Source organism: Streptomyces sp. N35 (assembly GCF_016464295.1).
In the GTDB taxonomy this organism is placed as follows: Bacteria; Actinomycetota; Actinomycetes; order Streptomycetales; family Streptomycetaceae; genus Streptomyces.
Map to the genome: position 1 here is coordinate 26,157 of NZ_JAEIMH010000052.1, position 41,592 is coordinate 67,748.

Genomic DNA, 41,592 nt, shown 5'->3' on the forward strand with positions numbered 1-41,592 from the left:
GCCCCGCCCGTGTGGGGGGCCCCGGGGGGAGGGGCGGAGGCGCCGGGGGCCAGCGGCGGGCGCTTCACCAGTCTATGGGGGCGGCCGCCGGAAGCCGACCGGATTCCAGTCCGCAAGATCCTCGCGGGCCGGGGTGGGATCGGGTGGGCCGGGATCCGGACGGGATACCTGCACCCCTCCGAGCCGGCTCACACCTCCTGGCTCACCGAGCCCAGCTCACACCCCCTGGCTCACCGAACTCATGTTGAAGTCCGGCACCCGCAGCGGCGGCATCGCGGCGCGGGTGAAGTAGTCGCCCCACTCGCGCGGCAGCGTCTTCTCGGTGCGGCCCGCCTCCGAGGCCCGGCCGAGCAGGTCGACCGGTGACTCGTTGAACCGGAAGTTGTTCACCTCGCCCACCACCTCGCCGTTCTCGACGAGATAGACACCGTCGCGGGTGAGCCCGGTGAGCAGCAGGGTCGCCGGGTCGACCTCGCGGATGTACCAGAGGCAGGTGAGCAGCAGCCCGCGCTCCGTGGCCGCGACCATCTCGTCCAGCGTGCGGTCGCCGCCGCCCTCCAGGATCAGATTGTCGATGTCGGGGGCGAGCGGCAGCCCGGTGAGGCCCGCGCTGTGCCGGGTGGTGAGCAGATGGGCCAGCTCGCCCTCGCGGATCCACTCCGTCGGCGCGAGCGGCAGCCCGTTGTCGAAGACCGAGGCGGTGTCGCCGGAAGCGTGCGCGATCACGAACGGCGCGGACTCGAGGCCCGGCTCCGCGGGATCGCTGCGCAAGGTCAGCGGCAGCTCGCTGAGCCGCTCGCCGATCCGCGTACCGCCGCCGGGCTTGGAGAAGACGGTGCGGCCCTCGACGGCGTCGCGGCCCGCGGCCGACCAGTACTGGTAGATCAGCAGATCCGCGACGGCGGTCGGCGGAAGCAGTGTCTCGTAGCGCCCGGCCGGCAGCTCGATGCGCCGCTCGGCCCAGCCCAGGCGCTGGGCGAGCTCGGTGTCGAGAGCCCCCGGGTCGATGTTCTCGAAGTCCCGGAAGTCCCGCGTCGAGCGTCCGGCCCAGGCCGAGCGCGTACGGTCCGGGGATTTGGCGTTCAGCTCAAGGGTGCCGTTGGGCTGGTCGTGCCGCAGGCGCAGCCCTGTCGACGTACCGACATAGCTCGAGGTCATCTCGTGGTGGGCGAACCCGTACAGCTCGCGTCCCCCGGAGCGGGCGCGGGCGAAGGCCTCGCCGAGTGCGGGGGCGAACTCGGCGAAGACGGCCGATGAGGTCTCGGCGGGGGAGTCCAGGAAGTCCGGCGACGCGGGCGTGCCGCTCACCAACTCCTGTGCGTCCTCGGCCGGTTCGCCGTCCCGTGCGGCCTTCTCCGCGGCCCGTACGAGATCCGCGAGGTCACCGGCGGTGACGGCCGAGCGCGAGACGACCCCCGAGGCGGTGCCCTCCTTGCCGTCGACGGTGGCGATCACGGTGAGGGTGCGGCCGCGCGTGACCCCGTTGGTGGTCAGCGCGTTGCCCGCCCAGCGCAGATTGGCGCTCGACTCCTCGTCGGCGATCACCACACACCCGTCGGCGGTGGACAGGTCGAGGGCCCGCTCGACGATCTCGTGCGGTGGGGTCGTACGAGAACTCATCGATCCGCCTCCTGTGTGCTCAAGTCGCTGTGGTCCACCCACGTGGGTGTCCTCTCCATATACCAGTCGGCCAACGCGTATACATCGGCCGGACAGGGCGCCAGAGGCGTGCACGAGTTGTGACGCACTCCACAGTGGGCACTGGTGTGCGAGCACTGACCTGGCCTTTTTCGGACCGCACCGCATGTGTTCCGGCCGGACCGGCCGGAATTCGACCGCTTCAAGATCATCGAACCTAGGTATTGTCTCCGTCGTACCTAACGCCTGGGCAGAAGGGGAGAATGCCATGGCAGTTGACGTTCTTGACTACACCGGCACCGTTCCGCGCGCATTGGTTCACCGCGCATCCGTCACCGAGGTCTTTCTGACCGACCACCGGCCGCACGGCGAGGGCGCGCTGATCGCGGCCCAACTGCCGCGCACCCACAGCTATTACAACGACCACACGGGCAGCCCCGCACTCTATGATCCGCTGCTCCTGATGGAAGTGCTCAGGCAGTGCGGGATCCTGGGCTCGCACGCCTATCTCGACGCTCCGCACGGCTCCGCCTTCGTCTTCGACCGCGCGGAACTGACCATCGTCGACATCGGGGCGCTGCGGATCGGCCCGCGTCCGGCCGAACTGCTCATCGACTTCCGGATCGTCGAGACCAAGAAGCGCGGCGGCAAGGTGGCCGGCGCGGTCTACGAGGTGCTCGCCGACCTCGACGGACGGCCCGCGGTGCGCGCGCGCCTGGCATGCCGCTGGATGCCGCGCCGCACCTGGCAGGCGCTGCGCGACCGTTCGCGCGCCGGCCTCGAACTCACGCCGCGCGCCCATATCACGGGACTCAGGCTGCCCACCTATCTCGTCGGCCGGCGCAGCGCGCAGAACGTCGTGCTCGCCGATGCCGTGGTCGAGGGCAGCGAGGCGGTCGGCCATGTGGTCGTGGACCAGGCGCACCCCGGACTCTTCGACCACCCGCTCGATCACATACCGGGCGCCGTCATGTTCGAGGCCTTCCGCCAGACCGCGCTCTACGCGTCCAGCGAGGTGCACGGGCTCGCGCCGCGCGGTCTGTACATGGAATCGCTGCGTACGGACTTCGCGCAGGTCGCCGAGTTCGAGCTGCCCACGGACTGCCGGGCACGGGTCGGCGCGCTCACGCCCGACGGGGTCACGGTCGAGTCCGAACTGGTTCAGGAGGACCGGGTCATCGCCTCCGCGACGCTGCGTCTGGGCCGCACTCTGTGCCCGGCCGCGTCCGCGCCCGCCGAGGAACGGCTGGTGTCCGCGTGACGGCCTTCGTCTGGTTCGACTTCGGGGGAGTGCTCTCGCCGCCCCTGGAGGAACTCTTCCGTACGTACGAGAAGAAGACCGGCATCCGTCCGGACCAACTGCAGGGTGCGATGGCCGAACTCGGCCGCGAGCTCGGCGAACCGCCGCTCGCCCCCATCGAGTCGGGGCGGATGCCGCAGGCCGAGTGGACCGGCCTGCTCTCCGCCGCCCTGCGCAGGCGCTGGCCCGAACTCGACCAATCCCGCGCGGACTGGGCGGACTTCGGGCGGCAGTGGTTCGACGGGGTCACCGTCAACGCCGAGATCGCCGCGGCGGTACGGACGCTGCGCGCCGAGGGCTTCGGTGTGGGCGTGCTCTCCAACAACGTGCGCGAATGGGAGCCGTACTGGCGCCAGATCATCGAACCGGCGGGGGAGTTCGACCGGGTCGTGGATTCCTGTCTGCACGGCATACGCAAGCCCGAACCGGAGATCTACCGGCTCGCACAGCGCGAGGCCCGGGCCGGCGGCGAGAGCTGCGTGCTCGTCGACGACCTCGCCGAGAACTGCCGCGCCGCCGAGCGGGAGGGCTGGACCGCCGTCCACTTCCGCACCACGGACCAGGCGCTGCGGGAGCTGAGTGCCGTGACCGGGGTGCGGCTGACGCGGCTGTGGTGAGGGCGGGGGTGATGCCCTGCGGGGGCGAGGCTCCGTGGGGCCGAGGCCGCCTTGTGAGGCCGACGTTCTGTGGGGCCGATGCTCCGTGAGACCGAGGCCCTGCGAGGGCCGACGTGCCGTGTGGCCGACGGCCCGTGAGGCCGACGGCCCGTGAGGCCAACGTCCCGTGTGCCGGACAGACCCCTCCCTCCCGGGGGCCGAGCCCTTCAAAGGCTATCGGCCCCCACTGACAACCCAGGTGTGGCCGCCCGTCCCACCCCATCCACCCCACCCACTCCTGCCACTCCTGCCACCAAGGAGCCCGACATGACCACAACCACATCCGCCCCCGCCCTGGCCCGTATCGACGGCATACCGCACCTCGATCCGGTCCCCACCTTCACGCCCGTCGCCGCGCGCAGCCGCGGCGGACTGCCGCAGATCACGCTGCCCAGCGGACACACCGCCGTGCACCTCACCCGCTACCGCGATGTGCACCAGGTGCTCACCGACACGAGCTTCGGGCGCACCGAGACCAACGTCGACGGCGGCCCCACCTTCCTGCCGACGATCATGCCGAAGGAGCTGCTCCTCAACCTGGACGCGCCCGACCACGCCCGGATACGACGGTTCGTGACCGCCGACTACAGCGTGGCCGGCGTCGAGGCCCTGCGTCCCGTCGTACGGGAACTGCTCGCCGCCAAGCTGGAGTTGCTGCGCGGGCAGGAGCGGCCCGACCTGTACGCGACCGTCCTCGACACCCTGCCCGCCGAGATCAACGGCCGCTTCCTGGGCATCCCCGACGCGGACATCGCGTACTACCGGCCGCTCGGCCACACCGTCCAGGTCGCCTCGCACGAGGACGTACCGGGGCTCGTCGAGGACTTCACCGCGCTGTACGTGTATCTCAGCGAGCTGGTGGCCGGAGCGCGGCCGCGGATCGAGGGCGGTCTGATCGACCGGTTCGTGGCCGGGCGGGATGCTGCCGAACCTCCCCTGGAAGACGCCGAGTTGGTGGGCATCCTGCTCGGCTCGCTGCTCGGCGCCGACCAGAACATCCTGTCCGTCGCGTCCAAGGTCCTCTACGTCCTGCTGTGCCGCCCGGTGCTCTGGGAGCGCCTCGCGGCCGAGCCCGCGATCGCGCCGAAGCTGGTCGAGGAGCTGATCCGGCTGATCCCCCTTGGCAACATCTCGGCCTTTCCGCGCCTGGCCACCCGCCGCGTCGAGGTCACGGACGGGGTGATCGAGGAGGGTGAGGTGGTCTATCCGGACGCCTTCCAGGCCAACCGCGACCCCGAGGTCTTCGCCGATCCGCTGACGATCGACCCCGACCGCGCGGGCCCCCGGCATCTGCAGTTCGGCTACGGGATGCACCACTGCATGGGAGCGGCGCTCGCCCGGATGGAGATCGGCGAGCTGCTCACCACGCTCGCGCGCGAATTCCCCGCGCTGGCCCTGGACGCGGATCCGGCCGGGCTGCCGTGGGACAGCGGGGTGATCCTGCGGCGGCCGGTGTCGCTGCCGGTGCGCTGGTAGGGCCATGTCGGCGGCCCGGGCGTGCCTCGCGCCTGGGGCCGCCGACAGCCTGATGCCTCAGCCAGAGGGACGTCGGCAGCCCGATGTCCCAGCCCTGTGCCGCCGGCAACCTGATGCCTCAGCCCGAGGGCCGGGACCGCCGGCAGCCCGATGTCCCAGCCCTGTGCCGCCGACGGACTGATGCCCCAGGGCCGCCGGCAGCCCGCCACCTCAGTCCCTGGTTGCCAGCAGCTCGACGCCCTCCGGCAGTTGGGCATTGTCCGTGACGAGCCCGAGCAGCCCCGGAAAACGCCGCTCGATGTCCGCGCGCCGCAGCTGTGCGCTGCGGCTGTTGCCCCGGTCCACCTGCCGTACGAGACCGGCCTCGCGCAGGATCCGGAAATGGTGCGTGCGGGTGGACTTGGACACCGGGAGGCCGAAGGACGTGCAGGTGCGCTCGGTGCTGTCGGGCAGACCCGCGAGGGTCGCGATCACCTGGTAGCGCAGCGGATCGGACAGGGCCTTGAGCACCGTCTGGAAGTCCATCTCCTCGACGTTCGGGTGTCCCTCGGCGTCCGGCATGGCGCGGCTCCTCACGCGGCTCGGGTGCCGCGCTCGGCGGCACCACAGGGCGTCGCGCTCTGCGACCCCCACAAGGCGTCGCACCCTGCGACACCACCCTCTCAAGGTACTACTTGCGTCAAACCTGCGGACTGTGCCAACCTGAGGTACGAGATTGATCATACCTCCGTGAGTCGGTGCGCCCGCTCGGCGCCAACTCCCGTTGCAGGAACCCCTGTCACCGACCTGCCCCAGGTCCCCAGCTCTCGATTCGGAGTTCTCCCGTGGCCTCATCGACCACCGATCCCGCACGCACAGCACCGGACCTGGATACCGGGAGCGCCCCGGCGGCGGGCGGCCTGACCCTGTTCGCGGTCCTTCTCGCCGTGTTCGTCGTCCCCACCTCCATCTCCGGTACGGCCGTCGCCCTGCCCGAGATCGGCGCGGACACCGGCGCCGGATCGGCCGCCCTGCAGTGGGTGGTCAACGCGTTCAACGTGGCCTTCGCCTGCTTCACGCTGGTCTGGGGCACGCTCGCCGACCTCGTCGGCCGGATCCGGGCCTTCGCCGCCGGCGCCGCGATCTTCGCCGTGGCCTCGCTGGCCTGCGCGCTCGCGCCCAACATCTATGTGCTCGACGGCGCCCGCGCGCTCGCCGGTCTCGGCGGCGCCGCGATCTTCGCCTGCGGCAGCGCCATCATCTCCTCGGCCTTCGAAGGGCCCGCCCGCGCCAAGGCGTTCGCGCTCTTCGGCACCATCGCCGGCATCGGCGTCGCGCTCGGCCCGACCGTCTCGGGACCGGCCGTGGACGCGCTCGGCTGGCGCTGGATCTTCGGCCTCCAGGCCATCCTGCTCGCCGTCGTCCTCGCCTGCGTCCCGGCCATCTCCCGCCGCGTAGGGGATCAGGCGGCGCGCAGCGGACGGCTCGACGTGCGCGGTGCGGTGATCTTCGTCGTGGCCATGGCGGCCATGACGTACGCGATCGTGCAGGGCTCCGAGTGGGGCTGGACCGCGCCCGAGACGCTCGGCCTGCTGCTGCTCTCCCTGGTGCTGCTCGCGGTGTTCGGCGCACTGTCCAAGCGCACCGAGGCACCGCTGCTCGACCTGACGGTGGTCCGCAACCGCCGCTTCCTCGCGTACACCCTGGTGCCGGTCGCCGCCTCGTTCGGGTTCGTCACCCAGCTCACGTATCTGCCCTCGTACCTCTCGACCGTCGCCGGCTACAGCGCCTCGGCCGCGGGCGCCACGATGCTGCTTCTGACCATCCCGGTCCTCGCGCTGCCGCTGGTCGGCCTGAAGCTCGTCGAGCGCGGGACCTCGCCGCTCGCCGTGGTCTTCGCCTCCCTGGTCTGCCTGGTCGTCGGCGACCTCGCGCTCCTGACGCTCGGCCCGGACAGCTCACTGCTCGCGATGGCGGTGCCGATGCTGGTGACCGGTGCGGGCATGGGTCTGTCGGCCGGTCTGGTCGACGGGCAGGCGCTCGGTCTGGTCGAGCCCGAGAAGGCGGGGATGGCGGCCGGGTTCCTCAACACCCTGCGCCTGGGCAGCGAGGCCATCGCGGTCGCCGTCTTCGGCTCCGCGCTCGTCTCACTCGCGACCGGCGACGGGAGCTCGTACGACGACGCCTTCCACACCCTGCTGATCGCGATGGCCGTGGTCTGTGTCGTGCTCGGACTGCTCGTGGTCGCCCTGGGCCGCGGCAAGTCCGAGGCAGCGGTGGGGAAGTGAGCCGCGCGTGACCTCCTCCTCAGCGCAGGTCGCCGTGGTCGGCGGCGGCCCCGTCGGGATGCTGCTCGCGGCCGAACTCGCCCACTTCGGTGTACGGGTGACGGTGATCGAGCAGAACGCCGAGACCCTCGACGTGCCCAAGGCCGGCACCCTGCACGCCCGTACCGCGCAAGTCCTGCGCCGCCGCGGCTACCTCACCGCGCCGCGCACCGGGCCCGAACTGCTCGACCGTGAGGCCACCCAGCCCTTCCACTTCGCGGGGCTGCCGGGCCTGACCATCACCGGACCGGCCGTCGAGGGCGATCCCATCGTGGGGCGGGCGCAGAGCGACCTCGAGCGGCAGTTCGAGAAGACGGCGCGGCAGCGGGGCGCTGTGGTCCTGCGCGGCCGGAAGGTCACCGCGCTGCGCTCCCGCGAGGAAGAGGTCACGCTCACTCTGGACGACGGCTCGGACCTCACGGCCGCCTGGGTGATCGGCGCGGACGGGGCCCGCAGCCTCGTCCGCGAACAGGCCGGGTTCACCAGCGAGGAACACCTGCCGCGGGCCCAAGCGGTGCTCGGCGTGGTCGAGTTGGAGGACCCCTACAGCGCGCCGCCCGGCTGGAACCTCACCGAACGCGGCTGGACCGTGATCAACCCGAGCCCGTGGGGTCCCAGCCGCGTCGCGGCCTTCGACTTCGACGGACCGCACCCCGACCGCCGCACCGCGCTCACGCTCGCCGAACTCCAGGCCACGGTCAGCCGGATCGCGGGACGTGACATCCCGATGTTCCACGCCACGTTCCTCGACCGCTTCAGCGACTACGCACGCCTGGTGCACAGGTACCGCCGCGGCCGGGTGCTGCTCGCCGGTGACGCCGCCCATGTGCACTTCCCGGTCGGCGGCCAGGGCCTCAACCTCGGCCTCCAGGACGCCGTCAACCTGTCCTGGAAGCTCGCCCTGCATCTGCGGGGCCGCGCCGGTGAGGACCTCCTTGACGGCTACACCGACGAGCGCCGTCCGCCCGCGGCCCGCACCATCGCCAACACCCAGGCCCAACTGGCCCTGATGCAGCCGGGCCGCGGGCACGATCCACTGCGGGACCTGTTCCTCGGCCTGCTGCAGAACCCGGCCGTCAGCAGACAGCTCGGCGACATGATCAGCGACCAGGACGTCACGCTGCCGCGCGGCCCGCACCAGTCCCGCTGGACCGGAACCTTCCTGCCGAACCTGCCGCTGACCGTGGGCGGCAGGACCACGAGCGTCGTGGAACTCCTGCGGCCGGGCCGGCTCCGGCTCCTCGTCCTCGAGCCCGGCGCCGCGAACGATCTGCGCAAGGCCGCCGCGCCCTGGCCCGTGGACGTCACCGTCGCCGACTGTGCGTCCCAACTCGCCGTAGGGGCCTGCCTGTTGCGTCCCGACGGCTATCTCGCCTGGGCCGACGACGGCGGCCCCGCCGGTCTGGAGGCGGCACTCGAAGCGCTGCTCGGGCGGCCCGCCGCCACGACGGAGAAGGACCCGACATGACCGAGATCCAGATGACCGAGCCCCACCGGACCCAGCCCCACCGGACCGAGGCCCACCGGACCGAGGCCCACCGGACCGAGGCCCACCGGACCGGAACCCGCATCACCGCACTCGGCCACTACCAGCCCGCCCGCATCCTCACCAACCACGACCTCGCCGCACTTGTCGACACCGACGACGCGTGGATACGTTCCCGGGTCGGCATCGACACCCGGCATATCGCGGCCGAGGACGAGACCGTGGACTCGATGGCGGCCGCCGCGGCCGAGAAGGCCCTGGCCCACGCCGGCGTCGACGCCCGCGACATCGACCTCGTGCTGCTCGCCACCTGCACGGCCGAGCACCGCGCCCCCAACATGGCCTCGCGCACCGCGGCCCGCCTCGGTATCCCGCATCCGGCGGCGCTCGACGTCAACACGGCCTGCTCCGGCTTCAGTCACGCCCTCGCGCTCGCCGACCAGTCCCTGCGTACGGGAGCGAGCGGCCGCGCCCTGGTGATCGCCTCCGAGAAGTTCTCCTCCGTCACCGACTGGACCGACCGCACCACGTGCATCCTCGTAGGCGACGGAGCCGCTGCGGCGGTCGTGGAACCCTCTGCCGAACCCGGGATCAGCCCGGTGGTCTGGGGCTCCTTCCCGGACCGCGGCGCCGCTGTCCGTATCGAAGGAACCCCGGCCCGCTTCGCCCAGGAGGGCCAGTCCGTCTTCCGCTGGGCCACCACCGAACTGCCCGCCCTGGCCCGGCAGGTGTGCGCCCGCGCCGGCGTCGCGCCCGAAGAGCTCGCCGCGGTCGTCCTGCACCAGGCGAACCTGCGGATCATCGAGCCGCTCGCCGCCAGGATCGGCGCCGTGAACGCCGTCGTGGCCACCGACGTCACCGTGTCCGGCAACACCTCCGCGGCCGGCGTCCCACTCGCCCTGTCCAAGCTGGTCGCGGAGGGCCGTGTCCCGTCCGGCGCCCCCGCGCTGCTCTTCGGCTTCGGCGGCGGGCTCGCGTATGCGGGACAGGTGGTCAAGGTCCCTTAGGCGGCCGGGATGGGAGGGCGAGACAAGACGGGTGGGACGGGAGGGCGGGACCCGAATCCGGCTAATCCGGTTCGGGCGCCGGCCAGTCCGGCAGGAGCTCCTCGATCGTGTCGAGCGTCCGGCGCAGCTGCCGTACCAGGAGCTCCCGCACCGTGTCACGGTCCGGCTCCGTGCGGCCGATCCAGTCCAGGGTCACGCCCTCCACGCCGCTGAGCCAGCCGACCAGGGCGAGCCGCGCGAGCGACGGGATGTCCCGCCGGCCGTACGCGCCCTCGGCGATCGTGGCGATCAGCTCCTCGCGCACGGTGTCGCGGATCGCGAGCACCTCGGCGTCGAAGCCCACGCCGCCCGTCACGATCGCGTGGTACGCCGCCCGGTGCTGCTCGGCGTAGCGCAGATAGCCGTCGATCGTGCGATGGACGCGGATCGTGCGCGGCAGATCCTTGGCGCTGCCCGCGCGTGCGACGAGTCCGGCGATCGAGTCCTCGACGATGGCCAGGTAGTAGCCGCGCTTCGACTTGAAGTAGTAGTAGAACAAGCCCTTCGCGACACCCGCGCGCTGGGCGATGTCGTCCATCGACAAGGCGTCGTAGGACGTGTCGGCGAACAACTTCCTGCCAATGGCGATGAGTTCGGCGCGGCGTGCCTGTGAACGCTCGGTGCCGCCCCGCTGTTGACTATTATTCAAATTGCGCCCTAGTCTCCAACTGCCCGCGGAATGCCCGCAGTATGGCGCCCCCCGCCTGCCTGCGTCGACGCTCCGCGAGAGAACGGGCCGCATGCGGCGCGCTCCCGCATCCGGCCACGCACCGCCCCTACGCACGTGGACGACGTACGGGAGGCAATGTGAGCTCACAGCAGCGGCCCACCGAAGTGGGCAGAACCAACTGGAAGAAGACCGCGGTCGTCGCCCTGCCGGCGGTGCTCTGTGTCGGTCTCATGGCCTCGGTGATGGCCCAGGGCGCACTGGCCGCGTCCTTCGCCGTCTCCGGCACGAGTTTCCAGGTCTCCTCGGGCAAGCTCACCAGCGAGGGGCTCGCCTCCTACGTCCAGGTGGACCGCTCGGTCGACGGCAAGGGCCACCCGGTCGCCCTGCTCGGCATCGGCGATGCCACGCTCTCCGACATCTGCCAGGCCGCGGAGGTGAAAACCCCGGTCGGCACGGTCGTGTTCAAGCTGACGGCGGGCGGCGAGGCCGGGAACGTCACGGCCAGCAACCTGATCATCGACGGCGAGGACCTGGTCGGAGACGCCCGCTTCGGCACGGCTCAGATCGGCCGGGACGCCTCAACCCTCGACAGCGTCGAGGGGGTCAAGGGCGAGGCCGGCAAGTTCGGTCTGCAGGCCGGTGACATCGAGGTGGCCGGAGTGCGGTCCAACGCGTGGTCGGCCACCGGCGGCAACTTCCGGCTCAAGGGCATGCGGGTCGACGTGAGCCTGGACGGCAAGAAGTGCTTCTGAACCGCGACGGCGGCGGATGGCTCGACCGGCGGCTGCCGCTGCCCGAGGCACGCCGCGTCCTGCGCCGCTGGCGCCGGACGCGGCCGTTTCTGGGGCGGACTGCTGCTGATCCTCGGCGGCCTCGAGCTGCTCCTCGTACCGCTGTCGCCGCTCACCGTCCTGGTCAGCCTCGGACTCGGCGGGATCGCGGCGATCGGCATCGGGCTCGCGCTGATCGTGGCCGGCCTCTTCCTGTGGCTGCTCCCGCACACCCGGCACTACGTGAGCGTCAACGCCCTGATCCTGTCGGTGCTCTCCTTCGCCGCGACCAACCTCGGCGGCTTCCTCGTCGGCATGCTCCTGGGCATCGCCGGCAGCGCGATGGGCTTCGGCTGGACACCGGTCGACCCGGACGCCGCGGAGAAGGCGAAGCGGGCGCGGATACGGGACGGGCAGGGGACCCGCACGCTCGGAGTGCTCCTTCCGGTGGTGCTCGCCGGTGCGGTGTGGGGGCCGGGAGTCGGCCGGGCCATGGCCGCACCGGCCGACGTCCTCTCCGCCCCGGCCGATGCCGTCTCCGCGCCGGCCGATACCGTTTCCGCCCCGGCCGATGCCGTCTCCGCCCCGGCCGGGGGCATCGTCGCGCCGCGCACTCCTGCGACGGTCACCACGACGCTCTTCGCCCCGAAGGGCTTTCTGTTCGCCGGAGTCGAGGAACTCCCCACCGCCGACGGCACGCTGAAGGTCATGGTGCTCCGTATGAAGGCCGCTTCCCTGGACGACTACCGGCTGCAGACCCGCGACGGAAGCGACGAACTGGCGCTGGGAGCCGACACCTTGGAGCTCGACGGCGATGTCACGCTCTACCTCACGAAGTTCAGCGGCTGCCTCGAAGGCCTGCTCTGTCTGACCTTCACGCCGGACGGGCTGCCCGTTCCGCCGGTCGTGCCGCCCTTCGTCTTCATGACCCAGGTACAGGCCGAACAGGCCCTGGTCACCTCTGACTTGATCGTCGCCGGCGGACTCACCCTGAAGGCCTCGCCATGATCCAGATCCAGGCCGCCCTGTTCTGGGCCTACGCGATCGGGGCCACCTTCGCCGTCGCGGCCGGACGGCAGCTCCAGATCTGGGAGCGGCTGAGCGTCGGCGAGGGCCCGCGCACCCGCAGCCGCGTCGCGAACCCGTATCTGACCCTGACGCTGCTCTTCGCCACGGTGCTGCTCGTACCGACCGGCCTGTTCCTGCTCTGGCAGAACCCGTCCTGGGCGACCATGCAGGTCGCGGACGCCCACCGGGGAATCTGGGCGGGGTTCGTCCTCTTGTACGCGGGAGGCGTTCCCGTCGCCACGCTGCTCGGGTTCACGGCGGCCCAGGCCCTGATCCTCATGGGCGCGGGCTACTGGGCGTATCTGCAGACCGTGGGCGGGTACTTCCTGGTGTTCGGGACGCTGATCCACGGCTGGGACGGCAGCGGCTACGCGCGCTTCTTCTCCACCGGCGCACGGGACTTCGCCGACTGGCCCAAGGACAGCGTCGTCAACAACGTCCTGGACTTCCTGACCTCCGGCACGTTCCTGGCGCTGCTGCTCCTCGGGGCCGCCGTGCTCGGGACGATGCTGATCACCGAGATCAGCTGGCTGATGGAGGGCTGGGACCTGCCCGGCGGCGACGAGGACCGCAAGGTGCCCCGTATCGTCGCGATCGCCATCGCGGCCGCGGGTGTGTACGGACTGCCGTTCTTCGGCGCGCTCGTGGCAAGTGGCCTGATGCGGCTGCTCGGAGCGGTCTTCGGACTGCTCCTGTTCGCCGTGCTCGCGGGCGTGGTCCTGCTGCACCGCCGCTCACCGGTGCGCTGGCTGTACGGCCTGGTGGGCATTCCCGAACGGCACTGGCGGGCCTCGGGGGACGCGGTCGTCGAGCGTACGTGACGGTTCCTATGGGCGGGCCGAGGAGCCCGCCCACAGTGCCCGGCCACGGGCCGAGCGGCCCGCCCACAGCGCCCGGGCAGGGGCCGAGGAGCCCGCCCCCAGCGCCCGAGCGCTCTAACCCGCCGCGTCCTGGAACGCCGGCAGCGCGAAGATCCGGGTCTTGGCCTCGTCCGACATCAACTCGACCAGCGGCAGCACCACATCCCACAGGTCCTGCTTGTCGACCTCCCGGGCGAGCGCGTCCAGTTCCGGCTCGGCGAGCGCACCCGCGGCATCCGCCACCACCTTGCGGGACGCGTCCGGCAGCAGTTCCACCAACGGCAGGAACTCGGCCCACAACCCCATGGCGACGACGGCCCGTACGACCCCGGCAAGCACCTCGGCGTCCTGCAACGACGGCAGTACGGCGACCGCGCGCAGCTCGCCCGCGGGCAGCAGGGCCACCAGCGGGAGCAGCGACTCCCACAGCCCCTGCTCGGCTGCCACCGCGACCAGGGAGTCGAGCCGCTCGGGCGGCTGCGCGGCCGCGAGCGAGGCGATACGGCCGCGCTGCTCTCCGGTGACCATGCCGGCGACCGCGAGCGCCTCGGGCCAGAGCCCGTCGGCGGCCGAGGCGATCACCGACTCGAGCCGCTCCCGACCCATCAACTCGATGATCCTGCTGAGCTGTTCGGGCCGGTCGATGGCGTAGCCGGTGCGCAGGACCGTCTCGTCCGGGACATGCGGCAGGATGCGGCTCAGCGCCGCATCCCGCAGATGTCCGACGAAGCGGCCCATGGTGAGGTAGTCGCCGCGCTCGGCGAGCACCACGGCGATACGGACCACGAGGTTCTCGTCGAGCCGGTCCACGATCCGGGGGATACGCCGCGGATCGAGGTGCGCACAGGACTCGGCCGTGAACGCGACCGGCAGTTTCTCGATGATGTCGGCCGCGCGTGCCGGATCGAGCCGGCCCCCTACCGCGGCCGCGGGCCGCGGCCCGGGCGCCCTCTGCGTGATGGCGGGCGCCCCCCCCGCGGGCCCCCACCTCGTCGCGGCGGCGATCCGGTCCAGCATGTCCGGCACGCGGTCGAACAGTGCGGCGACGGTCTGCTCACGGAACCTTCGTACGTCCTGAAGAGGCAGCTCCTGGAGGAAGCCGAGACGGCCTTTGTCCACGTCCAGGAGCGCGGCGATCTTCTCGATCTCGGCGCGGCTCTGCAGGACTTCGGGGGCGGCGCGGTTCTGCGGGACCTCGGGGTCGGCGTGGTTCTGCGGTGGTTCGGGGGCGGCGTGGTTCTGCGGTACTTCGGGGGCGGCGCTGTGCGATGAATCCATGGCGGGGCCTCCGATTCAGCGGAACAGGATGCGGCGGACGGGGCCGCGGGCGAGTGCGGGCACCAGCTTGAGCGCGTCCTCGGCGGCCTCGTTCAGGCCGGCCGCCTGACTCTCGCGCCGGGCGCGCAGGGCGTCCGTGAGAACGCCGACCTGCCCGGGCGTCAGCCGCCCGAAGCTCTCCGGAAGCGCATCCCTCAACTCGGTGCTCAACTGCGCCGTGCCTTCCGTACTCACGGGACCTCCAGGGCGGAGCGTGGCCGATGGGGCGGTGGTCCAGAGAGTCCTGCGTATTTGACTATTAGTCAATACGAGGCGCGGTACGGGGCCGGCAGGCGCGGACTCCGCGCCTGCCGGGGTAAATCGTCATCCCGCCCGGGCCCCGGTCAATCCCGCCCAGATCCCAGTCAGTCCCGCCCGGCCTCCTGCGTCGTGTTGAGGATGTTCACGCCCTGGAACAGCGCCGAAGGACAGCCGTGCGACACCGCCGCCACCTGACCCGGCTGCGCCTTCCCGCAGTTGAACGCCCCGCCGAGCACGTACGTCTCGGGCCCGCCGACCGCCGCCATCGAGCCCCAGAAGTCGGTGGTCGTCGCCTGGTACGCCACATCGCGCAGCTGGCCTGCCAGTCGACCGTTCTCGATCTTGAAGAAGCGCTGGCCGGTGAACTGGAAGTTGTACCGCTGCATATCGATCGACCACGAGCGGTCGCCGACCACATAGATCCCGCGCTCGACCCCCGCGATCATCTCGTCGGTCGAGGGCCCTTCGGGCGCGGGCCGCAGCGACACATTGGCCATCCGCTGCACCGGGACATGCCCGGGGGAGTCGGCGTAGGCGCAGCCGTTGGAGCGCTCGAAGCCGGTCAACTTCGCGATACGGCGGTCCAGTTGGTAACCGACAAGCGTGCCGTCCTTCACCAGGTCCCAGGACTGCCCGGCCACGCCCTCGTCGTCGTACCCGACGGTCGCCAGGCCGTGCTCGGCGGTCCGGTCACCGGTCACGTTCATGATCTCGGAGCCGTACTTGAGCTTGCCGAGCTGGTCGAAGGTCGCGAACGACGTGCCCGCGTACGCCGCCTCGTAGCCGAGCGCCCGGTCCAGCTCGGTGGCGTGCCCGATCGACTCGTGGATGGTCAGCCACAGATTCGACGGGTCCACGACCAGGTCGTAGCGCCCCGCCTCGACGCTCGGCGCCCGCATCTTCTCGGCCAGGAACTCCGGAATCTGCGCCAGCTCCTTGTCCCAGTCCCACACGCCCTGCCCGAGGTACTCCCAGCCGCGCCCCACCGGCGGCGCGATGGTCCGCATCGAGTCGAACTCGCCGGTCCGCTCGTCCACGGCCACCGCGGTCAGCTGCGGATGCAGCCGCACCCGCTGCTGGGTGGTGACGGTGCCCGCGGTGTCCGCGTAGAACTTGTTCTCCTGCACGGTCAGAAGCGAGGCATCCGCATGCGCGACCCCCTCGGCCGCGAGCAGCCGCGCACTCCAGTCGGCGAGCAGCGCGGACTTCTCCGCGTCCGGCACATCGAAGGGATTGATCTCGTACGAGGAGATCCACTCCCTGTCGGCATGGACCGGCTCGTCCGCCAGCTGCACGCTCCCCCAAGGACTTCGTCCAGGGGGTACCCCCACGTCCGAACCGGCAGCCTTGATCACCTGCGCCGACAGCTTCGCCATCGCGACCGCCTGCGAGGCCACCTTCGCGGCCGCGTCCATCGTCAGATCGACCCCGGAGGCGAACCCCCAGCTGCCGCCGTGCACCACTCGTACGGCATAACCCAGATCTGTCGTGTCCGACGACCCGGACGGCTTGGCGTCCCGCAGCCGCCAGGAGGCGCTGCGCACCCGCTCGAAGCGGAAGTCCGCGTGCTGGGCCCCGAGCGCACGGGCCCGGGCGAGGGCGGCGTCGGCGAGCGCGCGCAAGGGGAGTGCGGTAAAGGTCGCATCGATGGCATGAGGGGCTGTGGGCACTTCGGGCACCACCCTTTCCGTAGGGACCTTCTGGCAGGACTTCTGCGCAGGCGCTTCTGTGCAGGTGCTCTGCGCGGGCACTTCTGTAGGGACCCGACAGGGACTGCTCCGTGCCACTGTCAGTGACCGATTCTCCGTAACCGCGGCGGGCCAGATAAGTTTCCGGGTATCCGACCACTATCGAAAGGGTGATCCGTTGAGCCGCTCGGTTCTCGTCACCGGAGGAAACCGGGGCATCGGCCTCGCCATCGCCCACGCGTTCGCCGAGGCCGGCGACAGGGTCGCGATCACATACCGCTCGGGCGACCCCTCGGACCTGGAGAAGGCAGGCTTCCTCGCGGTCAAGTGCGACATCACCGACACCGAGCAGGTGGACCAGGCCTACAAGGAGATCGAGGAGAAGCACGGTCCCGTCGAGGTGCTCGTCGCGAATGCCGGCGTCACCAAGGACCAGCTCCTCATGCGGATGTCCGAGGAGGACTTCACCTCCGTCCTGGACACCAACCTCACCGGCACCTTCCGTGTGGTCAAGCGCGCCAACCGCGGCATGCTGCGCGCCAAGAAGGGCCGCGTCGTCCTGATCTCCTCGGTGGTCGGTCTGCTCGGCTCCGCGGGCCAGGCGAACTACGCCGCCTCCAAGGCCGCCCTCGTCGGCTTCGCGCGCTCGCTCGCCCGTGAGCTGGGCTCGCGCAACATCACTTTCAACGTCGTCGCACCGGGTTTCGTCGACACCGACATGACCAAGGTGCTCACCGACGAGCAGCGCGCGGGCATCGTCTCGCAGGTGCCGCTCGGCCGGTACGCGCAGCCGGAGGAGATCGCGGCCGCGGTCCAGTTCCTGGCCTCCGACAACGCTTCGTACATCACTGGTGCCGTCATCCCCGTTGACGGCGGATTGGGCATGGGTCACTGACCATGAGCGGAATTCTCGACGGCAAGCGCATCCTCATCACGGGTGTGCTGATGGAGTCCTCCATCGCCTTCCACGCCGCCAAGCTGGCGCAGGAGCAGGGCGCGGAGATCATCCTGACCGCCTTCCCGCGGCCGACGCTCACCGAGCGCATCGCGAAGAAGCTGCCCAAGCCGACCACGGTCCTCGAGCTCGACGTCACCAACGACGAGCACCTCGCCGGCCTCGCCGACAAGGTCCGCGCCGATCTGGGCGGCCTCGACGGCATCGTGCACTCCATCGGCTTCGCGCCGCAGGACGCCCTGGGCGGCAACTTCCTCGACACCCCCTTCGAGTCGGTGTCGACGGCCATGCACGTCTCCGCGTACTCGCTGAAGTCCCTGACGATGGCCTGCAAGCCGCTCATGGAGAACGGCGGCTCGGTCGTCGGCCTCACCTTCGACGCGCAGTTCGCCTGGCCGCAGTACGACTGGATGGGCCCGGCCAAGGCCGCCCTGGAAGCGACCAACCGCTACATGGCGCGCTACCTCGGCCCGGAGAACATCCGCTGCAACCTGGTCTCGGCGGGCCCGCTCGGCTCGATGGCCGCGAAGTCCATCCCGGGCTTCTCCGACCTGGCCTCGGTCTGGGACAACCGCTCCCCGCTGGAGTGGAAGCTGGACGACCCGGAGCCCACCGGCCGCGCCATCGTCGCCCTGCTCTCGGACTGGTTCCCGAAGACCACGGGCGAGATCATCCACGTCGACGGCGGTCTGCACGCCGTGGGTGCCTGATTTCTTGTACGGGTGGGGGCGTCGTCCTTGTGACGGCGCCCCCTTCGCGTTGGCGCGGGCCCGTCGGCGCGGGCCCGTTGTCAGTGGGCGTCGGTAGCCTTGGAAGGGCTCGGCCCCCGGGAGGGAGGGGTCCGTCCAGCCACCAGGCCACCGGCGCCCGCCGCCCGTTCGGCCCCCCTCGCCCTGCGCCCCGCCCCCGAACACCGCACTCTGGAAGTCCAGTTCCCCCCCTTGAGGTGCAGCCGCGACGGCAGTGACTGCCGTGACGCGGTACGGCCGAGGAGGTCTTCCGAGTGGTGCGCAGAACGCGGCGGTACGGACCCCTCCTCGCGGGGCTGAGCCTGCTGCTGTTCCTGCCGTCCGGCACCGCGCCCACGCCGGCCGCCGCCGAGCCCGCCCCGCCGGGGCGCCCCTTCGGGTCGGCCTGCCGCACCGCCGTCGAGGGCGGCCGCGGCACGGCGTACTGCCACAACCCCTATCCCCCGGCGGATCACGTACGTCTGCACATCGAGTGCGACCGGTGGTGGGACATCGACTCGGACGCGGTGGCGGTCGCGGCGGAACCCGCGCTGACCGTGCGTCTGACCGGGCGCTGCTGGAAGGAAGTCCGCTCGGCCTGGGTCAGCCACAACCCCGTGCCTTGACGCCTCAGCGGTCCCGGAAGCGCTCCGGGCCGCACAGGAACGGATAGCTCGCCGCCTCCGTCGCCGCGGCCTCGGCGTTCCCGCCGCGGATCGCGTCGAGCAGCCGCGTGTGGTCCATGTGGTTCTCGGGCCGCAGCGTCTCGCCGATGTCGTCGCGCAGCCAGGACCGCAGCACATCGCCCAGATCCGCGTACAGATCCGTCAGGACGTCGTTGTGCGCGGCCGACACCACCGCGAGGTGGAAGGTCGCGTCCGCGTCGACGAACGCCTCGCGGTCACCGGACTCCCAGGCCTCCTCACGCCGTACGAGCAGGGCGTCCAGCTGCTTGAGATCGCGCTCGGTGCGCCGCTCGGCGGCCAGCTTGGCGCCGGCCGACTCCAGCGTGGCGCGCAGCTCGGCGATATGGCGGGGATCGGCGTCGGCGAAGCGCTGCTGCATCACGCCGGCCAGCTCGCTCGTGGCGACGACATACGTGCCCGAGCCCTGGCGGATGTCGAGGAGTCCGTTGTGCGCGAGCGCGCGTACAGCCTCGCGCACGGTGTTACGGGCGACGCCCAGCTGCTCGACCAGCTCCGGCTCGGTGGGGATGCGTGACCCGACCGGCCACTCGCCCGAGGTGATCTGGTTCCTGAGCTCGGCGATCACCTGGTCGGCGAGTGCCGAGCGCCGAGGGGACGACAGGGGCATGGGGCTCTTCCTTCGGCGCGAGGCGATACGGGATGACCGTACAGCCGACCGTGCCGCGGGCGTGGCCCGGGACCGACTGGACAGCCAATCATCCCATGATTCTATGATGGCTCCCATGGTCAGTGAGAAGTCGACAGTTCTGCCCGCGTCCGAAGCGGCCCCGAGCAGCGGTGCACAGCCCGGGCCCGCCCCGGCCGCGCGCACCTGGGCTGTGCCCTTCGTGATCGCCGGCATCGTCCTGGCCGCCCTGAATCTGCGCCCGGCCATCACCAGCCTCGGCGCCCTGCTCGAAGAGGTACGCGTCGGACTCGGCATGAGCGGCTCCGTCGCCGGTGTCCTCACCTCCGTGCCGCCCCTGTGCTTCGCCGTCTTCGGCAGCCTCGCCCCGCGCCTGGCCCGGCGCTTCGGACCGGTGGCCGTGGTCTGCGGCGGCATGGCCGCGATAGCCACCGGCCTGCTCGTACGCCCCTTCACCGGCAGCACCGCGGCCTTCCTCGCCACCAGCGCGCTGGCGCTCGCGGGCATAGCGGTCTCCAACGTGCTGATGCCGGTGGTCATCAAGGAGTGGTTCCCGCAGCGCGTCGGCTCGATGACCGGGCTCTACTCGATGGCCCTGGCGCTCGGCACCTCGCTCGCGGCCGCGATCACCGTGCCGGTGACCGAGGCGCTCGGCGGCAACTGGAAGACGGGGCTTGCCGTTTGGGCCGCGCTGGCCGCCGCCGCGGTGCTGCCGTGGCTGCCGGTGCTGCGGGGGCGCCGGTCGGACGCCGCCGAGCAGACCGCGGAGCGGGCCGCCGGGCCGCAACCCGCGTCGAAGCTGCGGATCACGCGCAGCCGTACCGCGTGGGCCCTGGCCGTGTTCTTCGGGCTCCAGGCCACCGGTGCGTACATCACGATGGGCTGGATGCCGCAGATCTTCCGTGACGCCGGGGTCTCGGCCGGGACGGCGGGTGTGCTGCTCGCGATCACCATGGCCGTGGGCGTGCCGCTGTCGTTCGTGATCCCGCGGATGGCGGCCCGGATGAACCACCAGGGCCCGATCGTCGTCGCCCTCGGCGTCTGCGGTCTCATCGGCTACACCGGCCTCTACCTCGCCCCCGCGGGCGGTGCCTGGGTGTGGGCGTTCGTGCTCGGCGTCTCCAACTGCTCGTTCCCGCTGGCCCTGACGATGGTCGGAATGCGGGCCCGTACGGGCCCGGGCGTGGTGCAGCTGTCGGCCTTCGCGCAGAGCGCGGGCTATCTGCTCTCGATCCCGGGACCGCTGCTCGTCGGTGTGCTGTACCAGCACAGTGGCGGCTGGGAGGCGCCGATCGTGCTGATGGGTGCGCTGCTCGTGCCGCAGATCCTCTTCGGCGTGATGGCCGGGCGGCAGCGGACCGTCGAGGACGAGTGCGCGGGCTGAAGCCTCCGCAGGCGTGACCCCGGCGGCGGGGGAGTGCGCAAAGGGTGCGAGACTGGCCGTATGCCTGTGCTCGACCCGCACCCCAAGAACGGCCAGAAGAAGCTGCTCGCCGTGTTCGGCGCCATGATGGCCATCACCGTGATCATCGGCATCATCGCCACGATCGTCTCGCCCTGACGCGGTCGCTTCAAGCCACGCCGCGTGCCGCCCGATCCGCGCTTCCCGTCTCCATGGTGGGGCTAGCTCCACCATCCCCTAGGGGGCTGGTGTCAGGGTCAAGTGGGTGGATCACCGGATGGGTTGGAGGCCCGCGCTTCCGTAGGTTCTTCAGTAAGCCGCGCAGCATCGAATTGCGGCTCCGCCGCGTGGTGCGGCGGACAGACCTGAAGACCCGGAGGCGTCATGTCGGCCCCAGCGCACACCCGCTCCCCGCAGCAGGCCCGCGCCCAGGCCCGGCTGCCCTGGTGGGGAATCGTCCTGCCGGTGATCGCCTTCGCCGTGCTGTTCATGATCGTGCTGCACCCCGCGGAGGCACAGGCCGCGACCGGTGATCCCGCGGTCGGGGACCTCCTCGGGCGGCTCAAGGAAACCTTGATGTTCCGCATCCCGTGAGGATGTTCCGCATCCCCGTGAGCCGGCCGTCACCCTTCAAGGGGGAGCCCGTCAACTCCCTGCGCCGCGTGGAGCGTTTCGTGCGAAGCTGGGACACATGAGTGTCGATACACCGCGCAGGCTCGTCCTCCTCAGGCACGCCAAGGCCGACTGGCCCCAGATCGCCGACCACGAAAGGCCGTTGGCCGAGCGGGGCCGCAAGGACGCCCCCGCCGCGGGCCGTCGGCTCGCGGAGAGCGCGATCGCCTTCGACCTGGCCGTCTGCTCCACGGCCGCCCGCACCCGGGAGACCTGGAAGCTGGCCGTGGGCGAGCTGCCGCAGCGCCCGAAGACCGTGTACGAGGAGAGGGTGTACGAGGCCTCTCCGGGCGAGCTGATCGCCGTGCTCAACGAGACACCGGACGACGTCGCCGACCTGCTCCTGATCGGCCACAACCCGGGCGTGCACGGCCTGGCCGACGTCCTCGCGGGCTCGACCGAGGGCGACGCCGGGGTCCGCATGGAACGCCGTGGGTTCCCGACCTCGGCGCTCGCGATGCTGACCTTCAAGGGGTCGTGGAAATCCCTGGAGCCCGGCGTGGCGACGCTGTTCGACTACTGGGCTCCGAACGAGTAAGGCGCCAACTCGCTTCATCCGATACGTGATCGAGGGCCCCGGCGCTTTGCTGGGGCCCTCACCGTTGTCTGCGCGTTCCTGGCGTGCGTGTTGCCTACGCGTTCCTGGCGTGCGTGTTGCCTATGCGTCCCTGGCGTCCGCGGTGCCTACGCGTCCCTGGCGTCCGCCGCCTCGACCTCTTCGCGCGTGACGCCCAGGAGGTAGAGCACGGTGTCGAGGAACGGGAAGTTCACCGCGGTGTGCGCGGCCTCCCGTACGACCGGCTTGGCGTTGAACGCGACGCCGAGACCTGCCGCGTTGAGCATGTCGAGGTCGTTGGCGCCATCGCCGATCGCCACCGTCTGCGCGAGCGGTACGCCGGCCTCCGCGGCGAAACGGCGCAGGAGACGGGCCTTGCCGGCCCGGTCCACGATGTCACCGGTGACCTTGCCGGTCAGTTTGCCGTCGACGATCTCCAGGGTGTTGGCGTGCGCGAAGTCGAGCCCCAGGCGCTCCATCAGATCATCCGTGACCTGTGTGAACCCGCCTGAGACCACGCCGACTTGGTACCCGAGCCGCTTGAGCGTGCGCACCAGGGTCCGCGCGCCGGGCGTGAGCCGCACCTCGGCCCGCACCTTCTCGACGACCGAGACGTCAAGCCCCTCGAGCAGGGCCACGCGGGCGTGCAGCGACTGCTCGAAGTCCAGCTCGCCGCGCATCGCGGCGTTGGTGACCTCGGCGACCTGCTCCTCGCAGCCGGCGTGTGCCGCGAACAGCTCGATGACCTCGTCCTGGATGAGCGTCGAGTCGACATCCATCACGACGAGCCGCTGCGCGCGCCGGTGCAGACCCGCCGAGACCACCGCGACATCGACACCGAGCGCCGCGGCCTCGGGGGCGAGCGCGGTGCGCAGCGGCTCGGTCGGGGTGCCGGAGACGGCGAACTCCACGGCGGTCACGGGGTACTTGGCGAGCCGGAAGATGCGGTCGATGTTGCCGCCGGTCGCGGTGATCCGCGCGGCGATCGCGGCGGTGGACTCGGCGGTCAGGGGGTGGCCGAGCACGGTGACGTGCGAGCGGCCCTCGCCGCGCGGCCGGTTGTCGCCCACACCCGAGATGATCTCGGCCTGCAGCTTCAGCGAATCGGCCCAGCTGTGCACGGTCGACCGCAGCTCGCCCTCGAGCCCGGCGGCGGGCTCGGTGACGAGCGCGCAGAGCACGATCCGTCCCCGGGTGACGACCTGTTCGAGGTCGACGACGTCCACGGAGAAGGCGGCAAGGGTGTCGAAGAGCCCGGCGGTGATACCGGGCCGGTCCTTGCCGAAGATCTTGACGAGGAGAGTGGGGACATCGGCGGTGGCCTGCGGGGGCTGCGGTGCGCTCATGGTGGGGAACACGGTAGCGGGCGCGGGTGAACGGTCGGTGAGGTGTCCCGGGTGGTGGACACACCTCGGCCCCTGCGGCGTTTGACCGGATCCGAACGAGGTTCGGATGCGGGAGTCCGGGGCGCGGCCCCGGTTTCGAGCAGGGCAGCCCCCGGTTTCGCGAAGGGGCGGGCAGGGGGGGATCACCGCCTCCGCCGACCACCCCCAGGCGGCCGCTCATCCGGAGGCGCAGGCGGCGGGTCACGGAACTCATCCGGCAGCTGCAGATACGGATTCGTCTGCGGATTGGCCGGCCGGAACGGCGGCGCCGGATCGTAGGGCCCGGATACCCCGGCCCCTTCCGCCGGATCGGCCGTCGACCCGGACGGCCCGGGCACACCCGTCCCGCCCGCCTCGGCAAACCCCGCCGCCCGCCCACCCGCGGCCCCGCTCGCGTAAGCCAGGAGCGCCCCGAGCCCCCCGGCCCCCGCTCCCCAGACGGCCCCGAGCAGCAGCCCCATCCCGGCCTGCCCCTGCAGCGACAGCCCCGCTCCGAAGGCGTCGAACCCGAGCACGGACAGCGACGCGTCCGCGGACACCGAGGTGAGCCACACCATGAGCGGGACGACCAGGGCGGTCACGGCACCGAGCCGTACCGCACACCGCCCCGCGAACCCCGCCGCCGACAGGGGGCCCACCGGCGTACGCGCCGCCGTGAGCACCCCCGCGAACAGCATCATCACCGCGACCGCCACCACCAGCAGCCACACCCGGCCGTCGAGCTCGGCAAGCCGTCCGACCGTCGCCGGCTCGTCCGCGGAGGCGGTGAAGAACTCGTCGAGCGGCGCCGGAAGAACCTCGGCCAGCGCGCCCGTCGCCTTGCCGTCCCAGGGCACGAACATGCCGAGCGGCACCGCGAGCCACACCCCGTTGGGCGCCCCGAGCAGCGCGGCCCCCGCGATCCGCCCGGGGTGGTCGTCGCCGATCGCCGCGTACGCCGCGGCCGCGAGCCCCGCCGCCACCGCCACCAACAGCACGGTCACCAGCGCCGAGACGGCCGGCCGCACGGCCCGGTGCAGGAACGTCAGCGCCGCCGGAAGGGGCGTACGCCGGGAGACGAGCAGCGCGATGACCAGCACCCCGAGCACCCACACCAGGGCACCGAGCAGCGAAGGACCCGTGTCCACGGTGAAGCCGACCGCCGCCTCGGCCTCGACGAGACCGCCGAGCCGGTCCGGCAGCAGCTCGCCGATTCCGCCCGGCAGATCGTCCGTGAGCCCGCCGTCCGGGAGTTGGTCGAGTCCGAGCGAGGCGCCGTCGAGGGTGATGACGTCGTGGCCGGCCCAGGCGAGCCCGGCGATCATCGCGAGGAAGAGCACCGCCACCGCGCAGGCCCGCGCGGCCAGCTCCCGGGGCGAGATCTCAACTCCGAGGGCGCGCAAGGACCGTAGGAAGAAGAAGGCGAGCAGGAGCGCGCCGGCCAGGCCGACTCCCAGCGGAGTCACCTCTATCGCGGTGGTCGCCTCCGCACCCTCCAGACCGAACGCCGAGACATCGCCCGACGGTGTCACCGAACCGCCCGCGCCGAGCACCACGGCCGCCGCCGTCATCGGTCCGAGCGAACCCGCGGTGTCGGCGCCGAGCAGATGGAGACCGAGCGCCGCGACGCCGGCCATGCCGACGAGCGCCCAGCTGACACAGGCGATCGCTGTGAGCAGCACATCTCCCCAGCGAATACGCCGTACTTGGCCGGCCGCCGCACTCGACCGCGTCGTGCTCATCGGCCGTCCCCCGATCCGTGGAGCTTTGTCTGTTTGAACCGGACAGTCCGTTTGGGGCGTTTACTGAAGGTTGCGCATGATCCGCGTGCACTGATGCGTGATTACCACTCTCCGGGGCGGTTTCCGGACCGTCAACGGGGCGAACAATGAGGCAGCTACGGACTCTTCACAAGGCCCGACTTTCGGACAGGGGGCTGAGCCTGAAATAGTTCCCCACGATGTTCGACATCCCTAGACTCCCCATGACGGGGCCAATCGGGGGACAACGTAGTGGGGCATGGAGTGCCGGAACTCGTACTGGAATTGAACGGACGGACCTGGACCCTGGATCCGTCCAGGTCATACACGCTCGGACGCGACCCGGGCGGTGATGTGGCGATCGACGACGCGCGGGTTTCCTGGCGTCACGCCACCATCAGCTGGGGCGGCCGGAGTTGGGTCATCGAGGACCATGGTTCGACGAACGGAACGTTCGTCCAGGGCCAGCGGATCCATCAGATGGAGATCGGTCCGGGCTCGGCGGTGCACCTGGGCAACGCCACGGACGGCCCGCGTCTGAAGCTCACCGGGGCGGGCGCCGCCGCGGCGGTCGCTCCCCAGCAGGCCCCCGCACAACAGGCGCAGCAGCAGGCGCGCCAGCCCCAGGCCGCGCCCCAGCAGGGCGGCCCCGGCTGGTCGCAGCAGCAGCAGCACCAGCCGCCGGCGCCGCAGCAGGGCGTACCCCAGCAGCAGGGCTGGCAGCAGCAGCCTTCGCCGCAGGTCCCGCAGCAGGGTGGCTCCGCGGGGGCGCCGCCGGTCTACGGGGACCGCAGCCCCACCACGTTCCACCAGCTGGCCCTCGGCCGCGTGATGCGGATCGGCCGTGCGCTCGAGAACGAGCTGGTCGTCTCCGACCTCCAGGTCTCGCGCCACCACGCAGAGTTCCACGCGACGCCCGACGGCCGGATGGAGATCCGCGACCTCGGCTCGCACAACGGCACTTATGTCAACGGTATGCCGGTCGCCAAGGGCGGCACCGCCCTGCTCGGCCCCAACGACATCGTCGGTGTCGGCCACTCGACCTTCCGTGTCGTGGGCGGCCAGCTCGAGGAGTTCGTCGACACCGGTGAGGTCTCCTTCTCGGCCCGCCATCTGACGGTCACCGTGGACGGTGGCAAGCAGATCCTCAAGGACGTCTCCTTCGGTGTACCGGAGAAGTCGCTGATCGCCGTCATCGGCCCCTCGGGCTCCGGCAAGTCGACGCTCCTGAAGGCGCTCACCGGGTACCGCCCGGCCAATCAGGGCGACGTCCTCTACGACAACCGAAACCTGTACAAGCAGTTCGCCGAGCTGCGCCAGCGCATCGGTCTGGTCCCGCAGGACGACATCCTGCACAAGGAGCTGACCGTACGGACCGCGCTGAAGTACGCGGCCAAGCTGCGTTTCCCCGCGGACACCACGCAGGCCGAGCGCTCCGCCCGGATCGACGAGGTCCTGCGCGAGCTCAAGCTCGACATCCACAAGGACAAGAAGATCACCTCGCTCTCGGGTGGTCAGCGCAAGCGTGTGTCGGTCGCCCTCGAGCTGCTCACCAAGCCGTCGCTGATCTTCCTGGACGAGCCCACCTCGGGTCTCGACCCGGGCATGGACCGCGACGTCATGCAGCTGCTTCGCGGTCTCGCGGACGACGGCCGCACCGTCCTTGTCGTCACGCACTCGGTGGCCGAACTGGCCATCTGCGACAAGCTGCTCGTGATGGCGCCCGGCGGCGCCGTGGCCTACTTCGGCCCGCCGGAGGAAGCGCTCAACTTCTTCGGCTACAGCACCTGGGCCGATGTGTTCTCGGCGTTCGAGAACTACCGCGACTACGACTGGGCGGGCCGCTGGAAGGGCTCGCAGCACTACCAGATGTACGCGGCCGACATCGACGCCGTCGCCGCGCAGCCGGTGCAGATGCCGCAGATGCAGGCGATGAAGCCGCCGAAGCCGCAGGGCTGGTTCGCGCAGCTGTTCACGCTGGTGCGCCGCTATGTCTCGGTGATCGCGTCCGACAAGGGCTTCATGGCCCTGATGGTGATCCTGCCCGCGGTCCTCGGCGTGGTCTCCACGCTGATCAACCCCGACCACGGCCTCAACCCCGGACCGAGGGGCCCGAACCCGGGCGCCGCCACCGTCCTGCTCATCCTTGCCGTCGGCGCCTGTTTCGCGGGTGCCGCCAACTCGGTACGTGAGCTGATCAAGGAACGGGTCATCTACGAACGGGAACGGGCCACGGGCCTGTCCCGCTCCGCGTACCTGATGTCCAAGGTGATCGTGCTCGGTGTGATCACCGCGCTGCAGGGCGCGCTCATCGCCGCCATCGGCGTCGGTGTGTCCGAGGTGCCCAGCGAGGGCCTGATCCTCGGCTCGTCCGTGAAGGCCGAGCTCGCCCTGCCGATCATGGCCCTCGGCTTCACCTCGATGATGTTCGGCCTGGTCATCTCCTCGCTGGTGAAGACCGCCGAGAAGACCATGCCGCTCCTGGTGATGTTCGCGATCATCCAGGTCGTCTTCACCGGCTGCCTCGTCACGCTCAACGGCCAGATCGGCGTCAACCAGCTCTCCTTCCTGATGCCGGCCCGCTGGGCGGTGGCCGCCGCAGGCTCCTCGCTGGACCTGAACAAGCTGTTCCCCAACGAGGACGACCCCACCTTGAAGGACCCGCTGTGGGAGCCCGAGGCGGCCACGTGGCTCCTCGACATGGGCTGCCTGCTCGCGATCGGCGTGGTGCTCGGCTTCATCGTGGCCCGGCTGCTGCGCCGGCACGAGCCCGAGGTCATGCGGAAGTAACCGCTGTCGTACGACGCCGAAGGGCGGCACCTCGTGTGGGGTGCCGCCCTTCGGCGTTGCTGGAGCGGTGCTGTAAGCCGCGTCGCAGCAGCCGCGTCGCAGCAGCCGCCTCGCTGTAGCGCTGAGCAGGCTCAGTAGGCGCTGTTCACGTTGTCGATCGAGCCGTAGCGGTCGGCCGCGTAGTTGGACGCGGCGACGAGGTTGGCGACCGGGTTGTACTGGTTGTGCTCGGTTCCGTCGACGTGGTACGCGTCGAAGGTCGGCTTGATGATCTGCAGCAGACCGATGGAGGGCACGCCGTTCTGGGCGTTGATGTCCCAGTTGTTGATGGCGTTGGGGTTGCCGGACGACTCGCGCATCACGTTCTTGTAGATGCCGTTGTACGTGCCGGGTATGCCTTCCTTCTTCATGATGTCGAGGGCCTGGCGGATCCAGCCGTCGAGGTTGTTGGCGTAGACCGGCTTGCGGGCGGCGGCCCGGCTCGCGGCCTCCTTCGCCTCGCGCTCCTTCTTCGCCTTGGCGTCGGCCTCGGCCTTGGCCTCGGCTTCCGCCTTGGCCTTGGCGTCGGCCTCGGCCTTCGCCTGCTTCGCGGCAGCGTCGTCGGCGTCCTTGGCGGCCGCGACGTGCTGCTTGGCGACGGTGGCCTGGACGTCCTTGTTGACGGTGAAGGCGACGGGCGCGGCGGAGATGTCGGCGGCGGCCTGCGAGGTCTCGGTGGCGTTGCCCGGCACGACGGAGACCGCGAGAGCAGCGGCGCCGAGGACGGCGACGCCGGCCATCGAGATCTTCTGGCTCTTGGTCAGGGCAGCCTGGCCAGTGGTGCGGTGCTTGGGCATGACGAATGGACCTCTTCGAATAGCGGGGTCGCTCGCCTTTCCGTACCGGAAGCGAATTCCGGCTTTCCCGCGCTGTGGCCTGTTGAGCCACGGCGCCGAGCGACGGGAGCCATTCTTAGCGGCCGCAAAATTCCGTGGCAAAGGTGTGACGTACGAAGGCGCTTAGTGGATCATGTGCCGGGACCTAAGTCCTGAATAGGGCGTTCTGGCCGACCAGAGGCCCCCTAGGGGTCTACTAGGGGGCCTCGTAAGTGACCTGCGTCCTATGCGCGGGCTCACATCGAACACGTAACAGTCTCACCAAACGTTGCCAGAGCAATTCAGTGAGTCACAGCCCTCATTCGGAAGGATGAGGTGACTGTCCCCGAACTCATGCCAGAGGTAGAGCCCCTGTACTGCCTGCGCATAAGAACGCTCCAACGCGGGCTTTCCCGCAATGGCTTCGAGCATCAGAAGATGTGACGCCTCGGGCTCGTGCAGCCCGGTGATGAGTCCGTCCACCACCCGCACCCCGCGCTCCGGAGTCACCACGAGGTCCGTCCAGCCCGCGGCCGGCCGCACCACACCGTCGCCGCCGGCAGCCGACTCGACGGCACGTACGCCGGTCGTGCCGACCGCGATGATCCTGCCGCCGCCCGCCTTCGCCGCGTTGATCAGCCGGGCGGAGGCGGCAGGCACCTCGAAGCGCTCGGGATACGGCGGCTCATGCGCCTCCGCGGAAGCGACGCCCGTATGCAAGGTGACCGGAGCGAACTGCACACCCCGGCTCACCAGCTCCGCCACAAGGCGCGCGGTGAACGGCCGCCCCGCGCTCGGCATCTCCGCCGAGCCGATCCCGCCGGGCTGCGGCAGCGCGAACACCGTCTGATACGCGGCCAGGGGCTGGTCCCTCCTCGTGTACGAGTAGCGGATGGGCCGCCCGTACCGGTCGAGCAGACCCGGCACGTCCGCCGCCACCCGCGCCCACCACAGCCGCGTCCCCGTGGGATCCAGCGGCTCCTCCAGTACGAGGGCGGCTCCGCCCTCCAAGGTCACCACCCCCGGCCCGCCCGTCCGCGCCCGCGTGGTGCCCCGCTCGTCCGGCTCCCGCAGCTCCACGGCCCAGCGCCCGTCGTCGCCGCGCGTGGAGAAGTGGACGACCACGCGCTCGGTACCGATCCGGCCGTCGACCGCGGCCGCCAGCGTCGGCGACGTATTGACGAGGAGAAGGTCGCCGGCGCGCAGCAGTCCGGGCAGCGCACGGAAGTCGTGGTGCGAGACCGCCGTGCCGCGCGAGACGAGCAGCCGCACCGAGTCGCGGTCGCGCCCCGGGCCGCGCTGCTCCGCGGGCTCGCGCGCCGAGAGCTCCCCGGGAACCCGCAGTGCGTCCAGGACGCTCATCGTGTCTCCAGGAGTGACGGCGCGGAGTACCGCCCGCTGGGCGGCCGCTCGTCGAGCAGCCGCAGGAACGCGGGCACGACCGTCTCCGGTTCGGGTCGTCCCGAGTCGTCGTCGAGCGGCACCGCGGCCTGATAGAGAGCGGTCCGCATGTCGCCCGGGTCCACCGCCCACACCCGCAGCCCCGGCTCCTCCACGCCGAGCACCGCGGTCAGCTGGTCGAGCGCCGCCTTCGAGGCCCCGTACCCGCCCCAGGTCTCGTACGCCTCGGCCGCAGCGTCCGAGCTCAGCGCGACGACCGCCCCGGCCGCCGACTCCCGCAGCAGCGGCAGCGCTTCCTGTACGAGACCGAGCGGCGCCACCACATTGGTCTCCAGGGCCTCGCGCAGCCCGTCGAGCGAGTGCTGTTCCAGGCGTACGAGCGGTTCCGCGCCCAGCACGCTCGCGTTGTTCACCAGCAGATCGAGCCCGCCGAGCTCCCGCGCCGCGGCGACGAGCGCCGACCGGTGCCAGGCGTCCGTGACCGTTCCCGGCAGCGCCACCACCCGCGTGCCGTACGTGCCGAGCTCCTCGGCCGCCTTCGCCAGCGCGTCCGGGGACCGCGCGTCGACGACAAGATCCCAGCCCCGTTCGGCGAGCGCGCCGGCGAGCGCCTTGCCGAACCCCTTCGAAGCCCCCGTGATGATCGCAACCGGCATGATGACCGTCCCCTCTGTACGTCGCTGCCCCCAACGTAGGAACCCGGACCTGCTCGGCACCTCGTACGCGAGGCCCGCTCGTACAAGGTCCTTCGGACTACGCCCCGGGTCCTAGCCGGAGGCGGTCGAAGGCCCGATACGGGTATCAGGACCCGCCGGTACGGTGTGTCCATGACCGACGGCCCCCGATCCGGCCTGTACGCCGTGAGCACCGCGCTCCTGGCGATGAGCAGGCATCTCGAAGTACGCGACGTCCTGAAGACGATCGTGGCCTCGGCCCGTGAACTCCTCGACGCCCAGTACGCGGCGCTCGGCGTGCCCGACGACCACGGAGGCTTCGCGCAGTTCGTGGTGGACGGGGTGAGCGACGAGCAGTGGAAGGCCATCGGCCCGCTGCCGCGCCAGCACGGCATCCTCGCCGCGATGCTGCACAAGGACGCGCCCGAGCGGCTCGCGGATGTCCGCGAGGACCCGCGCTTCGAGGGCTGGCCCTCCGCGCACCCCGATATGTCGGACTTCCTCGGCCTGCCCATCCGCGACGGCGACGAGACTCTGGGCGCCCTGTTCCTGGCGAACAAGAACTGCCCGAAGCCGGAAGGCGGTTGCGGCTTCACGGAGGAGGACGAGGAACTGCTCGGCATACTCGCCCAGCACGCCGCCATCGCCCTCACCAACGCCCGGCTCTACGAGCGCAGCCGCGAGCTCACGATCGCCGAGGAACGCACCCGCCTCGCCCATGAACTGCACGACGCCGTCAGCCAGAAGCTGTTCTCGCTGCGCCTGACCGCACAGGCGGCCGCCAAGCTGATCGACCGCGACCCGGTACGCGCCAAGGGCGAACTCCAGCAGGTCGCCGCCCTCGCCGCCGAAGCCGCCGACGAACTGCGCGCCGCCGTCACGGAGTTGCGGCCCGCCGCTCTTGACGAGGACGGTCTGGTCGCCACCTTGCGCACCCATATCCAGGTCCTCGACCGCGCCCACGCCCCACAGGTCACCTTCCGCTGCGAGGGCGTACGGGCCCTGCCCGCCTCGCAGGAGGAGGCCCTGCTGCGCGTCGCCCAGGAGGCCCTGCACAACGCGCTGCGCCACTCCGGCGCCGCCCGGGTCGACGTCGTACTGGAGAAGCGCGGCCAGGGAGCGGTGCTGCGGATCACCGACGACGGACAGGGATTCGAGCCGCGCGAGACCCGGCGGGCCGGGCGTCACCTCGGCCTTGTCTCCATGCGGGACCGGGCGAGCGGGGTCGGCGGCCGGCTCACGGTGGAATCGGCGCCCGGCAAGGGCACCACGATCGAGATGGAGGTGCCCGGTGGCTGAAGAGGAGAGGGGCGGCGTGAAGCGTCCCGTTGGAAGGGCGGTGGCGGGCGACGGGAGCGCGATCCGTGTCCTGCTCGTCGACGACCACCAGGTCGTACGCCGAGGACTGCGCACCTTCCTGGAGATCCAGGAGGACATCGAGGTCGTCGGCGAGGCCTCGGACGGCGCCGAAGGCGTCGAGCGCGCCGAGGAGTTGAAGCCCGACGTGGTCCTGATGGACGTCAAGATGCCCGGCATGGACGGCATCGAGGCGCTGCGCAAACTGCGCGAACTGGCCAACCCCGCCCGGGTGCTGATCGTCACCAGCTTCACGGAGCAGCGCACGGTCGTCCCCGCGCTCAAGGCGGGCGCGGCGGGTTACGTCTACAAGGACGTGGACCCCGATGCCCTCGCCGGCGCGATCCGCTCCGTCCACGCGGGGCACGTCCTGCTCCAGCCCGAGGTGGCCGGGGTGCTGCTCGCCCAGGACGAGGGCAACGGGGCGCAGGGGCGCGGCGGTTCACTCACCGAGCGCGAGCGCGAGGTGCTCGGCCTGATCGCCGACGGACGGTCCAACCGGGAAATCGCCCGCGCGCTCGTCCTGTCGGAGAAGACCGTCAAGACCCACGTATCGAACATCCTGATGAAACTCGACCTCTCCGACCGGACACAGGCCGCCCTGTGGGCCGTACGGCATGGACTGAACGGCTGATCAGGGGCGATCGCCGCTGGGCAGGACCGTTTCGTCAACGCCCGGATGCGGACCGTCGTGTTCCGGACTGAGATTCATACTGTCGTGTGGATGTCCCCTGGGCGGCGCATCCCGAGCGGACATGGGCCGTTCTCCTTGCATGCTGCGGCGGCTGGCCGTGGCACTCGCAAGGAGGACACAGAAGTGAAGAACCTGAAGAAGGCTGCAGCCGTCACGATGGTGGCGGGTGGCCTGGTTGCCGCCGGTGCCGGTCTCGCGTCCGCCACGGATGGTGCGCACGCCGACGGCAAGGCCACCAAGTCGCCGGGCGTCGCCTCGGGCAATGTCGTCCAGGTGCCGGTCCACGTGCCGGTCAACGCCTGTGGCAACACGGTGTCCGTGATCGGTCTCCTGAACCCCGCCTTCGGCAACGACTGCTTCAACGGCTGACGTTCGCCAAGGTCGAGGCACTGACCAACCGGCCCTCCAGGCACTGCCTGGGGGGCCGGTCGCGTGCCCGGGGTCTGTACGTCCAGGGGCGTGTGCGTCCGGGGTGCGCGCGTGCGAGGGCGTTCCGCAGATCTTCGGCCTATTGATCCAAACGGGGGGCATCCAGCGGCGGTCCGTGTCATCCGGACGGCCCATGCGTTCTTCAGCGTGCGACCCCGCGGCTGGGGTCGCTGAACACTGAACTCCCGCACTGTGTGCGGGACTTGTATGGAGGAACAACCCCATGAACTTCGCCAAGAAGGCCGCCCTGGTCGCCGCCGCCGCTTCGATGGCCGCGGGCGCCTCCGCCGGTGCCGCGTTCGCCGACTCCGACGCGGACGCCAAGGCCCTGCAGAACCCGGGCGTCGCCTCCGGCAACACCGTCCAGGTGCCGGCCCACGTGCCCGTGAACGTCAGCGGCAACTCCGCCAACGTCATCGGTGCGCTGAACCCGGCGTTCGGCAACGCTGCCTCGAACGTCAGCTGACCTTCAGCACCCCGAAGCCCCGCGAACACCTTCCGGTTCGCGGGGCTTTCCGCTGCCCCCGGGGGGTCAGCGGATCACTCTGCCCCGCCTGCGGGGACCGCCCTCCCCAGGCTGAGCGGACCGCCCCCACCCAGGCGAGCGGCCGACCCGCCCAGGTTCAGCGGACCGCCCCCACCAAGGCTCAGCCCCGCAACAGCTCCTCCACATAGGCGTTGTACGCGGCCACCTGCGCCCTGCGCGCCGTACGCTCCACCGGCCGCAGCGCCTCGGCCCGCGCCCCCATCTCGGAGGCGCTGACGGCCCCGCCGTGCCCGTTCTCCTGCGCCACGGAGATCAGCAGCCCGACCCGCTGCGCCAGCTCCAACACCCGTACCGCACGCGGCGGATACCCCGGAGCGAGCACCTCGCGCCCCCGCTCCGCGCGCGCCCGGTACGCGTCCACCGCCGCCTCGGCGACCGGCCCCGAGCCCGCGACGTCCAGCTTCGTGAGCAGCGCCGTCGCCTCCCGCAGCGCCTCGGCCAACTCACGCTCCGCCTCGCCGAGCGAGGGCACGTCGGGGGGCGGCGCCTCCCGCACCGGCAGACAGTGCCAGAGGACTTCCACGTGGACGTCGCCGTCGGGCCCCGCCTCGTACACCTCGGGTACGAGTCCGAGCGCGACCCCCTGGCAGATCACGGCCTCCTCCGCCTCGAGGGCCCGCGTGTTGAACTCCGCCGGTCCGCTCAGCCCCAGCGGATGCCCGGGCGCCGGCAGTGCGACCCGCAGCCCCTGGGCGCCGAGCGCCCGCAGCCGGCCGAGCGCGAGCGTCAGGCCGACCGGTCCCGCTTCACCCGGCACCCCCTCGACGCGGTGAACGGCGTCGTCGCCGACGATGGCGAGCACAGCCTCATCGGGCGAGACAAGTCCGGCAATCAGTGCATTACCCCAAGAGGCCAACTGGCCCGAGCGTGGTTCCGTGAGCATGGACACCAGACTAAGGACCGTACTGACGACAGGAGCCTCTCCCCGGTGGCGTAGGTTTTCCCTGGGGGCGGCGTTTACTGACGCTCGCAAGTTCCGATACGCATGGGAGACAGCACGCTCATGAGCGATGTGCTCGAGCTGGAGGACGTGTCCGTGGTCCGAGGGGGCCGCGCACTGGTGGACCAGGTCTCCTGGTCGGTGAAGGAGGGGGAGCGCTGGGTCATCCTCGGCCCCAACGGCGCCGGCAAGACGACGCTGCTCAATGTCGCCTCCAGCTACCTGTTCCCGAGCAAGGGCACCGCGACCATCCTCGGTGACACCCTCGGCAAGGTCGATGTCTTCGAGCTGCGCCCCCGTATCGGCATGGCCGGTATCGCCATCGCCGACAAGCTCCCCAAGAGCCAGACCGTCCTGCAGACCGTCCTCACCGCCGCGTACGGCATGACCGCCGGCTGGAACGAGCAGTACGAGGACGTCGACGAGCAGCGCGCCCGCGCCTTCCTCGACCGCCTCGGCATGTCCGACTTCCTGGACCGCAAGTTCGGCACCCTCTCCGAGGGCGAGCGCAAGCGCACCATGATCGCCCGCTCCTTGATGACCGACCCCGAGCTGCTGCTCCTGGACGAGCCGGCCGCCGGCCTCGACCTCGGCGGCCGCGAGGACCTGGTCCGCCGCCTCGGCCGCCTGGCGCGCGACCCCATCGCCCCCTCGATGATCATGGTCACGCACCACGTCGAGGAGATCGCCCCCGGCTTCACCCACGTCCTGATGATCCGCCAGGGCAAGGTCCTCGCCGCAGGGCCCCTGGAGCTGGAACTGACCTCCCGCAACCTGTCGTTGTGCTTCGGCCTCCCGCTCGTGGTCGAACAGGTCGGCGACCGCTGGACGGCGCAGGGCCTGCCCATCTCCTGACCCCGTAACAACCCGCACCGGAGAGCAGCACAGGGGCACGCGCACCCTGTCCCGGGCAGGGCCCCCGCCCCTACCATGAACACCATGGACGCTTGGGTGTGGTGGCTGATCGGCGCGGTAGTCCTGGGCATTGCGCTCGTGATCACCGCGATGCCCGAACTCGGGATGCTCTCCGCCGGCGCAGTGGCCGCCGCCGTGACCTACGGTCTCGGCGGCGATGTCGTCCTCCAGGTGATCGTCTTCGCCGCCGTCTCGGTCGCGGGGATCGCCGTCGTACGGCCGGTCGCCGCCCGCCATGGCGCACAGCGGCCCCAACTCGCCACCGGAGTGGACGCGTTGAAGGGCAAACAGGCCGTCGTCCTGGAACGGGTCGACGGCCGCGGCGGCCGGATCAAGCTCAACGGCGAGGTCTGGTCGGCCCGTTCACTCGACGCGGCGCAGGCGTACGACGTGGGCCAGCAGGTCGACGTGGTGGACATCGACGGTGCGACGGCGGTCGTGATGTAGCGGCAGCACTATCTGCCCGAACAGGGCTCGCGGCACACGCCGGTCTGACAGACTCGATCAGCAAGATCTTCCAGAGGTGCGCGAACCTCCCAGAGGTGCGCGGACCACGCGGCGTATTCAGGCTCGAAGGGCACGGGGAGCGCGATGCAACCGGTCATCATCGTCCTCATCATCCTGGTGGTGTTGGTCTTCATCGCCCTGATCAAGACGATCCAGGTGATCCCGCAGGCCAGCGCAGCCATCGTCGAGCGCTTCGGCCGCTACACCCGCACGCTGAACGCGGGACTGAACATCGTCGTCCCGTTCATCGACTCGATCCGCAACCGGATCGACCTGCGCGAACAGGTCGTCCCGTTCCCGCCCCAGCCGGTGATCACCCAGGACAACCTGGTCGTCAACATCGACACCGTCATCTACTACCAGGTGACCGACGCCCGGGCCGCCACGTACGAAGTCGCCTCCTACATCCAGGCGATCGAGCAGCTCACCGTCACCACGCTGCGCAACATCATCGGTGGCATGGACCTCGAGCGGACCCTGACCTCCCGCGAGGAGATCAACGCTGCGCTGCGCGGCGTCCTCGACGAGGCCACCGGCAAGTGGGGCATCCGCGTCAACCGCGTCGAGCTCAAGGCGATCGAACCGCCCACCTCCATCCAGGACTCGATGGAGAAGCAGATGCGCGCCGACCGTGACAAGCGCGCCGCGATCCTCACCGCGGAAGGTATCCGCCAGTCCCAGATCCTCACCGCCGAAGGTGAGAAGCAGTCGGCGATCCTGCGCGCCGAAGGCGAGGCCAAGGCGGCCGCCCTGCGCGCGGAAGGTGAAGCACAGGCGATCCGTACGGTCTTCGAGTCCATCCACGCCGGTGACCCCGACCAGAAGCTGCTCTCGTACCAGTACCTCCAGATGCTGCCGAAGATCGCCGAGGGCGACGCCAACAAGCTCTGGATCGTGCCCAGCGAGATCGGCGACGCCCTCAAGGGCCTGTCGGGCGCGTTCGGCAACTTCGGCGGCGGAGGGCTCGGCCCCAACGTAGGGCCACAGGCCGGTGCGCCCGCGACGGAGCGCCGCGAACAGCCTCCGCTCGACTGATCCGCGGTGACCGCCTGGGAGATGGTCGGGGTCCTTGCCGCCGGATTCGGTGCAGGGGCCATCAATACGGTGGTCGGCTCCGGGACCCTCATCACCTTCCCGGTGCTTCTCGCCATCGGTCTGCCGCCGGTCACCGCCACCGTCTCCAACGGACTCGGTCTGCTCCCCGGCTTCGCCGGCGGAGTCTTCGGCTACCGCCGTGAACTGGCCGGCCAGCGGGCTCGCGTCCTGCGCTTCGGCATCGTTGTCACCGCGGGCGGCCTGTGCGGAGCGATCCTGCTCCTGACGCTGCCGCACTCCGCGTTCGAGATGATCGTGCCGGTCCTCGTCGGCCTCGCGCTCGTCCTGATCGCCCTCCAGCCCCGGATCACCAGGGCGCTGCAGCGCCGCCGCGAACGCAAAGGGCAGCCGGGCAGCGAGTTCGGCGGCCCCTGGCTGCACATCGGCCTGTTCCTCGCGAGCGTCTACGGCGGCTACTTCACCGCCGCCCAAGGCATCCTCTACATGGCCCTGATGGGCATGTTCCTCGGCGAATCCCTGCAGCGCACCAACGCGGTCAAGAACATCCTGGCCGCCATGGTCAACGCCGTGGCCGCCCTCTTCTTCCTCTTCGCCGCCCACTTCGACTGGACCGTGGTCCTGCTGCTCGCGGCCGGCTCCTTGGCGGGCGGCTTCGTCGGCGGCACATACGGCCGCCGCATCCCCTCGGGCTGGCTGCGCGGCTTGATCGTGGCGGTGGGTAGCGTCGCGTTGGTGCAGCTCATCGTGCGCTGAACGCCCGTGCCCATGGGGGTGTGGGGGGCGTGAACCCCCCACACCTGAAGCCGCCGCGGAGCGGCGGGGCAACTCCGGGCCGCAGGCCCGCATCGCAGGGCGTGTGCGGTACGCCGCTACGGACTGAGTCAGCCACTCCGGCAGAGCGGGACGGTCATCCGCGGCCAGAGCGAACAGCATCGCGTCACTGGGCGTCGGCACGAACGGCTCGAACAGCAGCGGCATCCCGGCCTGCTCCGGAGTCCGGTCCGCCTTGCGGTGATTGTCGGCCGCACACGAGGCCACCGTGTTCAGCCAGGTGTCCCCACCGCCCTGAGCCCGCGGTACGACGTGGTCGATCGTGTTCGCCCTGCTGCCGCAGTACGCGCACTTGTTGCGGTCCCTGATCAAGACACCCCGCCTCGACCAGGGAGCGTGTCTTCGGAACGGCACCCTGACGTACCGGCAGAGCCTGATCACCCGAGGCACCGGCAGCTCCACCGCGGCCGCACGCATGCGCAGTTCGGGGTGGGCCTGCTCGACGACGGCCTTATCGGTCAGAACCAGCACGACAGCCCGGTTCAACGTCACCGTCGACAGCGGCTCGAAGCTCGCGTTCAGCACCAGCGTGTCCCGCATCTCGCCCACCCTCCCGTGCGCACCAGCCCACCCCCTCGGCGGACTGGGATCAACTCTGGCCGGGCGGGCTGATCTGGACAACGCATTAAAAATGCCCGCTCCTGATCACTTCCATGACCAGGAGCGGGCAAACAGCCGGTGAAGGCTCAGTTTCGCTCAGTTCTCATCAGGTGCCTCGTACTCACCGATGAGCTGCGCACGCGCCAGCGTGTGGAACCGGAGATTGAAGCCGACGACGGCCGGCGACGCGTCCGCGTCGGGCCCCAGCTTCTCCTGGTCCACCGCGTACACGGTGAAGACATAACGGTGCGAGCCGTCCCCGGGCGGGGGAGCGGCTCCACCGAAGTCCTTCGTCCCGTAGTCGTTGCGCGCGTGCACCGCACCCTCGGGAAGCCCCTCGAACTTGCCGCTCCCGGCACCGGCCGGCAACTCGGTGACCGACGCCGGGATGTCGAAGAGCGACCAGTGCCAGAACCCACTGCCCGTAGGAGCATCCGGGTCGTAACACGTCACCGCGAAGCTCTTGGTCTCCGCCGGGAAGCCCTCCCACCGCAGCTGCGGCGAGACATTGCCCTGCGCGAACACCTGGGCGTCGCCCAGGACTTCACCCGGCGCGACATCGTCGCTCAGCACCGTGAACGACGGCACCTGGGGGTGGAAGTCATGGGGGAGCGGTCGCCGCTTGTCCGTCACGTCAAACCTCCGGTCGGCTGTCTCGGGTCCGGCCTCCGAGCCTAGGCCCAGTTGCGCTTTCCGCCGACCTTGGACAGCCACTCGTTCAGGTAGGCGTTCCAGTCCGTGCCCTGGTAGTCGTTCAGACCCACCTTGAACGCGCGGAAGGTGTCGCCGCCCTGGTTGAACAGACCCGGCTTCTTGTCCATCTCGAGCACGACGTCCATCTCACGGTCATCGGCGACGAAGGACAGCTCGACCTGGCTCAGACCCTGGTACTGCGACGGCGGGAAGAACTCGATCTCCTGGTAGAACGGCAGCTTCTGCCGCGTACCGCGGATGTGACCGCGCTCCATGTCCGCGCTCTTGAAGCGGAAGCCCAGCTGGATGAAAGCGTCGAGAATCGCCTGCTGCGCCGGCAGCGGGTGCACATTGACCGGGTCAAGGTCACCCGAGTCGACCGCACGCGCGATCTCCAGCTCGGTGGTCACCCCGATGTTCATGCCACGCAGCGCCTGGCCGTCGATCGACGTGATCGGCGTCTCCCACGGGATCTCCAGCCCGAACTGCACCGCGTGCAGCGCATTGGCCTTCAGCTCGAAGGCGCCACCAAGACGCTGCTTGGTGAACTCGATGTCCTGCTTGACCTCCTGGTCACCACCCTCGACCTCGACCCGCGCCTGCAGACCGACGGAGAGAGCCTCGATCTGCTGATCCACGGACCCGCCCTGGATCCGGACCTCACCCTGGACCACACCGCCCGGAACCACGTTGGCCTCGGTCAGCACCGTCTCCACGGACGCGCCTCCGGCACCCATGCTCGCAAGCAGCTTCTTGAATCCCATGTCAGTCCTCCCCGTGCCGCACACAGGCGGCCCGTCTTGATCAGCGATCTCTCATCTACAAACGCGAACCGGCAGGCGCTGGTTCCGGCCCACACCCTTCCAAGCGCCGGGCCCCCTGACCACCCACCCGTACAGAACCTTTGCACTACGCTCGTACGCCATGATCGCGGCCCCCGACCGTACGCCCCTGCCCCGCTCGTTCTTCGACCGCCCCGTACTGGAGGTGGCCCCCGACCTCCTGGGACGCACCCTCGTCCGCGCGACCCCCGACGGTCCGATCGCGCTGCGCCTCACGGAGGTGGAGGCATACGCGGGGGAAGCCGATCCCGGCTCGCACGCCTATCGAGGCCGCACGGCCCGCAACGGCGTGATGTTCGGCCCGCCCGGCCACGCATACGTCTACTTCACGTACGGCATGTGGCACTGCCTCAACCTCGTCTGCGGCCCGGAGGGCTTCGCGAGCGGGGTCCTGCTGCGCGCCGGCGAGATCGTCGAAGGCGCCGAGCTCACCCGGCACCGACGCCTATCGGCCCGCAATGACAAGGAACTGGCCAAAGGCCCGGCCCGCCTCGCCACCGCCCTCGACGTCGACCGCGCCCTCGACGGCACGGACGTCTGCGCCGGCCCGGACGCCCCACTCTCCCTCTATACGGGTACGCCCGTGCCCTCCGACCAGGTACGCAACGGTCCGCGCACCGGCGTCTCCGGTGAGGGAGGGGTGCACCCCTGGCGCTTCTGGATCGCCAACGACCCGACCGTCAGCCCTTATCGGGCCCATACGCCCCGACGGCGGACGTCTTGACGGGACTTGACGCATCCCAGGGGGATCCGTAATGTAGTCCGAGCCGCTTGAACCGGGTACTGCCTTCGACAGCAGCCGGAAGCGGCCAAACCACTACTGCGACTTCCCTCAACGGGGTCTATTTCGGCATGCCGGAATTCGATCCCGAGACTCGATTATGAGTTGCCGAAGGAATCCGCTAACGTAGTGAATGTCGAAAGGCCGCAAGGCCGAATAGGCAGCCGAAAGGCAGCCGAAAGGCAGCCGAAAGGCAGCCGAAAGGCAGCCGAAAGGCAAATCCCGCCGACTGGGAATCGGGCCCGAAAGAGTCTGATAGAGTCGGAAACACCGAAGGGAAGCCCGGAGGAAAGCCCGAGAGGGTGAGTACAAAGGAAGCGTCCGTTCCTTGAGAACTCAACAGCGTGCCAAAAGTCAACGCCAGATTGACA

40 protein-coding genes and 2 pseudogenes are annotated in these 41,592 nt (G+C 70.5%); 26 read left to right on the plus strand and 16 right to left on the minus strand.

Features of this window, described 5'->3' with window-relative positions; all coding sequences use genetic code 11:
* Window positions 1–216: 216 nt before the first annotated feature.
* Window positions 217–1,620 carry a TldD/PmbA family protein gene (locus tag JAO81_RS26260; protein ID WP_199550411.1) on the minus strand — a complete coding sequence of 468 codons (1,404 nt, stop codon included), beginning with the start codon at window positions 1,618–1,620 and terminating at the stop codon, window positions 217–219.
* A gap of 286 nt (window positions 1,621–1,906) precedes the next feature.
* Here JAO81_RS26260 and JAO81_RS26265 point away from each other — a divergent pair, with 286 nt between their 5' ends.
* The 3 genes from JAO81_RS26265 (at window position 1,907) to JAO81_RS26275 (ending at window position 5,070) form a co-directional block, all read left to right on the plus strand.
* Window positions 1,907–2,899, plus strand: coding sequence for a ScbA/BarX family gamma-butyrolactone biosynthesis protein (locus JAO81_RS26265; RefSeq protein WP_199550412.1), 993 nt, complete (start codon window positions 1,907–1,909; stop codon window positions 2,897–2,899).
* Window positions 2,896–3,555, plus strand: coding sequence for an HAD family phosphatase (locus JAO81_RS26270; RefSeq protein ID WP_199550413.1), 660 nt, complete (start codon window positions 2,896–2,898; stop codon window positions 3,553–3,555). The genes JAO81_RS26265 and JAO81_RS26270 overlap by 4 nt, the downstream gene beginning before the upstream one ends.
* Before the next feature lie 306 nt (window positions 3,556–3,861).
* Entirely contained in the window at window positions 3,862–5,070 is a 1,209-nt protein-coding gene (locus tag JAO81_RS26275) for a cytochrome P450 (protein ID WP_199550414.1), read from the plus strand.
* A gap of 210 nt (window positions 5,071–5,280) precedes the next feature.
* Here JAO81_RS26275 and JAO81_RS26280 read toward each other — a convergent pair whose 3' ends face one another.
* A complete protein-coding gene (locus JAO81_RS26280; protein WP_199550415.1) occupies window positions 5,281–5,631 on the minus strand; it encodes a helix-turn-helix transcriptional regulator in 351 nt (116 codons plus the stop codon).
* Window positions 5,632–5,894: 263 nt separating this feature from the next.
* Here JAO81_RS26280 and JAO81_RS26285 point away from each other — a divergent pair, with 263 nt between their 5' ends.
* From JAO81_RS26285 to JAO81_RS26295, 3 genes are read left to right on the plus strand one after another with little or no spacing between them, the layout of a single operon-like run.
* On the plus strand, window positions 5,895–7,337 hold the full coding sequence (locus tag JAO81_RS26285) for an MFS transporter (RefSeq protein ID WP_307813722.1): 1,443 nt from the start codon (window positions 5,895–5,897) through the stop codon (window positions 7,335–7,337).
* Between the two features lie 7 nt (window positions 7,338–7,344).
* Entirely contained in the window at window positions 7,345–8,844 is a 1,500-nt protein-coding gene (locus JAO81_RS26290) for an FAD-dependent monooxygenase (RefSeq protein ID WP_307813724.1), read from the plus strand.
* The gene (locus tag JAO81_RS26295; protein ID WP_233415932.1) at window positions 8,841–9,869 is read left to right on the plus strand and encodes a beta-ketoacyl-ACP synthase III; all 1,029 of its coding nucleotides are present in this window, start codon (window positions 8,841–8,843) and stop codon (window positions 9,867–9,869) included. Before JAO81_RS26290 ends, JAO81_RS26295 begins: the two co-directional genes overlap by 4 nt.
* Window positions 9,870–9,930: 61 nt before the next feature.
* Here the strand turns inward: JAO81_RS26295 and JAO81_RS26300 are convergent, their stop codons facing one another.
* Window positions 9,931–10,557 carry a TetR/AcrR family transcriptional regulator gene (locus JAO81_RS26300; RefSeq protein ID WP_233415933.1) on the minus strand — a complete coding sequence of 209 codons (627 nt, stop codon included), beginning with the start codon at window positions 10,555–10,557 and terminating at the stop codon, window positions 9,931–9,933.
* Window positions 10,558–10,808: 251 nt separating this feature from the next.
* Here JAO81_RS26300 and JAO81_RS26305 point away from each other — a divergent pair, with 251 nt between their 5' ends.
* The 3 genes and pseudogenes from JAO81_RS26305 (at window position 10,809) to JAO81_RS26315 (ending at window position 13,237) form a co-directional block, all read left to right on the plus strand.
* Window positions 10,809–11,330, plus strand: a complete 522-nt coding sequence (locus tag JAO81_RS26305) for a DUF6230 family protein (RefSeq protein ID WP_206344448.1) — start codon at window positions 10,809–10,811, stop codon at window positions 11,328–11,330.
* A pseudogene (locus JAO81_RS26310) lies at window positions 11,321–12,356 on the plus strand (DUF6114 domain-containing protein). The gene JAO81_RS26305 and the pseudogene JAO81_RS26310 overlap by 10 nt, the downstream one beginning before the upstream one ends.
* Window positions 12,353–13,237, plus strand: coding sequence for a hypothetical protein (locus JAO81_RS26315; protein WP_199550417.1), 885 nt, complete (start codon window positions 12,353–12,355; stop codon window positions 13,235–13,237). Before JAO81_RS26310 ends, JAO81_RS26315 begins: the two are co-directional and overlap by 4 nt.
* 114 nt (window positions 13,238–13,351) lie before the next feature.
* On the opposite strand, the gene JAO81_RS26320 is transcribed toward JAO81_RS26315, so the two are convergent.
* The 3 genes from JAO81_RS26320 to JAO81_RS26330 form a co-directional block, all read right to left on the minus strand.
* Window positions 13,352–14,554, minus strand: a complete 1,203-nt coding sequence (locus JAO81_RS26320) for a hypothetical protein (RefSeq protein ID WP_233415934.1) — start codon at window positions 14,552–14,554, stop codon at window positions 13,352–13,354.
* 15 nt (window positions 14,555–14,569) lie between these two features.
* The gene (locus JAO81_RS26325; RefSeq protein ID WP_199550418.1) at window positions 14,570–14,788 is read right to left on the minus strand and encodes a hypothetical protein; all 219 of its coding nucleotides are present in this window, start codon (window positions 14,786–14,788) and stop codon (window positions 14,570–14,572) included.
* Between the two features lie 170 nt (window positions 14,789–14,958).
* Entirely contained in the window at window positions 14,959–16,503 is a 1,545-nt protein-coding gene (locus JAO81_RS26330) for a TldD/PmbA family protein (protein ID WP_374194352.1), read from the minus strand.
* Between the two features lie 217 nt (window positions 16,504–16,720).
* Between JAO81_RS26330 and fabG the strand changes: the two genes are divergently transcribed.
* The 3 genes from fabG to JAO81_RS26345 all read left to right on the plus strand — a co-directional run bounded on the left by fabG (window position 16,721) and on the right by JAO81_RS26345 (window position 18,851).
* On the plus strand, window positions 16,721–17,437 hold the full coding sequence (gene fabG / locus JAO81_RS26335; protein WP_199550420.1) for a 3-oxoacyl-[acyl-carrier-protein] reductase: 717 nt from the start codon (window positions 16,721–16,723) through the stop codon (window positions 17,435–17,437).
* Between the two features lie 2 nt (window positions 17,438–17,439).
* On the plus strand, window positions 17,440–18,207 hold the full coding sequence (gene fabI, locus JAO81_RS26340) for an enoyl-ACP reductase FabI (RefSeq protein ID WP_199550421.1): 768 nt from the start codon (window positions 17,440–17,442) through the stop codon (window positions 18,205–18,207).
* A 296-nt stretch (window positions 18,208–18,503) separates the two neighbouring features.
* Entirely contained in the window at window positions 18,504–18,851 is a 348-nt protein-coding gene (locus JAO81_RS26345; RefSeq protein ID WP_199550444.1) for a hypothetical protein, read from the plus strand.
* 4 nt (window positions 18,852–18,855) lie between these two features.
* On the opposite strand, the gene JAO81_RS26350 is transcribed toward JAO81_RS26345, so the two are convergent.
* Window positions 18,856–19,539 (minus strand): FadR/GntR family transcriptional regulator, encoded by a 684-nt coding sequence (locus tag JAO81_RS26350; protein WP_199550422.1) that lies wholly within the window; start codon window positions 19,537–19,539, stop codon window positions 18,856–18,858.
* 115 nt (window positions 19,540–19,654) lie between these two features.
* Here JAO81_RS26350 and JAO81_RS26355 point away from each other — a divergent pair, with 115 nt between their 5' ends.
* From JAO81_RS26355 to JAO81_RS26365, 4 genes are all read left to right on the plus strand, one after another.
* Window positions 19,655–20,941, plus strand: a complete 1,287-nt coding sequence (locus JAO81_RS26355; protein ID WP_233415936.1) for an MFS transporter — start codon at window positions 19,655–19,657, stop codon at window positions 20,939–20,941.
* Between the two features lie 60 nt (window positions 20,942–21,001).
* Window positions 21,002–21,118: an SGM_5486 family transporter-associated protein gene (locus JAO81_RS43455; RefSeq protein WP_267913067.1), complete on the plus strand. Its 117-nt coding sequence runs from the start codon at window positions 21,002–21,004 to the stop codon at window positions 21,116–21,118.
* 225 nt (window positions 21,119–21,343) lie between these two features.
* Entirely contained in the window at window positions 21,344–21,553 is a 210-nt protein-coding gene (locus JAO81_RS26360; RefSeq protein ID WP_199550424.1) for a hypothetical protein, read from the plus strand.
* 97 nt (window positions 21,554–21,650) lie between these two features.
* Window positions 21,651–22,169, plus strand: a complete 519-nt coding sequence (locus tag JAO81_RS26365; protein WP_199550425.1) for a histidine phosphatase family protein — start codon at window positions 21,651–21,653, stop codon at window positions 22,167–22,169.
* Window positions 22,170–22,315: 146 nt separating this feature from the next.
* On the opposite strand, the gene serB is transcribed toward JAO81_RS26365, so the two are convergent.
* Window positions 22,316–23,533 (minus strand): phosphoserine phosphatase SerB, encoded by a 1,218-nt coding sequence (gene serB, locus JAO81_RS26370; protein ID WP_199550426.1) that lies wholly within the window; start codon window positions 23,531–23,533, stop codon window positions 22,316–22,318.
* A 182-nt stretch (window positions 23,534–23,715) separates the two neighbouring features.
* Entirely contained in the window at window positions 23,716–25,293 is a 1,578-nt protein-coding gene (locus JAO81_RS26375; protein WP_233415937.1) for a streptophobe family protein, read from the minus strand.
* Window positions 25,294–25,575: 282 nt separating this feature from the next.
* Here JAO81_RS26375 and JAO81_RS26380 point away from each other — a divergent pair, with 282 nt between their 5' ends.
* Entirely contained in the window at window positions 25,576–28,101 is a 2,526-nt protein-coding gene (locus JAO81_RS26380; protein WP_199550427.1) for an FHA domain-containing protein, read from the plus strand.
* 131 nt (window positions 28,102–28,232) lie between these two features.
* Here the strand turns inward: JAO81_RS26380 and JAO81_RS26385 are convergent, their stop codons facing one another.
* The 3 genes from JAO81_RS26385 to JAO81_RS26395 form a co-directional block, all read right to left on the minus strand.
* On the minus strand, window positions 28,233–28,937 hold the full coding sequence (locus tag JAO81_RS26385; RefSeq protein ID WP_199550428.1) for a transglycosylase SLT domain-containing protein: 705 nt from the start codon (window positions 28,935–28,937) through the stop codon (window positions 28,233–28,235).
* A gap of 297 nt (window positions 28,938–29,234) precedes the next feature.
* Window positions 29,235–30,317 carry an S-adenosylmethionine:tRNA ribosyltransferase-isomerase gene (locus JAO81_RS26390; protein WP_199550429.1) on the minus strand — a complete coding sequence of 361 codons (1,083 nt, stop codon included), beginning with the start codon at window positions 30,315–30,317 and terminating at the stop codon, window positions 29,235–29,237.
* Window positions 30,314–31,012: an SDR family oxidoreductase gene (locus tag JAO81_RS26395; RefSeq protein ID WP_199550430.1), complete on the minus strand. Its 699-nt coding sequence runs from the start codon at window positions 31,010–31,012 to the stop codon at window positions 30,314–30,316. Before JAO81_RS26395 ends, JAO81_RS26390 begins: the two co-directional genes overlap by 4 nt.
* Window positions 31,013–31,183: 171 nt before the next feature.
* Between JAO81_RS26395 and JAO81_RS26400 the strand changes: the two genes are divergently transcribed.
* The 4 genes from JAO81_RS26400 to JAO81_RS26415 all read left to right on the plus strand — a co-directional run bounded on the left by JAO81_RS26400 (window position 31,184) and on the right by JAO81_RS26415 (window position 33,975).
* Window positions 31,184–32,329 carry a GAF domain-containing sensor histidine kinase gene (locus tag JAO81_RS26400; RefSeq protein ID WP_199550431.1) on the plus strand — a complete coding sequence of 382 codons (1,146 nt, stop codon included), beginning with the start codon at window positions 31,184–31,186 and terminating at the stop codon, window positions 32,327–32,329.
* 16 nt (window positions 32,330–32,345) lie between these two features.
* Window positions 32,346–33,020 carry a response regulator transcription factor gene (locus JAO81_RS26405; protein ID WP_307813726.1) on the plus strand — a complete coding sequence of 225 codons (675 nt, stop codon included), beginning with the start codon at window positions 32,346–32,348 and terminating at the stop codon, window positions 33,018–33,020.
* Window positions 33,021–33,203: 183 nt separating this feature from the next.
* Window positions 33,204–33,449 carry a chaplin gene (locus JAO81_RS26410; protein WP_199550432.1) on the plus strand — a complete coding sequence of 82 codons (246 nt, stop codon included), beginning with the start codon at window positions 33,204–33,206 and terminating at the stop codon, window positions 33,447–33,449.
* Window positions 33,450–33,732: 283 nt separating this feature from the next.
* Window positions 33,733–33,975, plus strand: a complete 243-nt coding sequence (locus JAO81_RS26415) for a chaplin (RefSeq protein ID WP_199550433.1) — start codon at window positions 33,733–33,735, stop codon at window positions 33,973–33,975.
* Window positions 33,976–34,156: 181 nt separating this feature from the next.
* On the opposite strand, the gene JAO81_RS26420 is transcribed toward JAO81_RS26415, so the two are convergent.
* Window positions 34,157–34,939, minus strand: coding sequence for a hypothetical protein (locus JAO81_RS26420; protein WP_199550434.1), 783 nt, complete (start codon window positions 34,937–34,939; stop codon window positions 34,157–34,159).
* Window positions 34,940–35,059: 120 nt separating this feature from the next.
* Between JAO81_RS26420 and JAO81_RS26425 the strand changes: the two genes are divergently transcribed.
* The 4 genes from JAO81_RS26425 (at window position 35,060) to JAO81_RS26440 (ending at window position 38,227) form a co-directional block, all read left to right on the plus strand.
* Window positions 35,060–35,851 (plus strand): ABC transporter ATP-binding protein, encoded by a 792-nt coding sequence (locus tag JAO81_RS26425; RefSeq protein WP_199550446.1) that lies wholly within the window; start codon window positions 35,060–35,062, stop codon window positions 35,849–35,851.
* Between the two features lie 75 nt (window positions 35,852–35,926).
* Complete coding sequence (locus tag JAO81_RS26430; RefSeq protein WP_165335362.1) at window positions 35,927–36,358, plus strand: NfeD family protein; 432 nt, start codon at window positions 35,927–35,929, stop codon at window positions 36,356–36,358.
* Between the two features lie 144 nt (window positions 36,359–36,502).
* Window positions 36,503–37,453, plus strand: a complete 951-nt coding sequence (locus JAO81_RS26435; protein ID WP_165335363.1) for an SPFH domain-containing protein — start codon at window positions 36,503–36,505, stop codon at window positions 37,451–37,453.
* A gap of 6 nt (window positions 37,454–37,459) precedes the next feature.
* Window positions 37,460–38,227: a sulfite exporter TauE/SafE family protein gene (locus JAO81_RS26440; RefSeq protein ID WP_199550435.1), complete on the plus strand. Its 768-nt coding sequence runs from the start codon at window positions 37,460–37,462 to the stop codon at window positions 38,225–38,227.
* A gap of 114 nt (window positions 38,228–38,341) precedes the next feature.
* On the opposite strand, the pseudogene JAO81_RS26445 reads toward JAO81_RS26440, so the two are convergent.
* The 3 genes and pseudogenes from JAO81_RS26445 to JAO81_RS26455 all read right to left on the minus strand — a co-directional run.
* Window positions 38,342–38,845 (minus strand): annotated as a pseudogene (locus JAO81_RS26445) (HNH endonuclease); the annotation flags it as partial.
* 156 nt (window positions 38,846–39,001) lie between these two features.
* Window positions 39,002–39,538, minus strand: a complete 537-nt coding sequence (locus JAO81_RS26450) for a YbhB/YbcL family Raf kinase inhibitor-like protein (RefSeq protein ID WP_199550436.1) — start codon at window positions 39,536–39,538, stop codon at window positions 39,002–39,004.
* Window positions 39,539–39,579: 41 nt separating this feature from the next.
* Window positions 39,580–40,362, minus strand: a complete 783-nt coding sequence (locus JAO81_RS26455; protein WP_199550437.1) for a sporulation protein — start codon at window positions 40,360–40,362, stop codon at window positions 39,580–39,582.
* A gap of 160 nt (window positions 40,363–40,522) precedes the next feature.
* On the opposite strand from JAO81_RS26455, the gene JAO81_RS26460 reads away from it, so the two are divergent.
* Window positions 40,523–41,164: a DNA-3-methyladenine glycosylase gene (locus JAO81_RS26460; protein ID WP_199550438.1), complete on the plus strand. Its 642-nt coding sequence runs from the start codon at window positions 40,523–40,525 to the stop codon at window positions 41,162–41,164.
* Window positions 41,165–41,592: the final 428 nt, after the last annotated feature.

Coding starts and splice junctions, on each gene's coding strand:
- JAO81_RS26425 (WP_199550446.1), top strand. CDS start 35,060: ATGAGCGATGTGCTCGAGCTGGAGGACGTGTCCGTGGTCCGAGGGGGC.
- JAO81_RS26455 (WP_199550437.1), bottom strand. CDS start 40,362: ATGGGATTCAAGAAGCTGCTTGCGAGCATGGGTGCCGGAGGCGCGTCC.
- JAO81_RS26275 (WP_199550414.1), top strand. CDS start 3,862: ATGACCACAACCACATCCGCCCCCGCCCTGGCCCGTATCGACGGCATA.
- JAO81_RS26395 (WP_199550430.1), bottom strand. CDS start 31,012: ATGCCGGTTGCGATCATCACGGGGGCTTCGAAGGGGTTCGGCAAGGCG.
- JAO81_RS26415 (WP_199550433.1), top strand. CDS start 33,733: ATGAACTTCGCCAAGAAGGCCGCCCTGGTCGCCGCCGCCGCTTCGATG.
- JAO81_RS26420 (WP_199550434.1), bottom strand. CDS start 34,939: ATGCTCACGGAACCACGCTCGGGCCAGTTGGCCTCTTGGGGTAATGCA.
- JAO81_RS26305 (WP_206344448.1), top strand. CDS start 10,809: ATGGCCTCGGTGATGGCCCAGGGCGCACTGGCCGCGTCCTTCGCCGTC.
- JAO81_RS26260 (WP_199550411.1), bottom strand. CDS start 1,620: ATGAGTTCTCGTACGACCCCACCGCACGAGATCGTCGAGCGGGCCCTC.
- JAO81_RS26350 (WP_199550422.1), bottom strand. CDS start 19,539: ATGCCCCTGTCGTCCCCTCGGCGCTCGGCACTCGCCGACCAGGTGATC.
- JAO81_RS26360 (WP_199550424.1), top strand. CDS start 21,344: ATGTCGGCCCCAGCGCACACCCGCTCCCCGCAGCAGGCCCGCGCCCAG.
- JAO81_RS26430 (WP_165335362.1), top strand. CDS start 35,927: ATGAACACCATGGACGCTTGGGTGTGGTGGCTGATCGGCGCGGTAGTC.
- JAO81_RS26295 (WP_233415932.1), top strand. CDS start 8,841: ATGACCGAGATCCAGATGACCGAGCCCCACCGGACCCAGCCCCACCGG.
- fabI (WP_199550421.1), top strand. CDS start 17,440: ATGAGCGGAATTCTCGACGGCAAGCGCATCCTCATCACGGGTGTGCTG.
- JAO81_RS26390 (WP_199550429.1), bottom strand. CDS start 30,317: ATGAGCGTCCTGGACGCACTGCGGGTTCCCGGGGAGCTCTCGGCGCGC.
- JAO81_RS26375 (WP_233415937.1), bottom strand. CDS start 25,293: ATGAGCACGACGCGGTCGAGTGCGGCGGCCGGCCAAGTACGGCGTATT.
- serB (WP_199550426.1), bottom strand. CDS start 23,533: ATGAGCGCACCGCAGCCCCCGCAGGCCACCGCCGATGTCCCCACTCTC.
- JAO81_RS26320 (WP_233415934.1), bottom strand. CDS start 14,554: ATGGATTCATCGCACAGCGCCGCCCCCGAAGTACCGCAGAACCACGCC.
- JAO81_RS26280 (WP_199550415.1), bottom strand. CDS start 5,631: ATGCCGGACGCCGAGGGACACCCGAACGTCGAGGAGATGGACTTCCAG.
- JAO81_RS26355 (WP_233415936.1), top strand. CDS start 19,655: ATGGTCAGTGAGAAGTCGACAGTTCTGCCCGCGTCCGAAGCGGCCCCG.
- JAO81_RS26400 (WP_199550431.1), top strand. CDS start 31,184: ATGACCGACGGCCCCCGATCCGGCCTGTACGCCGTGAGCACCGCGCTC.
- JAO81_RS26460 (WP_199550438.1), top strand. CDS start 40,523: ATGATCGCGGCCCCCGACCGTACGCCCCTGCCCCGCTCGTTCTTCGAC.
- JAO81_RS26315 (WP_199550417.1), top strand. CDS start 12,353: ATGATCCAGATCCAGGCCGCCCTGTTCTGGGCCTACGCGATCGGGGCC.
- JAO81_RS26265 (WP_199550412.1), top strand. CDS start 1,907: ATGGCAGTTGACGTTCTTGACTACACCGGCACCGTTCCGCGCGCATTG.
- JAO81_RS26435 (WP_165335363.1), top strand. CDS start 36,503: ATGCAACCGGTCATCATCGTCCTCATCATCCTGGTGGTGTTGGTCTTC.
- JAO81_RS26385 (WP_199550428.1), bottom strand. CDS start 28,937: ATGCCCAAGCACCGCACCACTGGCCAGGCTGCCCTGACCAAGAGCCAG.
- JAO81_RS43455 (WP_267913067.1), top strand. CDS start 21,002: ATGCCTGTGCTCGACCCGCACCCCAAGAACGGCCAGAAGAAGCTGCTC.
- JAO81_RS26365 (WP_199550425.1), top strand. CDS start 21,651: ATGAGTGTCGATACACCGCGCAGGCTCGTCCTCCTCAGGCACGCCAAG.